The following is a 40,779-nucleotide window of genomic DNA, read 5'->3' on the forward strand; positions in this document are numbered from 1 at the left end:
TTTTTAAAACGCTTGGCCGTGCTTGGCGCTGCAGTGGGGCTTGAGGTCCCAAAAAACGGCTTCCGACCAGCGTGGTTGATCAACTCAATTGTTCAAAAAAGGGTATTCATAAGCGACTTGGCAATGAATTTAAAAATCTTTGGGTGGTGCTGTGGGCCACTGGTATGCATTTTGCGACCACAGCCTTGTGCCCGTTGACCTGCGGCTTGGCTCAGCTTGTCCCCACGGCACCGTATCTTGTCAACAGATCCGTCAAGCTTTTGGTCAGCATTTGGTTGGAATGCGCATGAAACGTCGTGTGAGTATGGGCATATGTGGAGGTCATGAGGTTGTAGCTGCATATTCTTGCAGCCTAGGAGGTTGAAAGATATTATTACCAAGTCTTTTCCTGCTTCAGGCGCACCTTCACGACCTGAAGCCACATTTGCCCAGAGGAGGTGACAATATGAAGGCTTATGAACTGCTGTTCTTTGTTGACCCGTCGCTCGACCCCGAGACTCGTCTCGCTGTTATGAAGCGTATCGATACCACGATCGCTGAGGGCGCTGGCAAGGTCGACTCCGTTGACGAGTGGGGCAAGCGCAAGCTCGCCTACGAGATCAACGACCTCACCGATGGTGACTACACCCTCATCAACTTCCACGCAGATCCTACCCAGATCGCCGAGCTTGATCGCGTCCTGCGCATCACCGACGCTGTGGTCCGCCACATGATCGTCCGTCGCGACGACCAGGAGTAAGACTGTCGTTTTGGACTGGGCTTGTGCCCCAAGAGGAAGTAGTGAGTTATGAGCATCAATCGAGTGAACATCACCGGTAACCTCACCCGCGATCCCGAGCTGCGCGCCACCGCCGGCGGAACCCAGGTTCTGTCCTTTGGCGTCGCCGTGAACGATCGTCGCCGCAACGCGCAGACTGGCGAGTGGGAGGACTATCCCAACTTTGTCGACTGCACTATGTTCGGCACCCGCGCCGAGGCCGTGAGCCGTTTCCTGGCAAAGGGAAACAAGGTCGCGATCGAGGGCAAGCTGCGCTACAGCTCTTGGGAGCGCGACGGCCAGCGCCGGAGCAAGCTTGAGGTCATCGTCGATGAGATCGAGTTTATGAGCTCCCGTGGTGGCCAGGGTGGCTACGACCAGGGCGGTTACGCCCCCGCAGCTCCCGCGCCCGCAGCACGTCCTGCCGCACCGGTGGCTACGCCGCCCGCGGTCGACGTCTACGATGAGGACATCCCGTTCTAAGGGTTGTTCACCTAGTTTTGAGTGAGAGGCGGCTTCGGTTCGCCGAAGTTGCCAAATGAAAGGTATTTTGACATGGCTAATGATTTTTCTGCACGTCAGCCGCGTCGTAAGTACTGCCAGTTCTGCAAGGAGAACACTGAGTTCATCGACTATAAGGACACTCAGCTTCTCCGTAAGTACATGACCGACCGTGGCAAGATCAAGCCCCGTCGCGTCACTGGCGCTTGCACGCAGCATCAGCATGACATCGCCAACGCCATCAAGCGCGCCCGCGAGATGGCTCTCCTGCCGTACACCGTCCCCGTGGTTTCCTCTCGTGGCAACCGCGACCGCGGCTAAGAAGGGAGACGCATCATGAAGGTTATTCTTCTCGATGAGATCAAGGGCAAGGGCGGCGAGGGTGACGTCGTAGAGGTCGCTCAGGGTTACGCTGAGAACTTCCTGTTCCCCAAGAAGCTCGCTGTTGCCGCCACCAAGGGCAACCTCAAGCAGCTTGACGAGCGTCGCAACAACATCGCCAAGCGCGAGGCCGTCCGTCTGGCTACCGCCAACGAGACCAAGGCTGCCTTCGAGGGCAAGACGGTCACCGTTGACGTCAAGGTCGGCGACGAGGGCATCCTCTTTGGCTCCGTTACCGCCGCTATGATCGCTGACGCCATCAAGGCTCAGCTCGGTATGGACATCGACCGCAAGCGCGTCGAGCTCGGTAAGCCCATCAAGGTTGCCGGTGCCCACACCGTTGCCATCTCGCTGTACCGCGAGATCAAGGCCGAGGTTGTCGTTCTCGTCGGCGTTACCGCCGAGGAGCTCGCTGCCGAGGCTGAGGTCGAGGAGGCCGCTGAGGTCGCCGAGGCCGAGACCGCCGAGGTCGAGACTGAGGCTGCTGCCGAGTAGCATTTGCTGCAACGCAACAATCTTGTTCTAAGAAGGGCGCTCTGGGAAACCAGGGCGCCCTTTTGTTTTTTGCGCTGAGTGAGTGTCATGGTGAACGTTGTGTCGAAGTCCTATATACAGGACCGTTCATCCGTTTGGTTCGGTGATGATTGGCGGCGCGCGGCGCGTTTTGGGACCGTGGCTGATACTATGGATGCTCGCAAGCGATATGAATGAGGATGCTCATGGCATATGACGATAGGGAGACCGGGTTGACGGTCGAGGACCGTGGTTCCAAGTTGGGTCTCCCCCAAAACCAAGATGCAGAGGCCAATGTACTGGCCGCCATGCTGCTATCGCCCGAGGTAGTCGAAGAGGCCCAGGTCGAGCTGCAGCCCGATGACTTCTACCGGCCCATTCATAAGACCATCTATACCGCGATGGTCGATATGTACAACAGCCGCATTCCCATCGACTCCATCTCGCTGATCGATTACCTGCGAAGCATCAACAAGCTCGATGCCGTGGGCGGCGAAGCGTACATTTTGGAGTTGATGGGTCAGACCCTGTCGCTCGTCAACTGGCAGCACCATGCCGCTATCGTTCGCCGCGATTCGATGCTGCGTGAGCTGATCGGCGCCACCAACGAGATCAACGCGCTGGCATACAACGCCCCCACCGACACCAAAGAGGTCGTGGAGCTGGCCGAGAGCAAGTTGCTCAAGGTCACGGCGCGCGAGGTCAAGTCGAGCTACAAGACGCTGACCGAGTTTATGGTCGAGGCCTATAACGAGGCCGAGGAAGTGTGCCAGGCCGGCGGCCAGGCTGCGGGCGTGCCCACGGGCTTCCCGTCGCTCGACCGCATGCTCATGGGTTTTCGCGAGGGCCAGCTCATCATCATCGGCGCCCGCCCTGCTGTGGGTAAGACGTCGTTCGCCCTGAACCTGGCGCTCAACGCCGCCGCCGCCGGTTATACCGTCGGCTTCTTCTCTCTGGAGATGTCGGGCAAGGAAATTGCCCAGCGTCTGATTTGCGCCTACGCCATGATTTCGATCAGTGACTTCCGCATGGGCCGTATTAGCCCCGAGCAGTGGGCCAATATCAACGAGGCCACGCAGACCTTGTCCAAGCTCGATATTCTGATTGACGATACGCCCGGCACCACAGTGACCGAGATTCGCGCCAAGAGCCGCCGCATGCTCCACAACAAGGAGAAGGCCATCATCATCCTGGACTACCTGCAGCTGGTGAGTCCTCCGCCGGGACGCCGCTCCGAGAGCCGTACCGTCGAGGTCTCCGAGATGTCGCGTGGTCTGAAGATCATGGCCAAGGAGCTCAAGATCCCGCTCATCGCGCTGTCGCAGCTCTCGCGTCAGGTCGAATCCCGTACCGGCAAGCGCCCGCAGCTTTCCGACCTTCGTGAATCGGGCTCCATCGAGCAGGACGCCGATATCGTTATGTTCTTGGACCGCTCCGCCGACGAGGCCGAAGCCTCGCGCGACGATCGACCCGACGAGGGCGTTACGCGTATCGTCGTGGCCAAGAACCGTTCGGGCCCGATCGGCGACGTCGACCTGATGTTCCTGCCGGCATCCACTAAGTTCTATGAGCTTGATGGGGCACATGCCGAGGAGTAGGACAGGCGCCCGTTGCACGGGTATACTGGGAATGTTTTGTGCTTCTGCGTGCCGGCGTGGCGCGTAGACAGTCCATGAATGTAAGGAGTAAACATGCCGTCAACCGTTTTGGTCGGTGCCCAGTGGGGCGATGAGGGCAAGGGTAAGATTTGCGACCTGGTCGCCGGCGACTTCGATGCCGTCGTGCGCTACTCGGGCGGCAACAACGCCGGCCACACCATCGTCGTCAACGGCAAGAAGTACGGCCTGCACCAGGTGCCCTCCGGCATCATGTATTCCGACCACGTGTCGGTGATCGGTAACGGCTGCGTCGTCAACCCCAAGGTTGTCCTTGAGGAGATCGACATGTTCGAGGCCGACGGCATCACCACCAAGAATCTCAAGATCAGCGGCAACGCGCATGTCATCATGCCGTACCACATCGATCTGGATGGCGCCTTTGAGCAGAAGCTCGGCAAGAAGAACATCGGTACCACCAAGCGCGGTATCGGTCCGTGCTATCAGGACAAGATGGCCCGCATTGGTCTGCGCATGCAGGACATGCTGGACGAGGCACTGTTCCGCGACAAGCTGGAGACCGCTCTTGCCCGCGTGAACCCTGAGCTCGAGCTCATCTACAACCTGCCCACCTACACCGTGGACCAGATTTGCGACGAGTACCTGCCCATGGCCGAGCGTCTGCGCCCCTACATCACCGAGACGAGCCTGCTGCTCAACAACATGATCGATGAGGGCAAGGACCTGCTGTTTGAGGGCGCCCAGGCGACGCTGCTCGACATCGATCACGGCACCTATCCGTACGTGACGTCTTCCAACTGCACCGCCGGCGGCGCCATCACCGGCTCCGGCGTGGGCATGAAGAACGTCGACCGCGTGCTGGGCGTCATGAAGGCCTATATCACCCGCGTCGGTTCGGGCCCCATGCCCACCGAGCTTTCCTATGAGTCCGAGGCCGGTCACACGCTGACCGAGGAGGGCTATGAGTACGGCGTGACCACCGGTCGCCGTCGTCGCTGCGGCTGGTTCGACGGCCCCATCGCCAACTACGCCTCGCGCGTCAACGGCCTCACCGATATCGCCCTGACCAAGCTCGACGTGCTTTCGGCCTTCGACACCATCAAGGTGTGCGTGGCCTACGACGTCGATGGCGAGCGCTACACCAGCGTGCCCGAGCATCAGGTGCGCTTTGAGCATGCCAAGCCCATCTACGAGGAACTCCCCGGCTGGAAGTGCGACATCACCGGTTGTCGCAGCTTTGATGAGCTGCCGCAAGAGGCTCAGGACTACGTGGCGTTTATCGAGGATCTGGCACACACCCGCGTGACGTTCATTGGCGTTGGCGCTGGTCGCGAGCAGATCATCAACCGATTCTGGAAGTAATCGGGACTATTTGGTTATTGCGATATACCCCTTTGCAGCCCGGACGGGCGGCCGAGGGGTATATTTGCTTGCAAAGGGCTCGCGCGGAGCGGGCCATTCATCCATAGAGGAGGCACCCTTGAAGGCGGACACTCAAACCATCGACATCCTGTTGTTGGGCAGCGGCGGCCGTGAGCATGCTTTGGCAGCTAAGCTCGCAGCATCACCGCGCGCCGGGAAGCTCTACATCGCGCCGGGCAACGGCGGCACCGCGAGCTGTGGCGAGAACGTTGTTCTCGACGATTGCGATCCTGCGGCCGTGGCGGCGTTTGCGCAGAGCCACGGATGCGGACTCGTGGTAATTGGCCCCGAGGCTCCGCTCGTGGCGGGCGTGGCCGACGCCGTGCGCGCGGCGGGTATTCCCTGCTTTGGCCCGGGTGCCGAGGGTGCCCAGATGGAGGGTTCCAAGCTGTTCTCCAAGCAGCTCATGGAGCGTGCGGGCATTCCGACGGCAGCCTATGGTTCGTTTACCGACGAGGCTTCGGCTCTCGCCTACGTGCGCGAGCAGGGCGCTCCGCTGGTCGTGAAGGCCGACGGCCTTGCCGCGGGCAAGGGCGTTATCGTGGCGACCGAACTTGAGCAGGCCGAGGAGGCCGTGCGCGAGTGCTTTGGCGGCACCTTTGGCGATGCCGGCAACACCGTGGTTATCGAGGAGATGCTCGTTGGTCCCGAGTGCTCGCTGCTCGCCTTTACCGACGGCAAGACCGTGCGCCCCATGGCCACCTCGCAGGACCACAAGCGCGCCCTCGAGGGCGACAAGGGCCCCAACACCGGCGGCATGGGCGTCTACAGCCCGGTGCCCATCGTGACCGACGAGGAGCACGCCACCATGGTGAAGGTCATGGAGCAGACCGTTGCCGACCTCGCTGCCGAGGGCATCGACTACCGCGGCTGCCTGTATGGCGGCTTTATGCTCACGCCTGCCGGCCCCAAGGTGCTGGAGTTCAATGCCCGCTTTGGCGACCCCGAGACGCAGGTCGTGCTGCCGCGCCTTAAGAACGACCTGGTTGAGGTCATGCTCGCCTGCGCCAACTGCGAGCTCGATCAGATTGAGCTCGACTGGCGTGACGAGTGGGCTGTGGCAGTTGTCCTGACGAGCGCGGGCTATCCCGGCAGCTACGAGAAGGGCAAGGTCATCACCGGTATCGCCGATGCCGAGGTCATGGAGAACGTGACCGTGTACCACGCGGGCACTGCCGTGGTGGACGGCCAGCTCGTGACCAATGGTGGCCGCGTGCTTGCCGTGACCGCTCTGGGTGACACGTTCGAGAACGCTCGCAACCTTGCCTACGAGGCCTGCGAGAAGATTGATTTTGAAGGCAAGACCCTGCGCCACGACATCGGCCTGCGCGCGCTGCGCGGCCGCGACGCCTGGGATGCCTAAAATCCGAGAGGAATGAGACGGATGGACGAGAAGAACGAAGAGCTCGTGGATGCGCAGATCGTTGAAGAGGACAGCCGCATGTATGGGCACGCCGAGGGCGAGCCTGGCGGCGAGGTCGCTGACGAGCCGGCGCTGGTGCTGGGCGACGACGACCCGCACGATGCCGAGCTGCACGAGAAGATTCTTTCGGAGGAGTGCGCCTGGAAGGGCAAGATCCTCGACGTCCACCGTCTTGAGGTTGAGCTGCCCAACGGTCGCCGCAGCGCCCGCGATATCGTTCGCCATCCGGGTGCGGCGGCCGTTGTGGCGCTGACCGAGAGCGGCAAGATCGTACTGGTGCGTCAGTACCGCACCGCTATCGACCGCGTGACGGTCGAGATTCCCGCCGGCAAGCTCGATCCAGGCGAGGACCCGCTCGATTGCGCCAAACGCGAGCTGCATGAGGAGACGGGCTTTAGGGCTAGTCGCATTCGCTTTTTGACGTCGATTGTCACGTCCTGCGGTTTTTGCGATGAGATCATCCACATCTACTTGGCTACCAAGCTCGAGTTTGATGCGCCCAACCCCGATGATGACGAGTTTGTCAACGTGGACCTGGTGCCGCTGCACGAGCTGATCGACGCCGTGCTCGACGGCAAGATCGAAGACGCCAAGACCGTCGTAGGCGCCTTGGCCTGCGATAGCATCGCGCACCGACTAGGCGGAGCGGAGCTCTAGGTTACGCGGTTTTACCAAACCGCGTAACGGGTCGACGCTGCAAACGCCCCTAAGCGGCAATCTGCCTTTCAATCGTCGCTCGCGTACCGAAGTACGCGTCGCTCCTCTTTCAAGGCACCTTGCTCGCTTAGGGACGTTTTCGCTGACGCTGCCAGAACATCGGCGTTATGCTTGTTGGGACGCTTTGTTTTCAGCCTGACCGGTTAACCGGATTTCTCACGCTATTTATTTCTCTTCGAGGATTGCATGTTTAAAAGGTTTCTTTCGTATTACAAGCCCCAGATGGGGCTTTTTGTTGCTGATACTGTTTGCGCTTTGGTGCTTGCCGCCATTGACCTGGCGTTCCCCATTATCCTGCGCAATTTGACCGGTGGGCTCTTTACTCAGGGTCAGGCTGTCATTATGCAGGCGCTCGGCATGATTGCGGTGGGCTTGGTGCTGATGTATGCCGTCCGCTGCGCCTGCCGCTACTTTGTGAGCTACTGGGGCCATGTGATGGGCGCGCGCATGGAGTCCAAGATGCGCGAGGACCTGTTCGATCAGTACGAGCGCTTTAGCTTTGCATACTTCGATCGCAACAGCTCGGGCGACATGATGAGTCGCGTGGTCAACGACCTGTTCGATATCTGCGAGGCGGCGCACCACGTGCCCGAGTGGATCATCATCTGCGGCATCGAGATTATCGGCTCGTTTGTGATCCTCTTTACCATCGCCCCGGTGCTGGCGCTCGCCATGGCCGTGGTGACGGCGGCGTTTGCGGTCATCATGTTTTGGCAGAACATGCGCATGCGCGAGGTCTTTAGCGACAACCGCAAAAGGATCAGCGGCATCAATGCGCAGCTGCAGGATTCGCTGGCGGGCATGCGCGTGGTCAAGAGTTTTGCCAATGAGGAGACCGAACGCTTCAAGTTCCGCGCCTCCAACAATCGCTATCTTTCGTCCAAGGTGAACATGTATCACGCCATGGGCGTCTATACTGCGACGTATGGCCTGCTCTCGGGTGTGCTCTATGTGATCGTGGTACTGCTGGGCGGCTGGCTGGTCGCCCAGGGACAGCTGCAGGCGGTCGATATGGCGACCTTTGCACTCTATATTTCGCTGTTCTGCACGCCGCTCGAGACACTCGTCAATTCGGCCGAAACGTATCAGAAGGCCATCGCCGGCTTTAAGCGCATGGACGAGGTGCTCTCGACCGCGCCGGATATCCAGGACAAGCCGGGCGCCACGGATCTGCAGGTGACCGCCGGCGCCGTGGATTATCACGACGTGTGCTTTAACTACGAGGATGTTGAGCTGGGCGAGGGCGATGCCGACGAGCGTCCCGTTATCGACCATATGGACCTGTCCATCAAGCCCGGGCAGACCATCGCTTTGGTTGGCCCTTCGGGCGGCGGCAAGTCCACGACCTGTTCGCTGCTGCCGCGCTTTTATGACGTTGCTACCGGATCCATTAGCATCGACGGCCAGGACGTGCGCGATGTGACGCAGCAGAGCCTGCGCCGCGCCATCGGCCTGGTGCAGCAGGATGTCTACCTGTTTGACGGAACAATCGGCGAGAACATCGCCTACGGCAAGCCGGGCGCTACGGCAGAAGAGATCGCCGAGGCCGCCCGTCGCGCCAACATCGATGCCTTTATCGAGTCGCTTCCACAGGGCTATGACACGGTCGTGGGCGAGCGCGGCAGCCGTCTTTCGGGTGGACAGAAGCAGCGCGTTGCCATTGCGCGTGTGTTTCTCAAGAACCCCAAGATCCTGATTTTGGACGAGGCGACGAGTGCTTTGGATAACGAGAGCGAGGAGGCGGTGCAGGAGTCACTCGAAGAGCTGGCACGCGGCCGCACCACGATTATCATCGCCCATCGTCTTTCGACCATTAAGCATGCCGATGAGATTGCGACCGTTGAGCATGGTCGCGTTGTGGAGCGTGGCACGCACGAGGAGCTTCTCGCCCGTGGCGGCACTTATGCCCGTTACTATCGAATGCAGTTCGAAGGTGCGCGTGCGCACGAGCTCGACTGATTGATATGACAGGAAGTTTATGGCTGACAAGAACCCTTTGACTCCGGAAGAAGTGACGGAGTTATTCTCCGAAATCGATGCATCCGGTGTCTTGGATCCCACGCTTGCCAAAAAGCGAACCGAGCGCATGCGTGAGAAGGAGGCTGCGGCCAAGCGCGGTGACAAAGCGGCGCTAGCGCAGCTGCGCAGCGAGGACCGCGCGAGCCAGGCAAAACATATCGACCCGCTGTCCGAGGACGATCCTTCGGGCTCGCAGGTGAGCCATACCATTACGAAGACCGCGATGGCCGTGGTCATCGGTATTCTGGTGCTGATCGTGGGCATGCAGATTGGCTACGGCGTGATGCGACGCCTGAACACCGCCAACCTGTCCGAGAGCGTTTCGGTGGATACCGTCTCGACCGCGCTCAAGGGTGGACTTGAATGGGGCAACGGCTTTACGCAGTTCCCGCTCGATTTTTCTGTCGACGAGGCCGATGAGCGCACGGGCACGGTTGAGGTGACGGTGTTGGACACGTCGTCTGCCAATGAGCTCGAGCTGCTGTCCAACGGGCAGATCCAGGCCGCGGCGCTTGCGACCAACGCCCTGCTCAACGACAAGATTGACCGCGTGGTGTATAACGTTCACGCCTATATCGACGAGGATAGCAACATTCAGCACGATTCCTTTTTTGGCATGTTCCCCGCGCGGGGTCATCAGAGCGCCATTTTGACGTTTGTGTGGACCAAGAGCTCATCCAACGCCACGAGTATCGACTGGAAGATGCGCATCGTAAGCATGGACGACACCATTGCCGAGCGCATTCAAAAACAGGTGAACTCGGTTTCGTCGCTGATCGAGGACCCGGTGGTGAGCCAGACCAAGATTGACGAGGAAAAGGCCGAACGTGACCTGGAGCATCGTCTGCATGGCCGCGAGATTTTCCGCGGCGGCAAGCCCGATCGCTCACCGTCCGATCTGCTGGAACAGGACAAGAAAAAGTAAGACGCCATCATCCCGCGTGAGCCACAAGCCCCGCGGGATGATTTTTAATCCCCGTCCCAGAAAAATCATTATGCATAGAAAGTCATAATTATCATTTCGTAAACATTTCGATGAAATTAACGCCATGAGGCATGCTTGCGGTTACAATACCGCGAGGCCTAACTACACACCTTTAAGCCGGTCCTGTGAGACCGGGAAGGAGAATTATGGCGAACAACCATACCGCGGGCGCTGCCGCCCGCACCTTCGCGCCCAGCGAGCTTTGCCAGCGTATGCTGGCCAAAACCAGCAAGGGCGCCTGCGGTCCCTGCATCCTGTATCTTGAGGATGGGACCATTTTTTATGGACGTGCATGCGGCGCCGAGGGCACCGCGACCGGCGAAGTCTGCTTCAACACCTCGCTCGAGGGCTACTTTGAGGTCATGACCGACCCGAGTTATGCCGGCCAAATTGTAACCATGACCTATCCGCAGATCGGCAATTACGGTATCGACGAGACCGATGTCCAGTCGGCCTTCCCCGGCGACGCCGTGCGCCCTGCGAGCGCTCCGGCTATGCGCGGCATGATTGTTCGCGACATGTGCGCCACGCCTTCTAACTGGCGCTCGGCCGTCAGCGTGCCGGAGTACCTGCGCGCTCACGGCATCGTCGCTATCGAGGGTGTCGACACCCGCGCTTTGGTGCGCCATCTGCGCGACAATGGTTCCAAGATGGGCATTATCTCGACCGAGATCTTCGACGTCGACGAGCTTGCCGAGCGTCTGGCCGCAGCGCCCACGCTGGTAGGCGAGAACCTGGTGAAGACCGTAAGTTGCCCCGCGCCTCACGAGTTTGTGGCCGCCGACCTGCCTGCCACGCATGACTTTGCACTTGCGGTTGCCGCTCCTGCCCGTCACAAAGTGGTCGCCTACGACTGCGGCGTCAAGCGCGGCATTCTGGAGGGCCTCGTCCGCGCCGGCTGCGACCTTACTGTCGTGCCGTGGGATACGCCTGCCCAGCAGGTGCTCGACATGAATCCCGATGGCGTCTTTTTGTCCAACGGCCCCGGCGACCCTGACGCCGTGGTGGAGACCTACGAGCAGGTGCAGCGGCTGATCGGCAAGGTGCCGGTCTTTGGTATTTGTCTTGGTCACCAGATGATCAGCCTGGCCTGCGGCGCCCAGATGGAAAAGCTTAAGTTTGGTCACCGCGGTGGCAACCAGCCGGTCATGAACCTGGTAAGCCGTCGCGTGGAGATCACCGCGCAAAACCATGGCTTTGGCCTGCTGTTCCCCAGCTTGGGCAAGCTTGTCCCCGAGCTTTCCGGCGGCGAGATCGAACATGCGGCCGATGGAGATCTGCGCGTTTGGGTGCGCCGCGGAATCGCGCCAGTCGTGATGAACGAGCGCTTCGGCCGCATTCGCCTGACACATGTGAACCTCAACGACGGCACCGCCGAGGGCATCCAGCTGCTCGACGCCCCGTGCTTCTCGGTCCAGTACCACCCCGAGGCCTCGCCTGGCCCCACCGATGCCCACTATCTCTTTACCGCCTTTATGCGACTCATGGACGGCGAGGAGAACTACCTGGATATCGACACCGCGAAGGACCGCCTGGCTGGCTGGAATTTTGCCGAGACCGCCGCGACCGAGACCGAGGAGAACTAACATGCCTAAACGTACTGACATCAAGCGCATCCTCGTCATTGGCTCGGGCCCCATCGTTATCGGCCAGGCCTGCGAGTTTGACTACTCCGGCGCCCAGGCCTGCAAGGTGCTCAAGGAGGATGGCTTTGAGGTCATCCTGGTCAACTCCAACCCGGCGACCATCATGACCGACCCGGGTCTTGCCGACCGCACCTATGTCGAGCCCATCACCGCCGAGTTTATCGAGCGCGTAATCAAGAAAGAGCGCCCGGACGCGCTGCTGCCCACACTGGGCGGCCAGACCGGTCTGAACGCCGCCGTCGAGCTGGCAAAGGACGGTACGCTCGACAAGTATGGCGTCGAGATGATCGGCTGCGACCTTGCCGCCATCGAGTGCGGTGAGGATCGCAAGCTCTTTAACGAGGCCATGGCCGAGATCGGCCTGGAGGTCGCGCGCTCGGGCTATGCCTACAGCGTGGCCGACGCCGAGGCCATCGCCGAGCGCGTGGGCTATCCCTGCGTACTGCGCCCGAGCTTTACCCTCGGCGGCGCCGGCGGCGGCATCGCTCATACCCACGAGGAGCTCGTCTCCATCGTGAGCCAGGGCCTGGAACTCTCGCCCGCCCACGAGGTGCTGGTCGAGGAGTCCATCGAGGGTTGGAAAGAGTACGAGATGGAGGTCATGCGTGACCACGCCGGCAACGGCATCATCGTGTGCTCCATCGAGAACCTCGACCCCATGGGCGTGCACACCGGCGACTCCATCACCGTGGCGCCAGCGCAGACCCTCTCCGACCTTGAGTACCAGCGCATGCGTGTCGCGTCGCTCGCCATTCTGGAGAAGATTGGCGTCGAGACCGGCGGCTCCAACGTGCAGTTTGCCGTGAACCCCCAGACCGGCCGCCTGATCGTCATCGAGATGAACCCGCGCGTGAGCCGTTCGTCCGCGCTGGCCTCCAAGGCCACGGGCTTCCCCATCGCCAAGGCCGCCGCGCGCCTGGCCGTGGGCTACACGCTCGACGAGATCGTCAACGACATTACCAAGGCAACGCCTGCCTGCTTTGAGCCCACGATTGACTACTGCGTGGTCAAGGTGCCGCGCTTTGCCTTCGAGAAGTTCAAGGGTACCGACCCCACGCTCACCACGCGCATGAAGGCCGTGGGCGAGATTATGGCGATCGGCCGCACCTTTGAGGAGGCCTTCGGCAAGGCCATGCGCTCACTGGAGGACGGGCATCAGGGCATTTGTGCCGGTGGCAAGGAGGGTGCCGACAAGCTGAGCGACGATGAGCTCGCTCAGGCCGTGGCAACCCCGACCGAGCATCGCATCTTCTTTGTGGTCGAGGCCCTGCGCCGCGGCTGGGACATCGCTCGCATCCATGCTATCTGCGGCATCGATCCGTGGTACCTCAACCGTATCAATGACATGGTGCAGGTCCAGGAGAGCATCCGCGGCCTGCGTGTGGAGGATATCGACGCCGATGCGATGCGCCTGCTCAAGCAGTACGGCACGAGTGACGCCGAGATTGCCGCGCTGACCGGCTCGGACGAGCGCTTTGTGCGCGCTTACCGCAAGGGCCTGGGCGTGGTTCCCAGCATGAAGACGGTCGATACCTGCGCCGCCGAGTTCTCGAGCGCCACGGAATATCACTACAAGACGTACGAGAACATCTACCGCACGAGCCCGGACGCCAAGAAGTGCGTGGCTCCCGACGAGACCACGCCGGCGGACAAGCCCAAGGCGATGATCCTGGGCGCCGGCCCCAACCGCATTGGCCAGGGTATCGAGTTCGATTACTGCTGCGTGCACGCGAGCTACGCGCTGGCGGCCCGCGGCTTCGAGACCATCATGGTCAACTGCAATCCCGAGACCGTTTCGACCGACTACGACACGTCCGACCGCCTTTACTTTGAGCCGCTCACCTACGAGGACGTCATGGATGTCATCGATGTTGAGCGCCCCGATGGCGTCGTGGTGACGCTCGGCGGCCAGACTCCGCTTAAGTTGGCGCGCATGCTCGAGGAGAGCGGCGTGAACATTATGGGCACCAAGCCCGATGCCATCGACTTTGCCGAGGACCGCGAGCGCTTCGCCGCTCTGCTCGACAAGTTAGGCATCATGTACCCGCCGGCGGGCCAGGCAGCCTCGTTTGAGGAGGCCGAGGCCGTGGCCGCGCATATCGGCTACCCGCTGCTGGTGCGTCCGAGCTACGTGCTGGGCGGCCGCGGCATGATGATCGCCTACGATGCCGAGCATCTGCGCGATTACATGGCCGAGGCCGCGCGCATTAGCCCCGACTACCCGGTGTATCTGGACCGCTTCTTGGAGGGCGCGATCGAGTCCGATGTCGACGCCCTGTGCGATGGCGAAGAGGTCTACATCGGCGGCATCCTGGAGCATATCGAGGAGGCCGGTATTCACTCCGGCGACTCTGCGACCTGCATCCCGCCGTTCAGCTTTAGCGAGAGCCTGCAGGCAAAGCTTCGCGAGACCACACGCCGCATCGCGATGGCGCTGGGCGTACGCGGCCTGGTCAACGTGCAGTATGCCATCAAGGGCGAGACCGTCTACGTGATCGAGGCCAACCCGCGTGCCAGCCGTACCGTGCCGTTCATCTCCAAGGCCACCGGCGTGCCGCTGGCCAAGTGCGCGGCGCGTATCATGGCGGGCGATTCCATCGCGAGCCTGGGCCTGCCGAGCGACGAGCGTCAACTCGATTGGTTCTGCATGAAGGAAGCCGTTATGCCCTGGGGTCGTTTCCCGGGAGCCGACGTTATTCTGGGTCCCGAGATGAAGTCGACGGGCGAGGTCATGGGTATTGCCAAGAGCTATCCCGAGGCATACGCCAAGACGCAGCTGGCGATTGACTACAAGCTGCCCGACCCGAGCGCCGGCAAGGTGTTCATCAGCGTGTGCGACCGCGACAAGCGCCACATCCTTTCGGTCGCGCGTATTCTGCGCTACCTGGGCTTTGACATCTGCTCTACCGAGGGTACGGCGCGCGTGCTGCGTGGAGGCAACGTGACGTGCGAGATCGTGGAAAAGATCAGCGGCCCGCACGACGGCGAGCGCCCCAACATCGGCGACCTCATCGCCGACGGCAAGATCGCGGTGATCGTCAACACGCCGTACGGTCCGGGCTCGCGTGGCGATGGCTACCTGCTACGTACCGAGGCCGTGCGCCGCGGTGTGACCTGCGTGACGGCGATGTCTGCCGCCAACACGTACGTGAGTGCCATCGAGGCCGTGCGCGAGGACCAGCAGGGCCACGGCAGTGCCAACGACATGGGCATGGATGTCATCGCCCTGCAGGACCTGCCGCAGTACACGGTGTAATGTGACCTGGCCGGCCGGGGCGGGAGGGGCCGAGATTTCACCCTTTCGCTCCGGCTGCAAGCAGAGTCGCTCAGGAGGAAACTCAGCCCCTCCCGCCCCGGCCTGCGGTGACTTGGCTGCACCGCGTGCTGCCGAAGGGGCTTTGCGCGATGACTAGGGCTGATAAACTGGTAGCCGCTGAGCGCCACGGGGTCCTCGCGCTGGGAGTAGGTGTGGATGAGGGCAGACGAGACAGCGTAGGAGACAGCGGCAATAAGGATGAAGCCCTCGCCTGTGAGCGTGACGGCGCCGCCGCTATCGCCACCGGTGAGGTTGACGATAGCGACTCCGGCAAAACCTATAGCGCAGCCGAGGACTTTGCGCGCAGTGAGCCGTTCTTGCCGGAACACGAGCGCTGCCATCAACACGCAGAGAAACGTGTTCATAGCGTTGACGATTGAGCCGCGCACACCCGAAGCGTTTGAAACGCCGATATAAAAGAAGGCGTACTGCACGATAGTTTGGGCAAGCGAGAGTCTGATAACGAGTGGCCATCCCGTGCGTGAGACGCGAGGCAAGCGACGTCTTGTTATGACTGCAGCGGCAAGTGCGATAGCGCCGGCAAGCATAAAGCGCACGCCAGCGAAGAGAAACTCCGATGGTACGTCGCCGTTTTGGATGCCGAGAAGCTCGTAGCCGATCTTGATGCAGGGGATCGCACTGCCCCAGAGCGCGCAGCAGATGAGGGCGAGCGCAGCTACGCACCATGTGCGCGTGAGAGGGTGGCGCGCGGAGTCGGCGTAAACATCGCAAGAGCTGGCGTCGAGTGCGGATGAGGGTTTGGACATACATCTCCCAAACGAGGCGAAGCAGAAAACGCCTCTATGGTACGCGCAATTTTGTGTCCGCACGCGTTGATAGCATAGAACGCGTCATGGAACACAAGTTCGTAAGAAGAGGAGGACGCCATGATGTCAGAGATTACGGGCTATCGTGAGGAAGTTCAGACCATCAAGACGGCGATATTGCGTGCGCAGTATGCTGCGGCGAAGAGCGCCAACGCTCAGCAGCTGCAGCTCTATTTCGCCGTGGGAGGCTACGTCTCCGCCAACACGCGCAATGGCACGTGGGGAACCAACGCGCTCAAAACCATCAGCGAACAATTGCGGAAGGAGCTGCCAGGACTCAGGGGCTTCTCCACAACAAGTCTTAAATATATGCGAATCTTCTTTGAAGCTTGGTCTGCTCCGGGCGATGAACAGGCGTTTCTCGATTCGTCACTCGTGAGTGACGAATCTTCAGACGGTGGCCTTCTGCAAATTCGTCACTTGCAAGTGACGAATTCAAACACATGTTCTCTCGATGATTTTTTAGCGATTGGGTTTACCCATCATCGGTATATCCTTGCAGGTGCTAAGACCCTTGACGAGCGGCTCTTCTACATTCACAAGTGCGCATTTGAGCACTTAAGTGTGGAGGCGCTCAAACGCTCGCTGAAGGCGGACGACTTTCATCATCAAGGAGAGGTCTCCAACAACTTCCTCTCAACGCTGCCAAAGGGTCAGCAGGCGCTGCGCGCTATCGCCACGTTCAAGGACGAGTATCTGCTCGACTTTATCAATGTTGAGGAACTCGGGGTGCGCGATGCGGAGGATGTCGACGAGCGCGTGTTAGAGCAAGGCATCGTGCAGAATATCAAGCAGTTCATCATGACGTTCGGTCGAGCCTTCGCGTTTGTGGGAAACCAGTACCATCTCGACGCCTTTGGCATCGATCAGTACATCGACCTCCTGTTCTTCAACCGCGACCTCAACTGTTTAGTTGCAGTCGAGCTCAAGAGCGGCCCCTTCAAGCCGGCCTATCTCGGCCAGCTCTCTGGCTATCTACGCATCCTGGACGACTTTGAGCGTCGCGAGCACGAGAATCCCTCCATAGGCCTTGTGCTTTGCAAAGACATGGACAAGGGATTTGTTGACTATGTGATCCAAGACTTCACAAAACCCATGGGTGTGGCCACCTATAAGACGTCGAAGGATATGCCACGAGAGTTGCTCGATGCTCTGCCGCCCATCGATGACTTACGGATGTTGCTGGAGAGGTCTGATGGGTAGCGGTAGGAATTGTTCGGTGCTAGAAGCTTATTTCGCTTATGGCCTTGAGCTTTGCCGATGAGCATGGGGTGGGGAACGTATCAAGGCAGAGTTTGTCATGCAATGAGTATGACAAACTCTGCCTGGAGGAGAGGATACTTCCATGGCAATTGTCCACCGCAATGCTCTCAAGCATGGTTTGTCTGAGAGGGAGGTTCTAGATAATGAATGAGTACAAACTAGCTGATGGATCGGTCCTGACAGACGAAGATATCGAGCGCGAGAGCGTAGAGTTTGAGCAAGAGACTTGGACGGGTCGTCTTGAGCGCATCCATGTCAGGCCTGGCGTTGTTGCTGATGAGCCGCTTGTTGCAGTTACCGTGCGCTTTCCGGCATCCATGGTGGTGGCAATCGACCGAAAGACGGGGGATCGATCCGATTTTATTCGGCGGGCCGTTTTCCCTGCGCTGTAGTAACGTTGCGTCTCCTAAATCGACCTTGGTTTCGTCGAGGAGGTAGATCTTGAGGATGAGGTGTCCTGCTTCGGTGAACCCGTTCTCGAAGACGGGCAGCACGCGCGACACGGACTACCGCGACCTCCTGACCTTCCGCGACGGGGAGTAGCGGCTCGGCATTTGCGGCGCCGGCACGTGACGGTGGCGGGCATGAGGCTTGGCCTTCGCGACGGCATGTTCTTTAGAGTTTGCGGTGCATGATGGCACGGCCGTTTTCAAATCGTGAAACATTGCCCGGGAATGAGTAACAGGCTTTGGTTCGTACATCCGTTATAACGGGAGTTGCAAGAAGTGACATCCGTGACGAGAGGTTGAACTCATGACTCAGCACCGGTTTCCCGAAGGTTTCCTCTGGGGTGCTTCCACCAGCGCTTTTCAGGTTGAGGGTGGGTATGATGAAGGAGGCAAAGGTCCGGCAACCACCGATCGCGGCCCGGGGCGTCCCGGCATCGCCGATAACAAGATCGCCTCGGACCACTATCATCACTGGCGTGAGGATGTCGACCTCATGGCCGAGCTCGGCATCAAGGTCTACCGGATGGGTTTCGCTTGGAGCCGCATCATGCCCGATGCCTCGGGGGATCCCAATCCTGAGGGCTTGGCGTTTTATGACCAGCTGATTGACTACCTGCTGGAGCGAGGGATCGAGCCCTTGGTCACCCTGTATCACTTCGAATGTCCGAGTGCGTTGGTCGAGGCCTTCGGCGGCTGGAAGAGCCGTAAGATGATCGACTTCTATGTGCGCTATGCCGAAATCTGCTTCACGCACTTCAAGGGGCGCGTCAAGCGCTGGGTTACCGTGAATGAACAGCTAATTGCGACCTCCGCGCCCAGCAACACGGGTGACACCGAAACCGATCCGCGCCAACGGCAGAAGAACGCCTACCAGATGAGCTATCATGTCGCTCTTGCCGAGCATCGCGCCATCGCGTGCCTGCGACAGATCGACCCCGATGCGCAGATCGGCCCCGTTGTCGCCATGCAGGTGGTCAACCCGCGGACGAGCGCTTCGGCGGATGTGCTTGCGGCCATGAACGCCGAGGAGATGATGCAGAACTACCTGCTCGACCTGAGTGTGCGCGGCGACATCTCGCCTTATGCGCGCTATTACCTGGAGCGCGAAGGTTTCTACCCTGTTGTTGAGTGCGGGGACCACGACATCCTGGTCGCGACGAGGCCCGATTTTCTTGGGGTGAACTACTATTTCAGCAATTGTGCGCATGAGCGCACGGAGCCCATCCGCTTCGACCGGTTCCCTCCGTGGTCGGGCGGGGATTTCGAACTCTGCGATAACCCTGCGATCGCGCCGACCGAGTGGATGTCGAACGGCATCGACCCCCTTGGGCTTCGCGTGGGCATGCGCAAGCTCTACGATCGCTACCAGCTTCCGATGATCGTCACGGAGAACGGCATGGCGCTTTCCGAGTCACTTGACGAGGAGAACAGGGTGCATGATGCCGTGCGCATCGAATACCTTTCACGACATTTGGGCGAGGTCGAGGAGCTCATTCGCGAAGGCTATCCCGTCTTCGGCTACTGCGTTTGGAGCCTCATGGATCTATGCTCAAGTCATCAGGGGTTCACTAAGCGCTACGGCCTTCTGTATGTCGATCGCACGGAAACCGATGCGAAGCAATGCGCTCGTTTCAGGAAGGACAGCTTCTTCTGGTATCAGGACGTGATTAGAGAAAACGGCTTGCCCTGCTGAGCATCGGTGGTCCGACGAGATTACTCGCCAGTACCGGAATCGGCTCCATAACGCCTCAGGTATTCCATGACTATCAAGTCGATGGCGGCAAGCGCACCGAACTTGCCCGTGTCGATGTTGTTGGTCACTCCGCAGCTCAGTATGCAGGAGGCATGGTTCCAGTAGGCGCTTGAGGTGTTTTGTGTGATGGCGAGAAGACGACAGCCGGAGGCGGCGAGTGCGTTGACGATTTCTGGATAACGAATGGGGTATGTTCCCCCTATGCTGCAAATGATGGCGAGGCTGGATTTGGTGAGCGATTGCGCGCAGGCGAGCTGCGATGAATAATCGAGGTAAAGCTCGATGGGGCGGTTCATGATGGTGAGCCTGCTTTGGAAGTAGCGGCCCACGTCCCAGAGGAAGTGGTGGGAGAAGAACGCGACATGCCCGCTGTCGTGCAAATCATCGACAATGGCGGGCAGTTTCGCGATGTTTGCCGCCGAGATGGTCGTTTCGATATTGAGCAGGATCGCCTCCCGGTAGGATGCCAGAGCGCCTTCCGTGTCGTTTGACAGCTGTTCTACAAAGGCATGTGGAAACAACCCGGTTTTGAGGACGTCATGTTCAAGCTGGTTGCGCAGGTCCTTGAAATCAGCGAAACCCATAAACCGGCAGAATCGCGACACTGAAGCCTTCGAGACGAAGCACATGTCGGCGATTTCTCCAATCGAGAGCTCGCTCAGCTTGCTGTAGTTTTTCACCAGCGTGGTCGCTATCTCGTAGTTGGTGTCGTGCTGCATTGCGGTGTCGATGTAGTCAAGCAACCGTTCGGCAACCGATCCCATCGAGATGGATTTTTCCATGATGGCTGTCCCCTTTATGCTCAGTGGCCCGAATAAGAGGGCCTCATTTGACCAAACTATAGCTCAAACATGCCGGTATTCCTGCGGAGTTTCACGTTATGAAACTCGCGTAGCCATCTCGCAACCTTGTGGCACAGCATGTAACCGATTTTGGATATAGCCGGCGTCATACTTAATGCAAGAAGAGACGACGAAGCTTGCCGCCCCGCCGGAATACGGCATCGGCTCTACACAGGGCATCGCTTCGTTGCTTTGCCGCTCGACGAGATATCGGTTGAGGAGGATCAGATGAAGCGGTTATTGCTGCGCGCAGACGATTTAGGTTACAGCGACGGTGTTAATTGCGGGATAGCGGCCGCGGTCCAAGCGGGGCTCATTCGCTCGGTGGGCGTCATGACCAACATGCCGCTTGCAGAAAGCGGTTTGGCGCGCCTGCAAATCAAGGATCTCTGCTTGGGTCAGCACACCAATATCTGCACGGGTAGGCCCCTCAGCGATTCCTCGCTCATCTCGAGCATCGTTGACGATGATGGCAATTTCAAGCGGAGCTCAGCATATCGCGCCGCCGCGCGGGCTGGGGAGGACTTCGTGGTGCTTGACGAGGTCATTATCGAAATCGAGGCGCAGTATCGGCGATTCCTTGAGCTCGTCGGGCGTGAGCCCGATTACTTCGAGGGACATGCGGTCGCAAGCCCCATGTTCTTCCGCGGCCTTGAGATCGTTGCCGAGCGTCACGACCTGCCCTATTTCGCGATGGGTGCTCCGGGCGAGCCAGTCACCTTTCGCTCGACGCCGGTGCTTTCCTATGTTCCCAAGGATTTCTCGTCATATGAAGCGGATCCCTTTGCGGCGCTTCGAGAGGCGCTTGAAACGACACCGGAAGGGATATGCCGTCTCATGGTGTTTCACCCAGGTTATATCGACGCGTACTTGCGAGATAACTCGACCATGCTCGAGGCCCGCATCCGGGAAGCCGCGATGCTTGTCGACCCTGATGTCGCCGCATGGCTTGCAGAGCAGGACGTGGGGCTCGTGACGTACGCGGACCTGACGTAAGCGTCCGCTGGGGCAATCTCGCCAATTCACGCTGAATGGCGTACTGCCTGAAGCACGTCGTTGTGATTTTGAAGAGAGGTGGATGCGCTATCTAGAGGGGAAGATGCCGCACACGGGCATCGATAGAGTTCACTGCAAAGATTGGAGCTGAAACATGGCGGTATTCGACAAGATCCAAAACATAATGGATAAGACAATCGCACCTGTGGCAAGCAAGGTTGCTGACAGCAAGATGCTCGACGCCCTCATGGGCGGCATGATGTGCACGCTGCCCATGACCCTTGGCGTCTCGGTTATCGCGATTCTCATCAACTTCCCCATTCCGGGGTTCTCCGATTGGGTGGTTTCGAGCGGTCTCATGGCGACCGGCAACTCCATCCTCACCGTTACCATGAACATGATGGGTATATACATCTCCTTCTTCATCGGTTTGAGGTGGGGTAAGGTGTGCGGCCTTAGCGGTTATACCGGTGGCATCGTGAGCGGCGCGGTGTTTTTGGCATTCATGCCGCAGCAATCGTTCGAGGATATTCCCATGGCGAGTTTCATCAACACGTCGTACATGGGATCGAACGGCATCTTCGTCGCCATTCTGCTTGGCCTGATCGTGCCGAAGGTGACAGCCATTTTGATGAGCAAGCTTGAAATCAAGCTCCCCGATATGGTTCCGCCCATGGTTGCAGACTCGCTGTCGCCGATGTTTGCCGCCATCGTGCTATTCACTGCGGTGTGGTTCGCCAAGTGGGGTCTTTCTTTCACCCCGTGGGGCAACCTGTTCGATATGATCAACACCTTGATCGGCACGCCGGTCACGATGGTCGGTGCCTCTCCTTTGGCCTATATCATCGTGTGCTCGCTGCAGTCGATCTTCTGGTTCTTCGGTGTCCACCCCAACGTGATGCTCAACTTCTACGCTCCGGTAATCATGGCTTGCAGCGCTGCTAACACCGAGGCCATCATCGCGGGCGAGGCACTGCCCTATGGCGCTTGGGCCGTCGTCGCGCTCGGCACCGCCATCGGTGGCCAGGCTAACGCCCTGGGCATCAGCATCTCGCTGCTCTTCACCAAGTCCGAGCGCTTCAAGGCGATTCGCGGCATCGCGCTTGTTCCGTCGCTTTTCAATATCTCCGAGCCGCTCATGTTCGGTCTGCCGGTCGTGCTGAATCCCACGTACTTCATCCCGTTCGTGCTGAACATCCCGGTCTGCGCCATCGTGGTCCAGGCGCTTTACGCCCTCGGTCTTGGGGCTGCGTTCAATCCCACGATTCAGCTTCCCTGGGTGCTTCCCCAGCCGGTCATCGCATTCATGCAGGGCGGCATCGGGTGCCTGGTGATCTCGGTTGCGGTTTTGGCGGTGTCGGTGCTCATGTATACCCCCTTCACCCTTATGGCTGATCGCCAGGCGTTGCGAGAGGAGCAGGCCGCTCTCGAGGAATCGGCCGCATAGGGATTTTCATATTCACACCATCATTTTCCATGAGGTTGGGAGCGTAGGATGAAACATATCGTACTTATGTGCGCCGCGGGCGCTTCGACGAGCATGCTGGTACAGCGCATGCAACAGGCGGCTGAAAAAGACGGTTTCGTGTGCACCATCGAGGCGCACCCTGTCAACCAAGCGGCGGAATATGCGGATAGCGACGTTATCCTGCTGGGACCGCAGGTTCGCTTTGAACTCAACAAGGTGAAGAATCAAGTGAACTGTCCGGTGGAGCCGATTGATATGACAGCGTATGGGACAATGAACGGCGAGGCCGTGCTCAAACAGGCTCGAAAGTTGCTGGGGGCATAGCCATGTCAGAGATCAAACAAGAAGCGATCGATCAGTTTGAAATGACGTGCTTCTCTATCGTCGCTCAGGTGGGGAGCGCGCGCAGCTGCTACCTCGAAGCGATAACCTGTGCCGAGAATGGTGATTTTGAGGCCGCCCGGAAACTTATCGACGAGGGCAACGTGGTGTTCAACGCAGGCCACGACGCTCACATGAAACTGCTTCAGCAAGAGGCCAGCGGCGAGGAGCTGCCGTTTCGCATCATCTTGCTGCATGCGGAGGATCAGCTCATGAGCGCTGAGGGCTTCCGTATCCTTGCCGAGCGCTTCATCACGGTCTATCAACGCATGGGTGCAAGCACCTAACTGATTATCTGACGGGAAGCCGGGACTGCCATGCAGCCCGTCTTCCCGTTTCATGAAGATGTTTTCACGATCGAGGAGGTACCCAATGGCATTTCCGGAAGGTTTCCTGTGGGGTGGCGCCACCGCCGCCAACCAGTATGAGGGCGGCTGGGAAGAGGGCGGCAAAGGACCGAACACCTCGGACGCCATGACCAGCGGTAGCCATACGGTGTCACGGCAGATAACGTGGCGTAATACCGCGACAGGGGAAACCGGCGCGCTTCCCGTGTATGCGGTTTGCGAGGAGGGACTTCCTGAAGGGCTGGAGGTGGCGGTGGTTGATGGCTACTACTATCCCAGCCACACGGCCACCGACTTCTACCACCACTACGCCGAGGACATCGCCCTCATGGGCGAGATGGGCTTCAAGTGCTTCCGCCTGTCCATGAACTGGGCGCGCATCTTCCCCACGGGCGAGGAGGCTGAGCCCAACACCGAGGGTCTAGCGTTCTACGACGCCGTGTTTGACGAGTGCGCTAAGTACGGCATCGAACCGCTCGTGACGCTCTCGCACTACGAGACCCCGCTCGCGCTCGTGAACAAGTACGGCGGTTGGAAGAGCCGCGAGCTCATCGACCTGTTCGTGCGCTACGCCACCTGCGTCATGAAGCACTATCAGGGCAAGGTGAAGTACTGGCTCACCTTCAACGAGATCAACATGATGAGCATGGGGAGCTTCATGGCGGGCGGGCTTACGGATGGGAGCCCCCATGCGAAGGCCCAGGCGGCGCACAACCAGTTCGTGGCGTCTGCCCTTACGGTTCGGTCGGCGCACCAAATCTCCCCTAAGATCATGGTGGGTCAGATGCTCGCGTACAACCCCATCTACTCCTATTCCGCCGACCCCGCCGATCATCTGCTCGCCATGGAACGCGAGCGTGACGCGCTGTGGTATGCCGACGTGCAGGTGGGCGGCCACTATCCCGCCTATCGCTTGAGGGAGATGGAGCGCGCGGGCATCAAGCTGGAAATGGGCGAGAACGACCTCGAGCTTCTCGCAACCTATCCGGCAGATTTCCTGTCGTTCTCGTGCTACGGAGGCTCGACGGTATCGTTGCGCCAGAAGGAGCTCGAGGTCGCGTCCGGCAATCTCGCTTTCGGCATGGTGAAAAACCCCTACCTCGAGACCAACGCCTGGGGCTGGGCGACCGATCCGTACTGCCTGCGCATCGCCTTGAACGAGCTCTACGACCGCTATCACAAGCCGCTTTGGATCGTGGAGAACGGTATCGGCTGGAGCGACGAGGTGAAGGCCGACGGCTCCATCCATGACGGCTACCGCATCGACTACCTGCGCAAGAACATCCAGAGCATGGAGGATGCCGTGGAACTCGACGGCGTGGACCTCATGGGCTACACCATGTGGGGCTGCATCGACCTGGTCAGCGCCGGCACGGGCGAGATGCGCAAGCGCTACGGCTTCGTCTACGTCGACCGCGACGACGAGGGCAAGGGCACGCTCGCGCGCAGCCGCAAGGACAGCTTCTATTGGTACAAGAAGGTCATCGAGAGCAACGGCGAGGACCTGGACTAACCCTATGGGACAGGGGATAAGATTATGGACTGCTATTTCGGTATAGATGCGGGCGGCACTCAGGTGAAATGGGCGGTGGTGAACGCCGACTACCACATTGAGGAGCACGGAAGTATCCCAACATGCACCTCGCCCGCCGACCAGGTTATCGAAACGTTCCGCTCGGTGATCGAGCCCCATCGCGCCCGGGTGAGGGGTGTGGGAATAAGTATGCCCGGAGTCTTTTCCGAAGGCGATTCCGATGGCGTGGTTGGGGGAGGCGGCGCCCTTCACTGTTTGGACGGATATCCGCTCGGTCGCATCTTGCGCGAGAGCACGGGGCTTCCCGTAACCATCGAGAACGATGCGATGTGCGCGGCACTGGGAGAATATGCCGTCGGCGCGCTGAAGGGGGTCTCCCTGGGGTTGATGGTGGTGATCGGTACGGGTCTCGGCGGTGCCATCGTTGTTGACGGTCACATCTTGCGAGGCGCGCACAATCTCGCCGGCACCGTGTGCTTTGTGAGCAACGATGTGCGCAAGCCCGTGACCTTTGGGTCGGTGTACGGTGATGTCACCAGCTGGCGGGCGCTCCGAGGCCAGGTGTGTGCGGCGAAGGGGATTGATCCGACCGATGATATCGACGGATATCGGATTTTCTCTTGGATTGAAGAGGGGGATGAGGACGCTCGTCGCGGTCTGGATGCATACGCGTTGGTCTTCGACAACATGCTGATGGGGCTGCAGTCGGTCATCGACCCTGAGGTCATCGTGGTCGGCGGCGGAATCAGCGCCCGTCCCGAGCTGTTTGAGGCATTTGAGCGCATGATGGATCAGGCTCACGTTCTTCCCATCATACCGAGGCCCTGCATCAAGCCAGCACAGAACGGCAACGATGCCAATTTGCTTGGCGCTGTGCGCACGCTGCGCCGCTCGCTTGGCGAGTGCGATTGATTGGCGGCTGGTGGCCCGACTCGCGGCCTCCTGTCCTAAAAAAAGAGTATGGGCTCCTTCGTTCATTCGAACGAAGGAGCCCACGTTTTGTAAGGGGCCTCCTAGCGAATTTTCATTCGCCAGGAGGCCTTTTGCTGTTGATCGAGAATGTCGCTGGACAGTTAGTTCAGATACGTATTTTTCAGAGGGTGTGTAAAGGCCGACCTGAGCCCGATTGGGCTGAATTTGACTTTCTGAACCGGTGGAGACGCTCATATAAGGGGGAGAAAGGTTGTCATGGGGCTCAAAGTGACTTCAAACCACTCTATTAGCGCCAAGAAGCACGGCCAAAAAATACGTATCTGAACTAACTGTCCACAACCCTCCGCAAACCTTTCATTCCAACCCAAATCAGCCAACGTACGTCATAGCAATCCCCGGTAGGTCGAGGGGTGCTTTGCGGGCGGGACAGGCTTTATCTGAACGACTTTGCAAAGCAACCGGAGTGAAGATAAAGCCTGTCCCGCCCGCAAAGCACCACGCAGACCGCAGGGACGGGAGCAGCTATACTACTCTCAGTAGTTAAGGGTCGCGGATTCGCCGCGTCACCGCTCTCAACAGGAGGTCTTTGTTTATGGCAGATCAGAAGCCGGTTGTCGGGATCATCATGGGCTCCAAGTCCGATCTGGGCGTTATGGAAGGTTGCACCGCCGAGCTCGAGGCGCTGGGCGTGCCCTATGAGCTCGTGATTGCAAGCGCGCACCGCACGCCGGCGAAGGTCCATGAGTGGGCCTCGACTGCTGCCGACCGCGGCATCAAGGTGATTATCGCTGCCGCCGGCAAGGCTGCTCACCTGGGCGGTGTCGTGGCTGCGTTTACGCCGCTGCCGGTCATCGGCGTGCCTATGAAGACGAGCGATCTGGGTGGTATGGACTCGCTGCTGTCGATGGTGCAGATGCCTTCGGGCGTGCCCGTTGCCTGTGTGGCCATCAACGGTGCCAAGAACGCTGCCATTTACGCCACGCAGATTCTGGGCGCCTGCGACCCCGAGTACCGTAAGGTTATCGAGAAGATGAAGCAGGAGATGGCTGACGCCTAGACGTTCCGCCGTTTCGCCGCAGTATAAGGAGAGCCATGTCCGACTATCAGGGAAAACGATTCAAGGCTTCTCAGATTCCCGATCCGTCGAAGCCGGGTGCTGCCCGTGCGGCACAGCAGGGTCGGACATCCTCTCCTCAGCAGCAGCGCGCGTCGCGTCCCGTGACGCCGGCGACGCATCGTCGACAGGACGCGCCGGCCGCATATCGTCCTTCGTCTTATAGCACCGCTAAGAAACCGCCCCGGTCTTCATCGCATGCCGCGCCGTCGGATTGCACCGAGCCGCCGCGCAAAAAGCGCCGCTCCATTATTCCCATTCTGCTCATCATCATCGGTATCGGTCTGATTGTCGCCGCCGCCGCTATTTTTATTAATGCCCAGATTGGCTATAAGCAGGCGAGCGATTCGTATCAGAAAATCGAGAAGCAATATGTAAGCGATAAGGACGCCAGCGGCGTGCCGATTATCGACTTTGATGCGCTTGCTCAGACGAACCCCGAGATTGTGGGTTGGATTTACGTGCCGGGAACCAACATCAACTATCCCGTGGTGCAGACCAACAACAACTCCAAATACCTCAACACGCTGTTCGACGGAACGGCTAACGCGTCCGGTGCCATTTTCCTGGATAGCGATGACACCGCGCCGGGAATGGTCGACCAGCAGACCACGATCTACGGTCACCATATGAACGACGGATCGATGTTCAACGTGATTTCGGACACCACTGATCAGGCGACGTTCGATAGCATCGAGTTTGTGTACTACATCACGCGCGATGCGACGTATAAGCTGCGTCCGCTGGCGACCAAGGTGGTCGAGGACACGTATGCCAAGGCGCGCACGACCAATTTTGAGGGCGACGACGGACTCAAGAACTACCTGTCCGAGATGCTCGACGGCGCTTCTGCCGTGGCGAGTGATGCTACCGATCGTGCCGCTTCGGCAACTAAGGTTGTAACGCTTGTGACCTGTCGTTCGCTGTCGCTGAGCAACACACGCGCCGTCATGGTGCTCACGCCGGTCGAGGAATAAGTTGTTCGAGAGTAGCTAAAAAGCCCCGTCCCAAATTAGCTACTCGACGACGGTAAGGGAGAAATGATGCTCGAGAGTGGCAAATTGATGCCTTCGATTGATGCTTGGCTGTGTGAGGCCAAGGCCGATGCTTCGGCGGCAGGCTGCGGGATGTATCTGACGCATAACGGTGTGGTGCGTGCGACGCCCAAGGCCGAGGTGCGCGGAGTCGAGACCGATGGCGTGGCACCAGGCCACAGGGTGGGCGGCATGGTCTTTGACTACGACGCCGAAAAGGTACGGTCTGCTATCGAGGCCACGCGCGCGATGCCGGGTATCGGCTATGTGCGCGTGTGGCTGGCAAGCGGCGAGCTTGCCGTAGGTGACGACATCATGCTCGTGCTTATCGGCGGGGACATTCGCCCGCACGTGGTCGATGCGCTGCAGGCGCTCGTTGGCACCATCAAGAACGAATGCGTGAGTGAGGTCGAGCGCGAGGCATAGAGGATTGCGTCGATAGAAGGATCGTTTATAAAAATGCCCACCGGTACGTGTGATACCGGCGGGCATTTTGCGTTTTGGGCGCGGTGAGCGCTACACGCGCGTCGCATCCTTGGGACTCATGGTCATGCTCTGGAAGCGGTTCTCCATGTAGTCGTTATCGAAATACTTGCCGTAGAACTGCGCGACGGGAATATCCGGCTCCGTGCCGTTGACGCGCTGGTACCAGTAGTCGAGCGACTGCAGCGTCATGACGCCGTCGACCAGCATAATGACGGTAAAGATGACGGTAGCCGAGTAGCGACTCTTCCACGGAATCATGTTGATGAGCTTGAGCAGCCTCGGCAGCAGTAGCTTGATCCAGATAAGGCCGCCCAGGCCCCACAGGCAGGCAAAGCCCGTGCAGGTGCGTCCGCCCGTAAGGACGGCGAGTGGGTCGGGCATGCCAAACAGCTTCATGTGCGAGTAGCTCCATGAGACCACGCCAAATGAGGTCTGCATAAACCAGCCCACGAACACCTCGAAGCTCGCGCCGAGCACAGCGCTTACCAGGAAAATGATGATGGGGTTCTTTTTATAGAAGCGGTTGAGCACCATGGTCATGAGTACGGCGCCAAAGCCATAGATGGGGCTGAAGGGACCAAACAGCATGCCGGCGCGGTTCTGGTAGACGCCCGGGTCGTCGACCGTCATGTGCCAGATGTCCTCGGCGATCAGGCCGAGCACGCAGCAGACGAAGAATACCCAGAACAGGTTGAAGTAGTTGAGCTTGATGTAGCCCTCGCCGGTTTCATCGCGGCCGAGCATGCCCTCGGCGGCGGCGTCGCGGTCGAGCATCTCCTGCAGGCGGCGCTGCAGTTCGCGCTCCTGGCGCAGTGTGGGGTCGACGGTGGCCGAAAGCGCGATGAGGATACCGAGCTGAATAGCGGGACGAAGCAAGAAGGGCCCGATGCCCTGGAGCATCACGTCGACCAAAAGCTCGACGACGGTAAACGCGATAAGGATATAGGACAGGCGCGCGGCGTTACGACGCTGGTTCTTGATAAGGTCCAGGCCAAAGATGATTAGGATGACGGCACTTGCCGCAGAGAGCATGATGCCGGCGACGATAAGGCCGACCGCGACGAGTGTGTTGTCGCCGAGCTTGGCGGCGGCGTTGCCGTTGATGAGCGCGGTGATGACCTGCCACATAAAGGCGCCGACTGACGGGAGCGTTCCCACGCCGGACAGGATGCACAGGACGGCGTACACCTTAATGATGAGCGGGATCTTCTTGACCTCCGTGGCGCTGGGGACGCTGGGGTCGAGTTCGTTTCGATCCATACAGAACCTTTCTCGCTTTGTTGTAGGTTATAAGGATACGCCGCCGACCTGCCAAAAGACAGGACGAACGTCCCAATTGCAACTTTGTAATCCCCAACGGTGGACGCGGCGGCCATCTGGGGCGCGGGCGCTTGCACTGGACGGACCGATAAAATGTTTGGCCGCAAAACGGATTATTAGCTCAGTGGGCTTTTAAAAAGCGCTGCTCATGCGCTGGGGAGCGCGTCGCGCCGTGCGTATAATAAGGCGGGTAACGCCAAAATACGAGGCTCTGAGGGGATGCCATGTCTCAAGAAACCATCCGCGCGGCCGAGCGTGCCGCGGGACAGGTGAACGCCATGTCGACGTATGATCCGGACTCCGACCAGCTGCATGAGGAATGCGGCGTTTTTGGTGTCTGGGCGCCCGAACGCGACGTGGCTCGACTGACGTACTTTGGCCTGCGTGCACTGCAGCACCGTGGCCAAGAATCGGCGGGAATCGCCGTGGGTGACGGCGGTACGGTTATGGTCCGCAAGGATCTGGGCCTGCTCGACCGCGTGTTCTCCAACGCCGACTTGTCGACGCTCTCCGGTCAGCTGGCCGTGGGTCATGTGCGCTACGGCACCGCCGGCGCCAAGAGCTGGGAAGCCTCTCAGCCGCACCTCTCTACCATCAATAGCGTCATTATTGCGCTCGCGCACAACGGCACCCTCGTCAACACCGACGAGCTGCGCCGCCAGCTGATCGAGCTGGGCGTGCCGTTTCTCTCCAACTCGGATTCCGAGGTCGCGACCAAGCTCATCGGCTACTTTACCCAGCGTACGGGCCATCTGCGCGAGGGCATTCGCAAGACCATGGAGCTCGTGCGCGGCGGCTACGCCATGACGCTCATCAATGAGCAGGCACTCTACGCCTTCCGCGATCCGCACGGCATTCGCCCGCTCGTGTTGGGCAAGCTGGTGGATGAGGGACTGGACCAAGCCGACGCCGCATCCGTTTCGCAGCTGCCGTCGCAGGACGGCGCCGCGACGGTTGGCGCCACCACCCATGTCACCCGCGCCGGCGGCTGGGTCGTCGCCTCCGAGACTTGTGCGCTCGACATTGTGGGCGCCGAGTACGTCCGCGACGTCCGTCCCGGTGAGATTTTGCGCATCAGCGCTGAGGGGCTGGTGTCCGAGCAGGGTGTGCCTGCTGCCGAAGAGCCTGCTAACTGCATCTTTGAGCAGGTCTACTTCGCTCGCCCCGATTCCATCATGAACGGCAAGAGCGTCTACGCCTGCCGCTACGACATGGGTCGTCAGCTGGCGCACGAGGAGCCCGTCGAGGCCGACCTGGTCATCGGCGTGCCCGACTCCGGCCTGCCGCCCGCGGAGGGGTATTCGCATGAGAGCGGCATTCCCTTTGGCGAGGGCCTTATCAAGAACCGCTATGTGGGCCGTACGTTTATCGAGCCTACGCAGGAGTTGCGCGCCATGGGCGTGCGTATGAAACTCAACCCGCTGCGCGACAACATCGAGGGCAAGCGCCTGGTCGTCATCGACGATTCCATCGTCCGCGGCACCACCATGGTGCAGCTCGTCAAGATGCTGCGCAACGCCGGCGCCAAGGAGATTCATATCCGCATCAACTCGCCCGAGGTCATCTGGCCGTGCTTCTACGGTATCGATACCGACGTGCAATCGCAGCTCATCAGTGCCAACAAGACCGTCGACGAGATTTGTGAGTATATCGGCGCCGATTCGCTGGCCTTCCTTTCGGTCGAGGGCCTGCTGAAGGTCATGCCCAAGGGCGGCTACTGCGACGCGTGCTTTACCGGCCGCTATCCCGTGGCGATTCCCGAGAGCTTTGGCCGCGACAAGTTCATGGAGGGCTTTAAGCCCCGCAACCTGGACAAGCCGCTGCACTTTGACGACGACGCCGTGGTCGAGAAATACGATGACCGCAGCTGGGAAGAGGAGCACGGCGAGGCCTAAAACCTGCCATTTAGGGACAGGTTTATTTTGGCAGGTTTTATCTGCTGTTTTGTTGATATGACGGCGCGCGCTGTTATGACGCGCGCCGAAATGAACGCAACTATGAGCACCGTTTGGCGCCCGCGCGGCGCCACGGTAATGGGAGAGGAAGGCTCAGATGAGCGACAGCAAGCATGTGACGTACGAGGACGCCGGCGTCGACACCGCCGAGGGCGGCCGCGCCGTCGACGCTATTAAGCAGATGGTCAAGGACACCAACCGCCCCGAGGTTATCGGCGGCATCGGTGGCTTTGGCGGCCTGTTCTCGGCCGCCGCGCTTAAGGATATGGAAGACCCGATCCTGATCAGCGGCACCGACGGCGTGGGCACCAAGCTCGTGCTCGCCCAGATCATGGACCGTCACGAGACGGTGGGCCAGGACCTGGTCGCCATGTGCGTCAATGACATTTTGGCTTCGGGCGCCGAGCCGCTGTTCTTCCTGGATTACGTTGCCATCGGTCACATTGAGGCCGAGCACATGGCAAAGATCATCAAGGGTGTGGCCGACGGCTGCAAGCTCGCGGGCTGCGCGCTCGTGGGCGGCGAGATGGCCGAGCACCCGGGCGTCATGGCTCCGGCCGATTACGACCTCGCTGGCTTTACCGTGGGCGTCGTCGACCGTCCCAAGATGCTTGACCCCGCGAACGTTCGCCCCGGCGATGTGATCCTGGGCCTGCCTTCCACCGGCGTGCACTCCAACGGATACTCACTCGTGCGCAAGGTCATCGGTGTTGACGGTATCAAGCCGGGTACGCCCGAGGCCGCCGCTAAGGCCGAGGAGCTAAGCCGTCCGCTCGAGGAGCTCGGCGGTGCTTCGCTGGCCGACGCTCTGCTGGCCCCCACGCGCATCTACGTCAAGCCGATTCTGGAGCTGCTGCGCGGCGGCGCCAACGTGCACGCCATCGCCCACATCACCGGCGGCGGTATTACCGAGAACCTCAACCGCGCGCTCGCCGACGACGTCGACGCCGTGGTCACCCGCAACGGCGCCGAGATGGGCTGGGATGTTCCGCCCGTCATCACCTACGTGTCGCGTCAGGCCGAGCTCGCGCCCAACGAGGCATGCAAGACCTTCAACATGGGCGTCGGCCTGTGCCTGATCGTCGCCCCCGAGGACGAGGCTGCCGTGACCGAGGCTCTGGTCGCGCTGGGCGAGAAGCCGTTCCGCGTGGGCGAGTGCGTCGAGGGTTCCGGTGAGGTCGTGTACTCCGATGAGCGCTAACGAGCAGATGGCTGCTGCCGAGGGTCTGGGTTTTGTGCCCTACACCCGTCCGACCGGCACCGATACGGCCGAGCCGCTCAAGATCGGCGTGCTTATCAGCGGTTCGGGTACCAACCTGCAGGCGCTGATCGACCTGATCGCCGTCGGCAAGCTCAACGCCTCGATTGAGCTTGTGGTGTCGAGCCGTCCTTCGGCCAAGGGCTTGCAGCGCGCCGAGCGTGCGGGCATCCAGACGCTCACGCTGTCCAAGGATATCTATGCCGACCCCATCGCGGCTGACGAGATCATCGCGCATGAGCTGCTCGAGCGCGGCTGCGAATATGTGGTCATGGCCGGCTATATGCGCATGGTGCACACGCCGCTGCTGGCGGCGTTCCCCAATCGCGTGGTCAACCTGCATCCGGCGCTGCTGCCGAGTTTTACCGGAGCCCATGCGATTGACGATGCGTTTGCTCGCGGTGTCAAGGTGACCGGCGTGACCGTGCACTTTGCCAACGAGATCTACGACAACGGCCCCATCATCGCCCAGCGTGCGCTGGCTGTTGAGGAGGGCTGGGACGTCGACACGCTAGAGGAACACATTCACGCGATCGAGCATGTGTTGTATCCCGAGGTCGTGCAGATGCTCGCTGACGGTCGCATTCACGTGCTGGAGAGCGGTAAGGTCGCAATTGACGCGCCTCGCGGCTAGCGGCGCACAGTACAATTTAGCCGAGTAGTCAGGGTGGTCATTGGCGCCAAGGCGCGCGTGGCCACCTTTTGTTTTAGGTAGTCACCTGCGACGTTCGTTAGCGACTAGTCATTCAAGAACGTCCCCGATGACTAGGTGAGAGAGGTGAGCGCATGGCGGATAACGAAGCTCTGTTTACGCCTGAGCTGGTGTTTTTTGATTGGGAGTGTGCGACGCCGGATGAGGTGTTTGCACGGCTCGAGGGCGAGCTCGCCCCGCGCGGCTACATTGCCGAGGGCTGGCTCAACGCCGTCCGCACGCGCGAGGACGCCTATCCCACGGGTCTCGCTATGCCGGCGGCAAACATCGCCATTCCGCATACCGATCCGGGATTTGTGGCCAAGCCCTATATCGCGGTGGTAAAGCCCGCCGCACCTGTGACGTTCAACGCGATGGCGGGCATGGGCGCCCCGGTGCCGGCGCAGATCGTCATCAATCTGGGCATTGCCGAGCCGGGCGGCCAGGTCGAGGCACTTCAGGCACTCATGAATATCTTTATGGATGCCGACGCTGCAGCCGACGTGCTCGGCCAGACCACGCCCCAGGGCATGGTCGACGCCATCCGCCGCCACTTTTAGGGTGGCACTTGGGGACGTTCCTTTTCTGCCGGCACTTGGGGACTGTCCCTAACTGCCGGCTGCCAGATCTGTCCCCTTTGCACCAAAATGGTGCAGATTAACCTGTCCCCCATGCACCAGGTGTGCCGCGGGGGCTGCGTTGTGACACAATGGCGTTTGTTCGATTCGTGATGCGAAAGGCCAAACATGGCAAACAAGAAAAAGAACCCCGAGGTCGCGCCGACGCCCGAGCAACGGTCCCGCGCCGCCTCCAGCTCTCGCAAGAAGCAGCGCAAGACCTATGTGTCCAAGACCGTCAAGATTGTCCTGGTTGTCATCGGCGTGCTGGCGATGCTGCTCTCCGTCTCTGCCATGGCGTGCTCCGGCCTGATGTCGCAGACCGAAAGCACCAGCTCGGGCTATAAGCTCACCGGTGGTGTCGCCGCTACCATCAACGGCACCAACCTCACCGAGGACACCGTGACCAAGCAGATTATGAGCATGCGCACGTCCTATGGCTACACCAAGGACAAGGACTGGGCACAGTACCTGGTCGACAATGACCTCACGCCCAAGAAGTACCGCAAACAGCTCATCGACTCCTACACGCAGCAGATTCTGCTTCAGCAGGCGCAGAAGGAAAACGGCGTGACGGTGTCGGACAAGGAGGTCGAGAAGGCTTGGAAGGACGCGTGCAAGAGCGCGGGCGGCGCCAAGACCTTTAAGAAGACGCTTAAGACCTACGGCTACACCGAGGACACCTACAAGGATTCGCTCAAGGAGAGCCTGGCGCAGCAGAAGCTCAAGGATGCCGTGGCACCCACCAGCAAGCCCAAGGACAGCGAGATTGTCGATTACATCAATGAGAACCTGTCCAACTACAACGATGCCCGTCGTTCGTCGAATATCCTGATCAAGGTCGATTCTGACGCTTCCGATGAGGACAAGGCCGCCGCCAAGGCCAAGGCGCAGGAGTGCCTGGACAAGATTAACTCCGGCGAGCTGAGCTTTGAGGACGCCGTGGAGCAGTACTCCGACGATACCGGCTCCAAGGATAAGAAGGGCGATGTGGGTTGGGACAAGCTCACCACCTTCGTCGACAGCTACCAGGCGGCGCTCGAGGGACTTAACAAGGGCGATGTGAGCGGTGTCGTCGAGTCGACCTATGGCTATCACATCATCAAGTGCACCGACTACTTCCATGTCGATAATCAGGTCGATGACATTAAGCAGGTGCCCAAGGACATCAAGAAGTACGTCTCCAACGTGGTGAAGACACAGGCAGAGAGCACCGCGTACAGCGAATGGCTGGAGCAGTACAAGAAGGACGCCGACATCACTGTTAACCCCATGCCCAAGGACGTGCCGTACAACGTCAGCCTGAAGGGCGTCACCAAGAGTTCGACCGACGATTCGTCGACGACTAAGTAATCATGGGGCGGCGCTCGTGCGAGTGCCGCCCGCACTATTGAGGAGGATTTGCAGATGACCAACGAAGAGCTGCAGAAGGAAATGATCGCGGCCATGAAGGCTAAGGACAAGGTTCGCCTGTCCATCATTCGCCAGGTTAAGGCCGAAGTGAAGAACATCGAGGTCAACGAGCGTCGTGATGTGACCGAGGAAGACGTCAACAGCATGATCAAGCGTCTGATTAAGCAGACGAGCGAGACGCTGGAGATGTCCATCAAGGCCGGCACCGACCAGGAGCGTACCGACAACCTGACCGAGCAGGTCAAGATTCTGGAGAGTCTGCTGCCCGCGCAGGTTTCGGGCGAGGAGCTCGAGGCCCTGATCGAGCAGGTTATCGCCGAGCTGGGCGCCACGTCCAAGAAGCAGATGGGCCAGGTCATGGGCGCGCTCGGCAAGGCCACCGGCGGCAACTTCGATAAGCCGGCAGCAGCAAAGATCGTCGGCGCGAAATTGGCGTAATTTGTTACGCGGTTTTACCAAACCGCGTAACGGCTCGGCGCTGCAAACCCGTACACGCGGCAATCTGACGTTCAATTTCAAGGGCGCGACCATAAGGTCTGCGCCCTTTCATTTCACGTCACCTTGCTCGCGTGTACGGGTTTTCGCTGACTTATGCTCAACAAGGGCGGTTGTGGGCACTCATTTAAGTCTGTCCCCAATGAGTGCCTAATGAGTGGGTGGAAGATTGCGGGTTCTTTACGGGGATGTAGTGTGGGCTGCGGAAACGTGGTTCTTTCCGTACAATAGTTCAACTCGTGTAAACGCAGGGAAGGGACATTCATGGCAGACATGATCGAGATCAAGCATCTCAACAAGTACTTTGGCGACCTGCATGTGCTCAAAGATATCAACCTCACCGTCAAGCGCGGCGAGAAGCTCGTAATGATCGGGCCTTCCGGCTCGGGTAAGTCGACGCTCATCCGTTGCGTCGATTATCTGGAGGAGCCCACGTCGGGCGAGGTCATCATCGACGGTACGCCGCTTACCAAAAAGAATCACCTGGAGATGGCTCGCAAGTATAGTTCCATGGTGTTTCAGCAGTTCAACCTGTATCCCAACATGACGGTGCTGGGCAACCTGACGCTCGCGCCCATCAAGCTACAAAAGAAGAGCAAGGAGGAGGCGACCGAGATCGCCATCGCCGCGCTCAAGCGCGTCGGCATGGCGCATAAGGCCGGCGAGTATCCGCAGAATCTCTCGGGCGGTCAGCAGCAGCGCATCGCCATCGCCCGTGCCCTGTGCACCAAGCAGCCCATCATCCTGTTTGACGAGCCGACCTCGGCGCTCGACCCCGAGATGGTCCAGGAGGTTCTGGACGTTATGATTGAGCTCGCGCAGGAGGACATCACCATGATCTGCGTGACGCACGAGATGGGCTTTGCGCGCCAGGTGGCCGACCGCGTCATCTTTATGGAGGACGGCCGCATTCTGGAGGAGGGCACGCCCGAGCACTTCTTCGATAACCCCGAGAACCCGCGCTGTCGCGAGTTCCTGTCCAAGATTCTGCACTAGGTGCGGTGATGGACATGACGGATATGACGAGGGCGGCCGTGTCGCGCCGCCGCTTTTTGCAGCTGGCGGGCGTCGGCATGCTCGCGCTGACGGGAACCGCGCTTACCGGTTGCGATAACTCCACCAGCGGCGAGGGTTCCGACAAGGGGTCCAAGCTTGCGGCCATCAAGTCGCGCGGCCATCTGAATGCCGGCGTCAAGAAAGACGTTCCCGGCTATGGCTATTACGACACCGCCAAGGGTCGCTTTGAGGGCATGGAAGTCGATTTGTGCTACCAGATCGCCGCTGCCGTCTTTGGCGTGAGCTACAAGGAGGCCCGTGCCCAGGAGCTTGTCGAGTTTACCGACGTAACGCCCAAGACGCGCGGCCCGCTGATCGATAACGGCCAGCTTGATGTGGTCGCGGCGACCTACACCATCACCGACGAGCGCAAGAAGAGCTGGGATTTCTCGACGCCGTACCGCACCGACTACGTGGGACTCATGGTCAAGAAGCGTTCGGGTTTTACCTCGATTGAGGACTTGGACGGCAAGGTCATTGGCGTGAGCCAGGGCGCTACCACGCAGGGCCTGATCGAGCAGATGATCAAGGACAACGGCTTTAGCTGCAAGCCCGAGTTTAGGGCCTTTAGCGGCTACCCCATCATCAAGAGTTCGCTCGACGCCGGCAATATCGACGTCTTTGCCATGGACCGCTCCACGCTGGCCGGTTACATGAACGAGACCGTTGAACTGTTGCAGCCCGAGGTCAAGTTTGGCGAGCAGGGCTACGGCGTGGCGACCAAGAAGGGCTGCGACCTTTCGGCCGTGGTCGATCAGGTGATTTGCGATCGACTGGCCGATGGCTGGCTCGACCAAGAGGTCAAGACCTGGGGTCTTGTATAGGCGCATCGTCCAAGGAAGGAATCAAATGCTCGAAGGATTGTTTGACGCCGACCGTTGGTCGACGACATTTCAAAACATGGGGCCCTTCTGGGAGGGCTTTGGCGTGACGCTGCAGGTGGTCGTTGCCGGTCTGCTGCTGTCGCTGGTGCTGGGCACGCTGCTGGGCGTGTTCTCTACCACCCGTTCGCGTGTGCTTCGTGCCATAAGCCGCGTGTACGTGGAGTTCTACCAGAACACCCCGTTGCCCGTGCAGGTACTCTTTATGTACATGGCCGGTCCGCAGTTTTTGCAGGCCATAACCGGTGTCGACCAGCCGGTGCGCATCGCGCCGTTCGTGCTGGGCTTCTTGGGCGTGGGCCTGTATCACGCGGCCTACATTTCGGAGGTCATCCGCACCGGTATCGAGGCGGTTCCGCGCGGTCAGATGGAGGCGGCCCAGAGCCAGGGCTTCACCCGTGCGCAGGCGTACTGGTACATCGTGCTGCCCCAGACATTCAAGATCATTTTGCCGCCGCTGTGTAACCAGGCGCTCAACCTGGTCAAGAACACGTCGGTGCTGGCGCTCGTGGCCGGCGGCGACCTTATGTACCGTTCCGACAACTTTGTGAGTCTGTACGGTTACCTGCAGGGATACATCGTCTGCTGCCTTATGTACTTCATCATCTGCTTTCCGCTCGCCATGCTGGTGCAGTGGCTCGAGCGCCGCTCCAAGGAGCGTCCGCGCGGTGTGAGCCTGGCCGGGCTGGGGCTCGACAACGTAGAGGAGGCCTAGCGCATGGAAATCTTCAACGCGACCAACCTGCTCTACATTTGGGGCGGCTTTGTTAAGACGATCGAGATCTCGGCGCTGTCGATCTTTTTCTCGCTCATCTTTGGCACGGTGCTGGCGCTCGTTAAAAGCTATGCGCCCCGTCCGTTCCGTATTTTGGTGAGTGCCTATATCGAGCTGTTCCGCTGTACGCCGAACCTGCTGTGGATCCTGTTTATCTACTTTACGGTGCAGGGTTTGGACATTGTGATTTCGACCATCGCCTTTACGCTGTTTACCAGCGCTGTTATGGCCGAGATTGTGCGCGGCGGCCTCAACTCGATTCCGCGCGGCCAGTTTGAGGCGGCGCAGAGCCAGGGCTTCGGCTTCTTTGCCACCATGCGCTACATCATTCTGCCGCAGACGTTTAAGACGATCATTCCGGCGCTGTTTAGCCAGTGCACGACCGTCATTAAGGACAGCTCGTATCTTTCGGGCATTAACGTGGCCGAGCTCATGTACACGGCAAACGTCGTGATGGCCCACGCGATCGACCTGTCGCAGGTTCTTATGCTCTACGGCCTGGTGTTTGCGATGTACTTCGTGCTCAACTTTGGTATCTCGCTGCTGGTTCGAGCATATCAACGCCGTATTGTGGCAGCGTAGAATGTGGCAAAGGGACAGCCCCTTTGCCACACAGAGAAAGGAATCGCGATGAGCGATCTGGAGAACAAGAAGAATCCTGTGGTCATTACCATCGCGCGCGACTTTGGTGCCGAGGGCCACGAGATCGGACGCATCCTCGCCAACGAGTTGGGGATTCCTCTGTACGACAACGAGCTGCTGGTGCGCGCGTCGCTGCGTGCGGGCGAGTCACTCGATAAGATGGCCGCCTATGACGAGCGTCTGGCTGTGGAGAACATGGCGTTCCTGCCCGACCGCTACGACGCGCGCTCGTACTCGGACAAGTTGTTCCAAAAGATGAGCCAGGTGATTTTGGACTTGGGCGAGACCGAGAGCTGCATTATCGAAGGCCGTCTGTCCGATTACCTGCTGCGTAACAACCCCAACCACATTGCCGTGTTGGTGACCGCACCCTTTGAGGACCGCGTCGAGATCGTACGCAAGAAGCGTGGCCTTAATAAAAAGAAGGGCGCCAAGCTGGTCAAGCAGCAGCAGAAGGCGCGCGAGGCGTTCTACAAGCGCTACAGCGCCGGAAAGTGGAAGATGACGAGCGGTAAAGACATCGTCGTCAACCGCGCCAAGCTGGGCCGCGAAGGCTGCAAAGACGTCATAGCCGCTGCCTACCGCTACAAAGTGGCTCAACTCGAAGGCTAGCCGACCAAAAACCATCACAAAGGGTACAGGCACCTTTGCGGTGGTCGGGCGGCCGGCATAGAAAAAAGTCCCCGCCGGGCGTGTTGAACTGCACCCCAAAACTTGGACGGCTTAAATAAGAACTACGCCGCAAGGGACTGTCTCCGGAACTCCTCCGGGGTCAGTCCCTTCAGTTTAACCTGGCGCCTCCTCGTGTTCCAATGGACCACGAAGTCGTCGAGGTCCGCCTTGAAGGACTCGAAGTCCGGCCACGTCCTTCCGCGGAAGAACTCGTCCTTGATGTGGCCGAACACCTGCTCCGTCGCGCCGTTGTCGATGCAGTTGCCCTTCCGGGACATGCT

39 protein-coding genes and 1 pseudogene are annotated in these 40,779 nt (G+C 59.8%); 35 read left to right on the forward strand and 5 right to left on the reverse strand.

Annotated elements, in window-relative coordinates:
* Positions 1-445: 445 nt before the first annotated feature.
* From rpsF to GT571_RS09950, 13 genes are all read left to right on the forward strand, one after another.
* A complete protein-coding gene (rpsF, locus tag GT571_RS05370; RefSeq protein WP_006235831.1) occupies positions 446-739 on the forward strand; it encodes a 30S ribosomal protein S6 in 294 nt (97 codons plus the stop codon).
* 48 nt (positions 740-787) lie between these two features.
* Complete coding sequence (locus GT571_RS05375) at positions 788-1,240, forward strand: single-stranded DNA-binding protein (protein WP_006235830.1); 453 nt, start codon at positions 788-790, stop codon at positions 1,238-1,240.
* A 72-nt stretch (positions 1,241-1,312) separates the two neighbouring features.
* Positions 1,313-1,579, forward strand: a complete 267-nt coding sequence (gene rpsR / locus GT571_RS05380) for a 30S ribosomal protein S18 (protein ID WP_006235829.1) — start codon at positions 1,313-1,315, stop codon at positions 1,577-1,579.
* A gap of 15 nt (positions 1,580-1,594) precedes the next feature.
* Positions 1,595-2,134 (forward strand): 50S ribosomal protein L9, encoded by a 540-nt coding sequence (gene rplI / locus GT571_RS05385; protein ID WP_022094073.1) that lies wholly within the window; start codon positions 1,595-1,597, stop codon positions 2,132-2,134.
* A gap of 218 nt (positions 2,135-2,352) precedes the next feature.
* Positions 2,353-3,750 (forward strand): replicative DNA helicase, encoded by a 1,398-nt coding sequence (gene dnaB / locus GT571_RS05390; protein WP_006235827.1) that lies wholly within the window; start codon positions 2,353-2,355, stop codon positions 3,748-3,750.
* A 93-nt stretch (positions 3,751-3,843) separates the two neighbouring features.
* The gene (locus GT571_RS05395) at positions 3,844-5,130 is read left to right on the forward strand and encodes an adenylosuccinate synthase (RefSeq protein ID WP_055251352.1); all 1,287 of its coding nucleotides are present in this window, start codon (positions 3,844-3,846) and stop codon (positions 5,128-5,130) included.
* A gap of 118 nt (positions 5,131-5,248) precedes the next feature.
* Entirely contained in the window at positions 5,249-6,553 is a 1,305-nt protein-coding gene (gene purD, locus GT571_RS05400) for a phosphoribosylamine--glycine ligase (protein ID WP_161155923.1), read from the forward strand.
* Positions 6,554-6,574: 21 nt separating this feature from the next.
* Positions 6,575-7,270 carry an NUDIX domain-containing protein gene (locus tag GT571_RS05405; RefSeq protein ID WP_192934646.1) on the forward strand — a complete coding sequence of 232 codons (696 nt, stop codon included), beginning with the start codon at positions 6,575-6,577 and terminating at the stop codon, positions 7,268-7,270.
* A 246-nt stretch (positions 7,271-7,516) separates the two neighbouring features.
* A complete protein-coding gene (locus tag GT571_RS05410) occupies positions 7,517-9,289 on the forward strand; it encodes an ABC transporter ATP-binding protein (protein ID WP_161155925.1) in 1,773 nt (590 codons plus the stop codon).
* Between the two features lie 19 nt (positions 9,290-9,308).
* Complete coding sequence (locus GT571_RS05415; RefSeq protein ID WP_055251358.1) at positions 9,309-10,274, forward strand: hypothetical protein; 966 nt, start codon at positions 9,309-9,311, stop codon at positions 10,272-10,274.
* A 206-nt stretch (positions 10,275-10,480) separates the two neighbouring features.
* Positions 10,481-11,920 (forward strand): glutamine-hydrolyzing carbamoyl-phosphate synthase small subunit, encoded by a 1,440-nt coding sequence (carA, locus tag GT571_RS05420; protein WP_161155927.1) that lies wholly within the window; start codon positions 10,481-10,483, stop codon positions 11,918-11,920.
* Between the two features lies 1 nt (position 11,921).
* Entirely contained in the window at positions 11,922-15,236 is a 3,315-nt protein-coding gene (gene carB / locus GT571_RS05425) for a carbamoyl-phosphate synthase large subunit (RefSeq protein ID WP_161155929.1), read from the forward strand.
* 149 nt (positions 15,237-15,385) lie between these two features.
* On the forward strand, positions 15,386-15,676 hold the full coding sequence (locus GT571_RS09950) for a hypothetical protein (RefSeq protein ID WP_192934650.1): 291 nt from the start codon (positions 15,386-15,388) through the stop codon (positions 15,674-15,676).
* On the opposite strand, the pseudogene GT571_RS10285 reads toward GT571_RS09950, so the two are convergent.
* Positions 15,608-16,063, reverse strand: a pseudogene (locus tag GT571_RS10285) (EamA family transporter); the annotation flags it as partial. The gene GT571_RS09950 and the pseudogene GT571_RS10285 sit on opposite strands and share 69 nt — an antisense overlap.
* 120 nt (positions 16,064-16,183) lie before the next feature.
* Between GT571_RS10285 and GT571_RS05435 the strand changes: the two are divergent.
* The gene (locus GT571_RS05435; protein WP_204987200.1) at positions 16,184-17,326 is read left to right on the forward strand and encodes a PDDEXK nuclease domain-containing protein; all 1,143 of its coding nucleotides are present in this window, start codon (positions 16,184-16,186) and stop codon (positions 17,324-17,326) included.
* Between the two features lie 218 nt (positions 17,327-17,544).
* Here the strand turns inward: GT571_RS05435 and GT571_RS05440 are convergent, their stop codons facing one another.
* The gene (locus GT571_RS05440) at positions 17,545-17,889 is read right to left on the reverse strand and encodes a hypothetical protein (protein WP_157758013.1); all 345 of its coding nucleotides are present in this window, start codon (positions 17,887-17,889) and stop codon (positions 17,545-17,547) included.
* 250 nt (positions 17,890-18,139) lie between these two features.
* Here GT571_RS05440 and GT571_RS05445 point away from each other — a divergent pair, with 250 nt between their 5' ends.
* Complete coding sequence (locus GT571_RS05445) at positions 18,140-19,528, forward strand: glycoside hydrolase family 1 protein (protein WP_161155933.1); 1,389 nt, start codon at positions 18,140-18,142, stop codon at positions 19,526-19,528.
* A 20-nt stretch (positions 19,529-19,548) separates the two neighbouring features.
* Here the strand turns inward: GT571_RS05445 and GT571_RS05450 are convergent, their stop codons facing one another.
* Positions 19,549-20,370, reverse strand: a complete 822-nt coding sequence (locus tag GT571_RS05450) for a MurR/RpiR family transcriptional regulator (protein ID WP_161155935.1) — start codon at positions 20,368-20,370, stop codon at positions 19,549-19,551.
* A gap of 288 nt (positions 20,371-20,658) precedes the next feature.
* On the opposite strand from GT571_RS05450, the gene GT571_RS05455 reads away from it, so the two are divergent.
* From GT571_RS05455 to GT571_RS05495, 9 genes are all read left to right on the forward strand, one after another.
* Entirely contained in the window at positions 20,659-21,426 is a 768-nt protein-coding gene (locus GT571_RS05455; RefSeq protein WP_161155937.1) for a ChbG/HpnK family deacetylase, read from the forward strand.
* A 154-nt stretch (positions 21,427-21,580) separates the two neighbouring features.
* Complete coding sequence (locus tag GT571_RS05460) at positions 21,581-22,873, forward strand: PTS sugar transporter subunit IIC (protein ID WP_089572595.1); 1,293 nt, start codon at positions 21,581-21,583, stop codon at positions 22,871-22,873.
* Positions 22,874-22,921: 48 nt separating this feature from the next.
* A complete protein-coding gene (locus GT571_RS05465; protein WP_089572594.1) occupies positions 22,922-23,218 on the forward strand; it encodes a PTS sugar transporter subunit IIB in 297 nt (98 codons plus the stop codon).
* A 2-nt stretch (positions 23,219-23,220) separates the two neighbouring features.
* Positions 23,221-23,562 carry a PTS sugar transporter subunit IIA gene (locus GT571_RS05470; RefSeq protein ID WP_161155941.1) on the forward strand — a complete coding sequence of 114 codons (342 nt, stop codon included), beginning with the start codon at positions 23,221-23,223 and terminating at the stop codon, positions 23,560-23,562.
* 85 nt (positions 23,563-23,647) lie between these two features.
* Positions 23,648-25,135: a glycoside hydrolase family 1 protein gene (locus GT571_RS05475; protein ID WP_089572592.1), complete on the forward strand. Its 1,488-nt coding sequence runs from the start codon at positions 23,648-23,650 to the stop codon at positions 25,133-25,135.
* Positions 25,136-25,159: 24 nt separating this feature from the next.
* On the forward strand, positions 25,160-26,068 hold the full coding sequence (locus GT571_RS05480; protein WP_161155943.1) for an ROK family protein: 909 nt from the start codon (positions 25,160-25,162) through the stop codon (positions 26,066-26,068).
* 613 nt (positions 26,069-26,681) lie between these two features.
* Positions 26,682-27,146: a 5-(carboxyamino)imidazole ribonucleotide mutase gene (gene purE, locus GT571_RS05485; protein WP_006235810.1), complete on the forward strand. Its 465-nt coding sequence runs from the start codon at positions 26,682-26,684 to the stop codon at positions 27,144-27,146.
* 35 nt (positions 27,147-27,181) lie between these two features.
* A complete protein-coding gene (locus tag GT571_RS05490) occupies positions 27,182-28,180 on the forward strand; it encodes a class B sortase (protein WP_161155945.1) in 999 nt (332 codons plus the stop codon).
* Positions 28,181-28,246: 66 nt separating this feature from the next.
* A complete protein-coding gene (locus tag GT571_RS05495) occupies positions 28,247-28,663 on the forward strand; it encodes a molybdenum cofactor biosynthesis protein MoaE (protein ID WP_161155967.1) in 417 nt (138 codons plus the stop codon).
* A 90-nt stretch (positions 28,664-28,753) separates the two neighbouring features.
* On the opposite strand, the gene GT571_RS05500 is transcribed toward GT571_RS05495, so the two are convergent.
* Positions 28,754-29,983, reverse strand: a complete 1,230-nt coding sequence (locus GT571_RS05500) for a putative ABC transporter permease (RefSeq protein WP_089572612.1) — start codon at positions 29,981-29,983, stop codon at positions 28,754-28,756.
* 284 nt (positions 29,984-30,267) lie between these two features.
* Between GT571_RS05500 and GT571_RS05505 the strand changes: the two genes are divergently transcribed.
* The 11 genes from GT571_RS05505 (at position 30,268) to GT571_RS05555 (ending at position 40,438) form a co-directional block, all read left to right on the forward strand.
* Positions 30,268-31,938, forward strand: coding sequence for an amidophosphoribosyltransferase (locus tag GT571_RS05505; RefSeq protein ID WP_161155947.1), 1,671 nt, complete (start codon positions 30,268-30,270; stop codon positions 31,936-31,938).
* Positions 31,939-32,095: 157 nt separating this feature from the next.
* Positions 32,096-33,199: a phosphoribosylformylglycinamidine cyclo-ligase gene (gene purM / locus GT571_RS05510; RefSeq protein ID WP_117584048.1), complete on the forward strand. Its 1,104-nt coding sequence runs from the start codon at positions 32,096-32,098 to the stop codon at positions 33,197-33,199.
* Positions 33,189-33,890 (forward strand): phosphoribosylglycinamide formyltransferase, encoded by a 702-nt coding sequence (gene purN, locus GT571_RS05515; protein ID WP_161155948.1) that lies wholly within the window; start codon positions 33,189-33,191, stop codon positions 33,888-33,890. Before purM ends, purN begins: the two co-directional genes overlap by 11 nt.
* Before the next feature lie 152 nt (positions 33,891-34,042).
* Positions 34,043-34,507, forward strand: coding sequence for a PTS sugar transporter subunit IIA (locus tag GT571_RS05520; RefSeq protein ID WP_117773660.1), 465 nt, complete (start codon positions 34,043-34,045; stop codon positions 34,505-34,507).
* A 186-nt stretch (positions 34,508-34,693) separates the two neighbouring features.
* Positions 34,694-35,917, forward strand: coding sequence for a peptidylprolyl isomerase (locus GT571_RS05525; RefSeq protein ID WP_161155950.1), 1,224 nt, complete (start codon positions 34,694-34,696; stop codon positions 35,915-35,917).
* A 54-nt stretch (positions 35,918-35,971) separates the two neighbouring features.
* A complete protein-coding gene (locus GT571_RS05530) occupies positions 35,972-36,415 on the forward strand; it encodes a GatB/YqeY domain-containing protein (protein WP_006235801.1) in 444 nt (147 codons plus the stop codon).
* A gap of 321 nt (positions 36,416-36,736) precedes the next feature.
* The gene (locus GT571_RS05535; RefSeq protein WP_055251548.1) at positions 36,737-37,468 is read left to right on the forward strand and encodes an amino acid ABC transporter ATP-binding protein; all 732 of its coding nucleotides are present in this window, start codon (positions 36,737-36,739) and stop codon (positions 37,466-37,468) included.
* Between the two features lie 8 nt (positions 37,469-37,476).
* On the forward strand, positions 37,477-38,352 hold the full coding sequence (locus GT571_RS05540; RefSeq protein WP_161155952.1) for a transporter substrate-binding domain-containing protein: 876 nt from the start codon (positions 37,477-37,479) through the stop codon (positions 38,350-38,352).
* 25 nt (positions 38,353-38,377) lie between these two features.
* On the forward strand, positions 38,378-39,124 hold the full coding sequence (locus GT571_RS05545; protein ID WP_161155954.1) for an amino acid ABC transporter permease: 747 nt from the start codon (positions 38,378-38,380) through the stop codon (positions 39,122-39,124).
* Positions 39,125-39,127: 3 nt separating this feature from the next.
* The gene (locus tag GT571_RS05550; protein ID WP_055285379.1) at positions 39,128-39,766 is read left to right on the forward strand and encodes an amino acid ABC transporter permease; all 639 of its coding nucleotides are present in this window, start codon (positions 39,128-39,130) and stop codon (positions 39,764-39,766) included.
* Between the two features lie 48 nt (positions 39,767-39,814).
* The gene (locus GT571_RS05555; RefSeq protein ID WP_089572632.1) at positions 39,815-40,438 is read left to right on the forward strand and encodes a cytidylate kinase-like family protein; all 624 of its coding nucleotides are present in this window, start codon (positions 39,815-39,817) and stop codon (positions 40,436-40,438) included.
* 122 nt (positions 40,439-40,560) lie between these two features.
* Here the strand turns inward: GT571_RS05555 and GT571_RS05560 are convergent.
* Positions 40,561-40,779, reverse strand: a 219-nt coding sequence (locus GT571_RS05560; protein WP_161155956.1) for an IS3 family transposase, incomplete at its 5' end; no start/stop codon positions are given.

The sequence above is a fragment of the Collinsella aerofaciens genome (genome assembly GCF_009876115.1).
GTDB lineage: Bacteria > Actinomycetota > Coriobacteriia > Coriobacteriales > Coriobacteriaceae > Collinsella > Collinsella aerofaciens_N.

What these genes read in the sequence shown, in the direction of transcription:
- rpsF (WP_006235831.1), top strand. Translation starts at nt 446, where the DNA reads ATGAAGGCTTATGAACTGCTGTTCTTTGTTGACCCGTCGCTCGACCCC.
- GT571_RS05375 (WP_006235830.1), top strand. Translation starts at nt 788, where the DNA reads ATGAGCATCAATCGAGTGAACATCACCGGTAACCTCACCCGCGATCCC.
- rpsR (WP_006235829.1), top strand. Translation starts at nt 1,313, where the DNA reads ATGGCTAATGATTTTTCTGCACGTCAGCCGCGTCGTAAGTACTGCCAG.
- rplI (WP_022094073.1), top strand. Translation starts at nt 1,595, where the DNA reads ATGAAGGTTATTCTTCTCGATGAGATCAAGGGCAAGGGCGGCGAGGGT.
- dnaB (WP_006235827.1), top strand. Translation starts at nt 2,353, where the DNA reads ATGCTCATGGCATATGACGATAGGGAGACCGGGTTGACGGTCGAGGAC.
- GT571_RS05395 (WP_055251352.1), top strand. Translation starts at nt 3,844, where the DNA reads ATGCCGTCAACCGTTTTGGTCGGTGCCCAGTGGGGCGATGAGGGCAAG.
- GT571_RS05405 (WP_192934646.1), top strand. Translation starts at nt 6,575, where the DNA reads ATGGACGAGAAGAACGAAGAGCTCGTGGATGCGCAGATCGTTGAAGAG.
- GT571_RS05410 (WP_161155925.1), top strand. Translation starts at nt 7,517, where the DNA reads ATGTTTAAAAGGTTTCTTTCGTATTACAAGCCCCAGATGGGGCTTTTT.
- GT571_RS05415 (WP_055251358.1), top strand. Translation starts at nt 9,309, where the DNA reads ATGGCTGACAAGAACCCTTTGACTCCGGAAGAAGTGACGGAGTTATTC.
- carA (WP_161155927.1), top strand. Translation starts at nt 10,481, where the DNA reads ATGGCGAACAACCATACCGCGGGCGCTGCCGCCCGCACCTTCGCGCCC.
- carB (WP_161155929.1), top strand. Translation starts at nt 11,922, where the DNA reads ATGCCTAAACGTACTGACATCAAGCGCATCCTCGTCATTGGCTCGGGC.
- GT571_RS09950 (WP_192934650.1), top strand. Translation starts at nt 15,386, where the DNA reads ATGACTAGGGCTGATAAACTGGTAGCCGCTGAGCGCCACGGGGTCCTC.
- GT571_RS05435 (WP_204987200.1), top strand. Translation starts at nt 16,184, where the DNA reads ATGATGTCAGAGATTACGGGCTATCGTGAGGAAGTTCAGACCATCAAG.
- GT571_RS05445 (WP_161155933.1), top strand. Translation starts at nt 18,140, where the DNA reads ATGACTCAGCACCGGTTTCCCGAAGGTTTCCTCTGGGGTGCTTCCACC.
- GT571_RS05450 (WP_161155935.1), bottom strand. Translation starts at nt 20,370, where the DNA reads ATGGAAAAATCCATCTCGATGGGATCGGTTGCCGAACGGTTGCTTGAC.
- GT571_RS05455 (WP_161155937.1), top strand. Translation starts at nt 20,659, where the DNA reads ATGAAGCGGTTATTGCTGCGCGCAGACGATTTAGGTTACAGCGACGGT.
- GT571_RS05460 (WP_089572595.1), top strand. Translation starts at nt 21,581, where the DNA reads ATGGCGGTATTCGACAAGATCCAAAACATAATGGATAAGACAATCGCA.
- GT571_RS05465 (WP_089572594.1), top strand. Translation starts at nt 22,922, where the DNA reads ATGAAACATATCGTACTTATGTGCGCCGCGGGCGCTTCGACGAGCATG.
- GT571_RS05470 (WP_161155941.1), top strand. Translation starts at nt 23,221, where the DNA reads ATGTCAGAGATCAAACAAGAAGCGATCGATCAGTTTGAAATGACGTGC.
- GT571_RS05475 (WP_089572592.1), top strand. Translation starts at nt 23,648, where the DNA reads ATGGCATTTCCGGAAGGTTTCCTGTGGGGTGGCGCCACCGCCGCCAAC.
- GT571_RS05480 (WP_161155943.1), top strand. Translation starts at nt 25,160, where the DNA reads ATGGACTGCTATTTCGGTATAGATGCGGGCGGCACTCAGGTGAAATGG.
- purE (WP_006235810.1), top strand. Translation starts at nt 26,682, where the DNA reads ATGGCAGATCAGAAGCCGGTTGTCGGGATCATCATGGGCTCCAAGTCC.
- GT571_RS05490 (WP_161155945.1), top strand. Translation starts at nt 27,182, where the DNA reads ATGTCCGACTATCAGGGAAAACGATTCAAGGCTTCTCAGATTCCCGAT.
- GT571_RS05495 (WP_161155967.1), top strand. Translation starts at nt 28,247, where the DNA reads ATGCTCGAGAGTGGCAAATTGATGCCTTCGATTGATGCTTGGCTGTGT.
- GT571_RS05500 (WP_089572612.1), bottom strand. Translation starts at nt 29,983, where the DNA reads ATGGATCGAAACGAACTCGACCCCAGCGTCCCCAGCGCCACGGAGGTC.
- GT571_RS05505 (WP_161155947.1), top strand. Translation starts at nt 30,268, where the DNA reads ATGTCTCAAGAAACCATCCGCGCGGCCGAGCGTGCCGCGGGACAGGTG.
- purM (WP_117584048.1), top strand. Translation starts at nt 32,096, where the DNA reads ATGAGCGACAGCAAGCATGTGACGTACGAGGACGCCGGCGTCGACACC.
- purN (WP_161155948.1), top strand. Translation starts at nt 33,189, where the DNA reads ATGAGCGCTAACGAGCAGATGGCTGCTGCCGAGGGTCTGGGTTTTGTG.
- GT571_RS05520 (WP_117773660.1), top strand. Translation starts at nt 34,043, where the DNA reads ATGGCGGATAACGAAGCTCTGTTTACGCCTGAGCTGGTGTTTTTTGAT.
- GT571_RS05525 (WP_161155950.1), top strand. Translation starts at nt 34,694, where the DNA reads ATGGCAAACAAGAAAAAGAACCCCGAGGTCGCGCCGACGCCCGAGCAA.
- GT571_RS05530 (WP_006235801.1), top strand. Translation starts at nt 35,972, where the DNA reads ATGACCAACGAAGAGCTGCAGAAGGAAATGATCGCGGCCATGAAGGCT.
- GT571_RS05535 (WP_055251548.1), top strand. Translation starts at nt 36,737, where the DNA reads ATGGCAGACATGATCGAGATCAAGCATCTCAACAAGTACTTTGGCGAC.
- GT571_RS05540 (WP_161155952.1), top strand. Translation starts at nt 37,477, where the DNA reads ATGGACATGACGGATATGACGAGGGCGGCCGTGTCGCGCCGCCGCTTT.
- GT571_RS05545 (WP_161155954.1), top strand. Translation starts at nt 38,378, where the DNA reads ATGCTCGAAGGATTGTTTGACGCCGACCGTTGGTCGACGACATTTCAA.
- GT571_RS05550 (WP_055285379.1), top strand. Translation starts at nt 39,128, where the DNA reads ATGGAAATCTTCAACGCGACCAACCTGCTCTACATTTGGGGCGGCTTT.
- GT571_RS05555 (WP_089572632.1), top strand. Translation starts at nt 39,815, where the DNA reads ATGAGCGATCTGGAGAACAAGAAGAATCCTGTGGTCATTACCATCGCG.